Raw genomic sequence first — 51,879 nt, 5'->3', positions numbered from 1 at the left:
CCCGTCACCCGAACTGCCGATGCACGCACACGGTCTGGACCGGCAACTAACCGGCTACCGATGACCCCGCCGGGGCGAGGCCCTCCCGGCATGGACTTTTCACAACTACATCATGACCTACGAGATCCTGAGCGACGGCGCGGGCGTCGCTGCCGTCGCAGCTGAACCGACCGACAATCAGCTCCCGGTACACGGCGTGCTCTTCGGGGCCGACGACGTCACGACTGGTCTCACCAAGAAGCGAACGCGCTGGCCGGCGGACATCCTCGAGCAGATGGCTGAGGACGGCGTCTTCGAGGGGAAGCCGTTGACGATGGCCGACAGTCTCGACCCCGAGCAACACGTCGGCGTCGAGATGACCGACGACGGTCCCGTGCTGTCCGGCGCCGTCTCGATGGAGGAGAAGGTCGGCGAGATCACGGCGACGACGTTCGACGAGGACGCTGGCCTCCTCTTCGATGGCTTCCTCGCTGACTGGGAAGCCGAGGAGACGGTCGAGACTGGCCTCGCCCAGATCTCGCCGGTCGTGATCCGGGAAGCCGAGCTCGTCGAGGGCGATGAGGGCGACCCGGACGCACTGTATGAGGTGACCAACGTCCAGAGCGCTCGAGACGTGGCGCTGGTCGCCGACGGCGCCGTCCCGTCGAACGAGATCAACGTCGGCCCCTCGCCGGATATCGAGCCCCAAGCCGCGGAGGCGCTGTCGGCTCACTACGGCGTCGACGTCGAAGCACTGGCAGACGATCACCCGGAGGGCGATGACGGCCAGAACGGCAGCGGCGGCCAGAGCACCCCGGCCAACGACGATCCGATCATCATGGACCTAACTGACAAAGAGCAGGAGCTGGTCGCAGCAGCCCGGCAGAAGGACGACCCGACGGTCGTCGAGGCCGAGGTGCGAGACCGACTCACCGAACTCGAGGAACAGGCGGACGAACACGAAGACCTCATCGAAGAGGCAGCCGGCGTCGACGACCCCGAAGTCATGGACGCCGAGCAGGCCGAAGCCATGCGCGATCGCGTCGAGATCGTGGAGGGCATGATGGCCGAGGCGCTCACCGAGGACCTCGGCCTTCGCGAGGCCACCGTCGAGGCGATGAGCTTCGACGCGATGGCCGCGGAGTTCGAGACCGACGACGGCGACCTCGACGTCGAGGCGCTCACCCAGACGCCGGAGACCGGCTCCGGTCCGACCGGCGGCTCGGGTGGCTCGAGCGGCCCGACGGACGAGGACATCGAGCGCATCGAGGAGATCGACACCAAGCTCTCGACCGTCGGCTCGGCGCTGCCCGACGAGCGCGTCGAGGCACTCCGCAACGAGGCGGCAGAGCTCGCGAACGCCGACGACTACGACGGCGCACTGGAGGTGCTCTGATGACGCTGTTCTACGAGGAGGACACAGATTCGATCATCGAGAACCATCCCGACTTCGCCGAGTTCGACGACGAGGACCGACTGGTCCTCGACCTCACGGAACTCGGACGGGAGGAGAAACGGAAGTCGCTTCTCAACGCTGCCGCTGCGGCAGTCGAAGCGTCTGACGAGTACGACCTCGTCACCGACCCCGAGGTCGAATGGACTGGAGGTAACTGATCATGGTATCCGAACCCGGACAGAACGGCGGCGACAGTACGACGACTATCGGCTACCCCGACTCCGACGATTCGACTGCGGCTGGCGATGTCGTCGCGATCGCGGCGGGTGACATCGAGCCGGCCGATGGCGACTCGGGGCATGCGTTCCTCGGCGTCCGCGCACGAGGGCGGGCGACTGAGAACAGCGGCGTCGCCCCGGCGCACGTCAGTGGCCCTACCGTGGCGGCCGTCGAGGGCACCGTCTCCGCCGGCGACGATCTCGACGTCGGAAACGCGACGAACGGCACCGTCGGCACCCTCGAGACGAGCAGCGGCGGCCCCGCCCACGCACTCTCCGACGCTGGCGGCTCCTGGCGCGGCCAGGACGCACCGGCCGGCTACGCGTGGATTCTGTTGTAAGACCAACTGACGACACCACCTGATCACACATGGCTCAGAAAGCATCCGACATCATCAGCGACGACGACGTTCGATCGATCGTCGAAAAGATCCGAAACAAGAAGTACCAGAGTCGTACCGCCTTCAAGGACTACGACGCGACCAACAACGACAGTAACTCCGTCGAGTTCCCGATCTCCGACGGCGACTTCGACGGCGATGTCGCCGAGATTCCGCCGGGGAGCGAGTTCCCGCGGGCGACAAAGGACTACGACACGGTCCAGGTCGCCCACACGAAGTACGGCCTCGAGGTCGTCATCCCCGACGAGGACGTCGAGGACAACGTCATCGACATCACGATGGACCAGGAAGAGGATCTGGTCAAAGCCGAGGAGACTCGTGTCGACGGGATCGCGTACAACATCCTCTCGAACAACACCAACAGCGCCGGCCCGATCGACGCCGGCAACGCGACGGCCGGCGTCATCGAGTACGAGGACATCACCCTGGCCCGGCAGCGCGCCTTCCAGGACGAGCTCGACATCGCCGAACTGCGACTTCTCACCGGCGGCCAGAACATGAACGCCCTGCTGAACATGGACAAGTTCACGCAGGCATCCGAGCTCGGTGACTCCGTCCTCGAGATGGGGATCCTACCCCAGGGCAACCTCGTCGGCCAGCAGGCGTTCCTCGGCGTCGCCGGCGACGTTCCGGTCTTCCTCGACAACACCGGGAACTACGCCGAAGGCGAGGCGTACCTCGTCGACCCGACCAACTTCGGCTGGGAATCGACTCGCCGGGCGCTCGACGTCTCGAGCTACTACGACGAGTCGATCGAGAGTACCGTCTGGCAGATCGACGAGCGGGTCGGCTTCGCAGCCACCCAGCCGTCGGCGAACATCGCCATCCAGACGTAACCCATGCCCTACCTCAAACATGAAAGCGGCGAGGCGACCGAGCTCCGCAACTCGCAGATCCTCGGCGACAACTCGCCGCTCGAGTTCGACGAGGACGGCTACGCGTTCGTCGAGGATCCGACGGTCGCCGACAAGCTCCTCGCGATGCACCGCCACATCGAGCGCGGCGGTCGCGGGCCTGAAGCCTCGAGCGACGAGGACGAGGCCGAGAGCGAGTCTGGAACCGAAGTTCCTCCGACGGACTCGGACCCTGACCGCGAGGGCGTCACCTACGATCCGACCGAAGCCGAGACGGGAACGCTCCCGTTCAACCCGGAGGAGCACACCAACGACGAGATCGAGGAGCGAGTCGCGGAGATCGACGACGAAGCGGCACTTGTCGCTCTCCGGAGCCTCGAGGAAGAACAGAAGGATCGCGACGGCGCGAAGGACGCGATCGACTCCCGACTCGACGACCTGGAGGAGTAACCCTTCATGGCTACGAGCGCTGGCACCAGCGCGGAAGACGTCCGCGTCGAGATCAACACGATCCTCGACGATTCGGACATCGAGGGCGAGCAGGACAACCCCGACAGCACCGGGATCCTCGGTCGCGTTGAGCGCGATATCGATCGCAAGTACGACGACACCGACATCACGTTCGAGAACGAGCAGCACCGGCAAGACTTCGAGGCCACGCTCGCAGCGCTGCGGATCGCCGAGGGTCTCGACCGACGGGCCGAGTCGGTCACGTCTGGGCGCTCGAGCAAGACGTACGAAACCACCGAGATCGACAACATACGCCAGCGTGTCCGAAGCCTCGATCCAGGCGACGAGTTCGGTCAGCCGAACTCGATCATCTACGACTCCGACCGCCACATCAGCTCGAGCGGGGGTAACTCATGAGCTGGGGTGTGTCGCTGACCGGGTTCGACGCTGCGACCGACATGTTCGACCAGATCACGGCCGACTTCGACGGCGATACGACCTACATCGCCGGCCCAACCGTCGAGTACGCGATCTACAACGAACTCGGGACCTCGAAGATGGAGGCCCGACCGTTCGCTCGCCCAGCAGCGGAACGCGTCCAGACGAACACGGCGACCGAGGTTCGGCGGATCTCGAGCTCCCAAGGCATCCCGCTAAACTCGGAGGAGAACATCATCCGTTGTGCTGCGCTGGCCGTCCAGGATCGGATGAAGCGGATCGCCGATCGCAAGGACATCCGCGACACTGGGAACCTGATCGCCTCGATCCGCATCGAGCAGGTGAGCTGACATGCACGGACCGATCGCCCGAATGATCCAGTCCCAGGGCAAGGAATACCAGCTCCAGAACGCCAGCGGGGGCGGCGGACGAGACACGCCGTCCTACTCGGACGACGGCACGATCGTCGGCGTCCTCGAGTCCCGCGGGATGCCCCAGACCGCAACGAACTCGGACGGCACGGACGTCGAGACCGACCTCGAGGTACGGGCAGTTCCGGACGACGGGACGACGCTCCGGCCAGCTGGCAGCGCCGACGGCTATCCGACGCTGCTCCAGCACCCGACCGGCGCGGAGTACCGCCTTCTCGACATGCACGAAGAGGACGGCGGCGTGACCGTACTGACCGTCGTGGAGGACTGACCGATGGAAAACGGCTACGAGGAGATCTCACGTGAAGAGGCTAAGCGCCTCATCGACGAAACGGACCGCGGCATTCTGGTCGTCATGAACGCGGAGACAATCCCCTGTCTCGGCGATATTCCACCAGAAGAACGCCGAGCTAAGCTGTCCTCTGAGGGCTACAAGTTCGGAGATCTGGAGGACTGACCGATGACTCGAGACATCAAGTCCGACCTCGTGGCGTTCCTTCGGACGCACTTCAACGAGAGCGAGGTCCCAGTCGCGTTCACCGCAGGCGACCCCACGGACCCGACCGCTGAGGGTGACGTTCGGTTCGCCGACTACGACGGGGACAACGACTACCCGCAGGTCGCGATCGCCTCCGAGGATCCGGTCGTCCCCGGCGGCGGTGAGACGGGCTACTCCGGCATCGACGCCGGCGGCAAAGGCGGCATCCAGGACGTGATCACGTCGGTTCAGATCGACTGCTGGGGCGGCCCGTACGACGCCGATGTCTACCAGTCGGAAGGCTCGCACCCGGACGTCGTCGCGAACGCTCTCGGTCGCGAAGTCCACCGCGTGCTCTTCGAAGCTGACGAAGCCGACGAGGGGCCGCCAGTCCCGGACGGCTACGAGTGGGTCAACGCCGAGCAACCGGTCGAGAGCAACGACACGCAGCGCTCGCCGACGCACTACCGACGGTTCGTGATCGCCCGGATGAAGCACACGGAGACACCTTGACGATGTTCATCACGAATGAGAACACGGCAACGCGACGACTTTTCAACGCCGATCTGACCGACGACGATGGCGAACCGGTGATGGACGAGCCGGTCGAGTTCGCCTCAACCGGGACGGCACAGGTCTCGAGAGAGGTCGGCGAGGCGATGATCGCGCACTACGACGACGTCCACGAGAAGGACACAGAGGAGTAACTCATGTCTCAAGCACAAGCACACGACACGCCAGAGAGCGGGACGCTTCCCGGCCGCTACGAGTGGGTTCCTGAACCCGACGGCCCGATGAGCGTCCCCACCGACATCGAGTGGAACCGCTTTTCAGATGTAATCCGCAGCTTCAGCGCCGAATCGGGCGTCAGCTACGCCCGCCAGGACGCGATCGGAACGGCCGACGCTGTCGATCACAACCGCGGTACGGAGGAGCCGAGCGCTGACATCGGCTACGATCTCCAGCGCTTCCCCGTGGACGTCGACGGCAACCCGATCGACCCTTCGGCGTACGGGATCCTTCGTGACGAGTACAACCAGCTTCTCGGATCGCTGCTGATGGTCGAGCGCACGGAGATCCCCGGCGGCAACGACGGCGCCGGAATCCGGGTGTTCTCGGTCGTTCGCGGCGCCGAGGTCGAGAGCGTCGAACCGACGCTGGATCCCTCGAGCGAGCAGCCGATCCTGATGGAGCTCGGGCTCCAGCCGCGGAAGGTCCGGAGCGTTGCCATCCATCAGCCCAGCGCTGGGACGACGCTCGAAATCGTCTCCGACGACGCCGACGACACAATGGACGTCACGATCGAGAACGAGGACGCATCCACAACGGAGACGATCGCCCTCAACGGGACGACCGCGGTTACGACGACCGAGTCGTTCGGAGATATCGATTCCATCTGGCTCTCCGGTGAGCCGACCGGCGACATCACGATCACCGACGGCAGTGGCACGACCATCTGCGAGCTCGCCGGCGGGCTGACCTACAGCGATGACGACCAGCCCGTCGACGGCGATCGTGGCGTCCCGCCGCTCGGCGCTGGCAGTCACGCCGCCGAGATCGGAACCACCTTCGAACACTTCCTCGGCGACCGCATCGAGCGGCCTGTCGGGACGCCGGTCCGTCCCCGCCTCAACTCGGGTTCGTGGGCTATCGAGAACGACCTCTCGACGGACTCGGTCCATACGAGTCGGGCACCCACCGTGGACCCGTCGGACCGAACGGTCACCGTCGACGCCGACGTCGCCGGACCGACCGTCTCGCACGACTCCATGATGGAGTCACTGCAGAAGACGCAGAACGACATCGAGCACGAGCTCTCCGGCGGCATCGTGCGGTTCAAGAACACGGTCAACGAGTCGCCCGGCTCGCGAGAGCGCGAGGCATCCGGGCAGGCGACCGCGGCGATCAGCGAGACGTTCGCAGCGAGCGGCGATCCGGCTATCGAACTGGAGGCCAACTAACGCATGAGTGAACACGAAACCCGACTCAACGACGGCGAAGATCTCGAGATCGCACACGCCGAAGACTTCGGCGTCTCCCGAAACGGAGACGGTGAACTGCAGGGCGTCAAACAGCGGATCCCCGGGACTGACCGGGCGGTCCTCGTCAAGCCGATGGCTGGCGGCGAGTACGAGGACTGGAAGGACGTCCTCGAGGAAGACGAAGCCGACGACGATCGCGTCGACGAGTTCTTCCAGACGTTCATCCTCGATGGGATCGGCTCCGATGGCTACGACGAGGTCCCCGAGTACGTTGCTCCGGGACTGATCCAGGCCGTCAAGAACGGCAGTGGTCACGAAGTTTTTCGGGCCGTGGAGGCACAGCAGACTCGGGAGAACCTCGCAGCGATGGAAGCCCTGGACGGGATCGGGGACGACGCTCTCGAGGGCGTGCTGAGTCAGGCGATGGATCAGGCGATGGACAACGAGGACGAAGCCGAGGACGAGGACGAGACGTAGGCTACCACGCCCGGCAAGCGCGTATCGAGGCGATCCTCCACGAAGAAGGCGGCTACGATTACTTCTCGATTCCCAAGCTGCATGCCTCGGAGGTCCGCCGCTACCTCGAAGGACGCCGGCAGCTCGTGCTCGACAAGAAGCACGCTCGCGAGCAGCAACGAGATCAGTCTTCGTCGACGTCACCGAACGTCGCCTCTCAAAAGCAGGAGCTGAAGGCCGGCCAGCAGGCAGAGCGGAACCGACTTCTTGACGAGATAAACGACGACTTCAGCGGCGAGTAGCCGCCCCAACCTACGTTCTATGGCAAAAACAGGAGCATCCGAAGAGGTCCAGGTAGCGATCGGTGGCGACGCCTCGAGTCTGCGGGAGGCGACCGATACAGCAACCGAGGCACTCGGCAACGTCCGGCATGTGGCTGGGCTTGCAGGGGCGGCACTGGGTGCACTCGCCGTCGGTGGCCTCGCGAAGGCGACGTCGGCCGCTGCTGCGTTCGAATCTCAAATGGTCGAGGTCGAGAAGGTCACCGATCCGGAGACCGCCCGCCAGATGGGTGATGCAATCCAGGAGATGGCCTCGCGGATGCCGGTCGCCCAGAAGGAACTCGCGAACATCACCGCCCAGGCCGGTCGGTTCGGGATCGAGGGCTCCGAGAACATCGAGAACTTCACGGAGACCGTCGCAAAGATGAGCGTCGCGACGGACCTCTCGACTCAGCAGGCCGGCGAGTCCTTCGCCCGTCTCTCGACGCTGATGGACGTCCCGATCGAGCGCGTCGGCGACATGGGCAACGTCATCAACGAGCTGTCGAACACGATGGCAACCTCCTCGAGCGAGATCGTAGATTCCGCACTCCGGAGCTCGGGGACACTCTCGCAGATGGGGGCCTCGAGCGAGGATATCTTCTCGCTCAACGCCGCGATGAACGAGGCCTCCGAAAGCGCAGAACGCGCCGGCACGCGGCTTCGCCGGATGGCTCAGGAGGTCCAGGACCCAGCGAAGGTCAAGGATCTCGCGAGCGCCCTCGGGATGAACGTCGAGGAGTTCGAGCAGATGCGGTCCGAGGATCCCACGGCGCTGTTCAGGCGGATGGCTCAGACGATGGGCGAGGGCGGCGAAGCGTCCGATGCTCTCCGCTCGTCGCTGTCGACGACCTCCCAGCAGGCGCTGACGGCCCTCTCGCAGAACATGGAGGGACTGGCGTCGGCTCAGGAGACGGCCAACCAGCAGATGAAGGACGGGACGTCCCTCCAGGAGGAATACGAGGCAGCCTCGAGCACGTTCAACTCCCAGCTACAGGTCACGAAGAACCGACTCCGGAACGTTGCGATCCAGATCGGGGAGAATGTTCTCCCCGTCGCCTCGGAGTTCCTCGGGTATGTGAACAGTGCCATCTCGGCGTTCAGCGAGTGGAACGAGAGCTCTGGAGGAATGGTCGGAACAATCGCTCTCGTTGCCGGCGCACTCGGCGGATTTGCGGTCGCAGCGGCGTCCGCAGTTTCGGCCCTCGGCGGCATGTCGGCAGTCCTCGGAGCCATCGGTGGGGCACTGACGATCCTCACTGGTCCGGTCGGGATCGCTATCGCTGCGATCGCGCTGCTCGCCGGCGCGTGGAAGGTGAACCTCTTCGGGATTCGTGACGTCACCAGCAATGTCGTCTGGCAGGTTGAAGAGATCCTCGGCGACTTCTTCGAGAACATCTCCGAATGGTGGGAGGAACATGGCGAGGAGATCACCGAGACGGTTACCGGCGCTTACGAGGCCGTCGCGGGGGCCATCGAGAAGTATCTCTCATTCATCTGGAAGAATCTGTTCCAGCCGATCCTCGAGTCGATCGAGAAACTCTGGAGCCGCCATGGTGATGCACTCCTCTCCGAGGCTCAGAAGACGTTTGACGCGGTCGTCGGCTACATCGAAACGGTCGTGACCTTCCTGTGGCGCAACGTCACCCAGCCGATCCTCAGCAAGCTGCAGACGGCCTGGGACATGTGGGGCGACGAGATCCTCACGATCGTCAACGCGGTGTTCGGGGCGATCGAGTTGGTCGTCAGCCAGGGGATGGACATGCTTCTCTCGGGTATTCGCGTCGTCCTCGCCCTCATCAGGGGCGACTGGGAAACGGCGTGGGACCTCTACGTCGACTATCTCAAGCGGACATGGGACCGGATTACGTCCTTCCTGACTGGCCCCGGAAAAGATGGCTTCGTCGCAGCGCTGACGATCGTCGTCGACGCGGTAAAGATAGCGTTTAACTACCTGATCGGAACCGGCGAGGGGACACTCCACGGCGACGTGACCGGTGTTTTCAGAACGATCGCCAGGTGGATCAGAAGTACTGGGAAGTCTCTCTTCAGTGGCGCCTTTGGCGTTGTGGTCGACGGGGCCAAAGCCGGGTTCAGCTACCTGATCGGGACCGGTGAGGGCACGCTCATCGGTGACGTCAAATCCACACTCACTGGCATCTCTGACTGGGTCGGGACGACCGCGAAGAAGACGGTCAAAAAGGCGTTCGAGAAGGTTGCAAGCGCGATCAAAGAAGCGTTCGAGATCGAAGTGGATTGGCCTGAGCCTCCGACAATCGTCAAGAAGGCCTACAACGGAACCTTGGGCAGCGATATCGATTGGCCCAGCCGGCCCGGTGGCGATGGTGGAGGCGGTGGGGGTGGACCGATCTTTGGAGGAGGTCCGCTGCTCGACACTGGTGGCTTCGTCGAGTCGACCGGGCGTGCCATCGTGCACGAGGGCGAGGAGGTCGTCCCGGAAGCAGAGGTAGACCGCGATCGCGGAGATCGCAGTGGGTCGGCTGCCAAGGACAGCGTCGAAAAGGATGTCGAACGCGCCCTCGAGCGGACCGATCGTACCGACGACATCACTCGGAAACTGGATGGGGTGATCCGCGCGATCGAAGAGAGTCTCGACATCAGTATCGAGATCGACGACAGCGGCCGCTACGACACCTTCTGACGATACTCATGACAGGGATCACACTCCGCGTCGACGACGCGAACGGCACGACGAAAACGACAGTCTCGGCACAGACTGCCGAGAAGGTCGAAGCACTCAAAGGCGATATGGACCATGGTGAGGTCGTCCTTCACCGAGACGAATGGTCGAACGTCGACGACATCCTCGAGCGTCGAACCGATCACCTGGTCGTCGAAGCGCCAACGTCGGCCGACCCGCTCTTCGCTGGCCGGTTTGATGACGACAAGCGCGGCGATGGGACGGTGACCGTCTCGATCGCCGGCTACGAGCGCGACTCGAAAGACGCCGAGCCGACGAACGACAACGTCGTCTACCAGAACGTCAACGACAGTGCGGTCGTCGGTGACCTGCTCGGTCTGGTGCCGACACTCGACGTCGGGACGGTCGACACGCTCGCGACCAACCTCTCCATGTCGTTCAGCTACGCCGAGCCGTCGAAGGCTCTCCGTGACACCGCTGAAGCTACCGGGGCGGAGCTTCGGTACAACTACGATCGGACTGTCGACTACGTCGATCGTCGCGGTACTGACCGCCCGGAGGTTGTCCTCTCACCAGACAGCCAGACGATCGTCGGCGATCTCGAGATCACGGAAGACGCTCGCGAAGAGGTCACGCACATCCGCGGGTTCGGCGCGCAGTCTGGCCCCGATCAGGTGACTGCCGAGGCCGTCGCCGATAGTTACGACGGTGGGAAGCAGATCTGGGCGAAGTACGAGAACAAGGACATCCAGGAGCAGTCCCGCCTGCAGCGAATCATCGACCAGATGGCCACCGAGTACGACGGTGAGCCGCGCCACCTCGAGGTGAAGACCTCGGTCGCCGGCGTCGACGTTGGCCTCGGCGATCGCGTCACTGTCCAGATCCCCAAAGAGGGGGTCGACCGCACCCTCAGAGTTCTGAAACGAAGATCCATCCTCGGCACAGCTGGCGCTGTGCTCGAGCTGACGCTGTCGAACCGACTCCTGACCAGATCCGATTCCGGCCGTCAGAACCGGAAGGACATTCAGCGCTTTAACCGCGGCTACCAGGGCTTCGTTGACCGGTCCCAGATCACGAGCGGGTGGAACGCGGCCGGTGACGGGACGCCCCAGGAACTCGTCGTCGTCAACTGGCCGGACGATATCGTTGAGGAGAAAGACGTGACGCTCGCCGTCCAGGGCCGAGCGTGGCGATCGCCGGTGACGCCGCTGTCACACGACCACGAAGTAACGATCAGTAGCCACGACCACGAGGTGACGATACCAGACCACACACACGAATACGCTATGAATCTGATATCTCATAACCACACATCGGGCGATTTGACCGCGGATCCAGACACCGGGGAAATTTCTGGGGGAACCGCCTTGGCGTCTGCGGGCGGCCCACAGGAAACAACCGAGTCGGGTGGCGGATCGGTAGAAACCACCGATAACGGCGGTGGGGTCTCAACGACGACCGGCTCGTCAGTCCCGCTCGCTCCGCAGGTCACGACTCAGTTCGAGGGGACGACCTACTACCCGAGCGATGTCACGATCTCAGTCAACGGCCAAGAGCTGACGACGATCGTCGGTGACTCGAGCGGTAGTTGGACGCAGACGGTAAATCTCGAGACCGAACTAAACTCAGGCCTGAACACGATCACTGCGTCGCCGTCGACGCGCGGAGAACTCAACCTCTCGCTCGCGTCGGAGTTGTTCCGACGTGGGCGGACGAACTGACCACGACTACTTAGCGATTCATCAGACCAATGCAAGTTCCAAACCGCACCAAGCTGCAGCTCCTGACCAGTAGCATCGACCTCTCAGCCGACACCATCCGTGTCGCGTTCTACGACGACACGACCGCATTCACGTTCGATCCGGACGTCCACGAGTTCGTCGATGACATCCTTGACGGTGGTACGACCGCCCAGGAGATGAGCGGGACGGGCTATTCGCGCCAGACGGTCGCGAACCAGACGACCACGCAAGACGATACGAACGACCAGGCGTCATTCGATGGTGACGATCTCACCTGGACGGGGATCGACGCCGGGACGATCCAGGGTGCGATCATCTACCGGCAGGTCGGCGGGGATGATACGACGCCCGCCGACGACGATGTCATCATCGTCCTCGATGACGCTGATCTCGCCTCTCTGCCACTGGCCACGAACGGGAGTGACGTCATCATCTCCTGGGACACCCTCGGTATCGCAACTCTCAGCTGATCATGGGGACGCTATCAGGAACGGTTGCCCTCGAGGGCGACCCGATCGCGAACGCGAAGGTGGCTGTCGTCGACGCCGAGGCCTCGAGTCCAGGGAATTGGGTTGTTGTCGGCGGCGATACCAGCACAGCGGACGGGTCCTGGTCAGTTAGTGGTCTGGCTCATGGCCCCGATCGGTATCATGCGCTGGTCCAACTGGACGACGGGAACTATTACAACTCGGAGTCACTGCCGTTCCTAACGGTGGATGCTGTGATCGAGCCGGGTCCTGCTGCACTTTCGATCGATCCTCTACCACCGGAGATTGGTTTTGCGATACCCGACAGCGGAGTCGCCCGATATAAATTCGAACAAGATGCCACAGACTCTTGGAATGGCAACGACGGAACGCTCACTGGGGGGACTTATACCACCGACTCAGAGATTGGATCATACGCCGTGTCACTTGACGGGGCCGATGACGCGGTTGACATTCCAGTCAGCCACTCATCTGGTGATGGCCTGTCACTGAGTGCGTGGGTGAAACTCTCATCTCCATCATCAGCCCAATATATCGTCACAATTGACGCACCTAGCCAATATAGTGCAGATGCAGTGCTGTATATTGACGATACTAAGATCGGATTCCAATGTTACGATGGATCGTACGTAAGTACCAATACCAGTTTCTCCTATGACAATACTTGGACACATATTGTCGGAACGAAAACAGCAAGCGGAGATATGGAGTTCTATGTCAATGGCTCATCCGTAGCAACTGCAACTATAGGAAATTTGACAGAGTCGGGAACCTCCTCAATCGGTAGACGGGGCGGGTCTGGATACCTGAACGGACTTGTTGACGATGTTCGTATTTATAGAAAGGGACTGACCGATACAGAAGTCTCCAACCTCTACAACACCGGATCAATCTAAGCGAGACTGTGTCTGGGTCTGTCAGTCAGCGCTTCAGAAACGCACCATCACTAATTTGATACAACAATGAGCTACAGTCCACCCGAGTCCGACAACGTAAACTTCGATCTGCAGGAGTTCGACCCTGACGGCCGGGGTGCGGATCACTTCGAGCTTGGCGGACTCGAAACACTGCGCCCTCCAGCCGCAGAACTATCACTCGACACTGGCGGAGAGATCGCGTCATCAGGAGCGGTTACTGTTGAGCCTCCTGCAGCGACGCTCGAGGTCACTCCAGCGGCCCCTACAGTCACGGGAGCCGGATCAACGACGATCACGCCACCGGCAGCAACGCTGTCGATCCCTTCGGCAGACCATCGCGTCGGGTACGTCCTCTCTCCTGGGCCAGCACAGCTGTCGTTCGAGGGCCAGTCTCCAACGGCAGAATCAGACGTGTGGATCTTCGGCGGAACGTTCATCGATCCGGAACCGCCGGAGTTAGACTCTAAAACACTCACACTGTCGTTCGAGGTGCCCCGTTCCAGTATAGATCACTGGCGGCAGTTCGGCCGTACTGGAAACGTCACCGTCGACACCGGATATGGGGGGTCGTTCCAGACGATAGATCGTGCGGGGCGAGACGAGGCCGTCGAAGTTATTCCGCCAGCAAGTTACCGGCCACCGTTCGACATCGCAGACTATTACGTCAACTCCTATCAGGAGACTCAGGCCGAGGTGGATCGGTTCGAGATCTCGCTCACGTTCCAGCGCCTGGAGAACCGCAGCGATGTCTTCGATGCCGCCGCCGAAGCCGGCGGCCTCTGGACGTTCGAACTCGACCGCGGGACGATCGCCCTCGAGGAGGAGCAGGTCAGGGAAACATCGGGAAGCGGGACGACCGCCGGCAAGACCGTGACGCTTCCGATCGTCGTCGACGACCTCCAGGCGGCGACGATCGCCGACACCGCAGGTTTCCCCGACGCGATCGTCGAGCGATCCGTGCCGGACGGGAAGAACTTCCGTGAGGACTCGAGTGGGGGCTCCCAGACCGTGACGATCGACGCGCCGGAAGTGGCGAGTTTCGAGTCGGGGACGTACCTCATCCAGAACTGGCGGCTATCGTTTGCCGGCTATCAGGATGATCGCTGGCGTGTCGAGCTCGAGCTCGCCGAAGAGTAGCTATCCTATCTCAGCTCGAAGGTCGTGGTCTTGGCTTCGCTGACCTCGCCACTGATCTCGTCGCGGATGGTAACCCTCGCCAAGTACTCGCCGGTTGGCCAGTTTTCTCCAGGGCCGAAATAGATGCTCTGTTCATAGGTGCCTTGGCCGTCGCCACCAACCAATTCTGATTTTGTATCGGAGGAAGTCATACGGCGAACGTTTTCCGGCCCATAGAGGTCGTACTGATAGGTGAACTCTAGTTCACCTTCATGGGCATAGATGTCGAACTGGAACGCACTCCAATTCCCCTCGTCTATTGATCCGGATTCGATTTCATTTTCTTCCAGGTCACCGGGCTTTTCCCACTCGCTCACCAGCCCTATCTTCGTGACTACTGGCTCGCTCGGTTCCTCATCGCTGCTATCTGGCTGAGTCTCATCCTCGACCTCATCTTCCGAGCTATTATCATCCTCGTCAGTGTCATCGTTTCCGTTGCCATCACCGTTTCCGTCATCATCATCATCGTCCCCGTTGCCATTTCCTCCGTCAGCGGTTTCGTCGCTCGAGCAGCCAGCGAGGACCGTCGAGAGTGCAACTCCGCTCCCCAGCAGCAGCTTCCGTCGGTTCATATCACTCTAATTGGATAGTTTAGTGATATATGTTTCGGATATCCCGACGGCTTTTGGCGGCGGACTTCAGTTAGGAGGTTCCTTCTTCGATGCCCTGAACACCTTCCAATATCGTCTCGAGCGTGTTCGTGATGAGTTCCGTCGTGGCGCCACTCTGCTGTGATTCCAAAATGAACACAGCGATAGCCATGACGATCAGTAAAGCTCCGAGAAAGACCCTCCACCGGTCAGCCCATTCTTCCCGACGTTCTGAGTTAGCCATATCTGTCATGTCGGAAGAGATGATTATCAACTTTCGGAATGTTAGAATTTCATTAGTATATCAAGTTCGCCGACGGCCTCGCGCGGCTCGACGTCGCGATCGACGAGGCGATCGGCGGCCAGTTGCCAGGCTTGGTGTGAGAGTTCGGGATCGGCCTGTTCGTAGTGGACGGAAAACTCGGTCAGTGCGACGGCGATCAGGAGGTCTTCCTGCCGATCAGTGAGAGACATCGCTGGCGTTGGCCGCGGCTTCCAATAAAAAGGATAGCAATCGGTCGTCTATTCTAGACCCTTTTGGAGGAGTCCCACCATCACGGCCATCGTGAATAGGATCTCCAAGAGTGCAACGTTTAGCAGTTTCGTTCACCTCCTATGGCCCAAAATAGGATCCTGAGTTATAATATTTTGGCCGTGTTTCGGAAATGTCGGAAACGGATCGGCCAGTGTAGAGCAACGCAAAAGGGGGACTCTCAGGCGTGAAATCGAAGATATCGGAAGAATCGGAAACCGCCCTCGAACAGTTAACCATCGAGACAATCCAGTTGGAGGCATGGGTACAAACACAGACGCAGTACCGTCGATAGACCAAATTCCCGACCTTCCATCCCTCGAGAAGGGCATCACGCTCCTGGAGTCCTCGTCTCGCGGGGCGTTTCACGCACTCGCCGTCGACCATCTCCTCCTCGAGCGGCCGGGGACAGCGTGGTGGATCGACACGTACGGCCACGCACAGACTGCGCCGCTTGCAGATATCGCACCGAGTCGCCGCGTTCTGAAGAAGATCCAGATCGCCCGTGCATTCACTGCCTACCAGCACTACACGCTGTGCTCGAGGCTGCTCGAGGATCCCGACTACGGGACGCTCGCGACCGTCGACCGGGACGACGTCGGCCTGATCGTGGTGCCGGCGGTGGACGGCCTCTACCGCGACGACGATCTCGATGAGGACGAGTCCGAGCGGATGGTCGTGTCGGCGCTCGCCCGGCTGGCAGCTGCGGCTCGTCGATACGAGTGCCCGGTTCTGGTTTCGAAGGCCCGGGATGATGAGTTTTCGGCGCCGATCGACAACCTCGTCGAAGAGCGGATCGAGTGCCTCGAGACCGACGAGGGTGCTCGGTTTATCGGAAAGGAATTCGAGTCGTTGGTCTACCCGGTCGGGAATGGAATGCTCCAAACCACGCTCACCTTCTGGAAGCAGATCCTCGAGGCGCGTGAGCCAGCATATCCGACGCCGATCACCGCGGGCACGATTCAGGAGGTGGCATAGATGGGGAAGACGAACCCTACCTATCGCGACCAGTTGCGTCACCTCGAGGAGGACTGGCAGCCGTTCCGGCGGGCGCTGCGGGTGCAGTATCGCGACGGGTTTGATCAGCTATTCGACGACGCGCGGCAGTTTGCGGATGCCGCCGGGATCCAGAACGAAATGACGGTAATGGAGCCGTTTCTCGTCTCGGTGCTGTTAGCACAGGAGCATCGGATCCAAGAGCTCGAGGAGCGTCTTGAAGTGATTGAGGTGCCGTAGACCGGGAGAGGCAAGCCAACAGCGACGTCCACATCTGGGTTAGTTATAAGGTTTAGTGACTGACACTCGTACATATGATAAGTCTTGAAGCTCGAGAGGCGATGGATGAACTGGATACGTATGCGGAGGAGAACCTCGACGATATGCGGAAATATTCCCCTCGCAGGGACTTCTTTGAAACAGCATTAGATGAAGTGACGAAATACGGCACTGAAGAGAGTCTGGAGGAGATCATGTTCCATTTGAAACGGCTAATCGAAAATGGAAAGCCACCAGACCGTACGCGGACATTCAGGTCTGCAAGGAATGTAATTAGAGAGCAGGGAGGTACTCTACCAGATCATTCGCCTTTACACAGAGGGTAATTGTCAATCTGTGTCTTAGGTATCGTTCTCGATCATCTTGCCGCGGGCCTGCTTTAGTTTCTGAAAGCGACCAGATGTCCCACCGGTATCGGGGTGGCCCCCGAGGTCCCGAATCTGTGCCTTGAACGCAGCCTCGACGATCTCGTTGGGAGCGTCCGGCGCGACGTCCAGGATCTCGTGGGGCTCCTCGTCGAGCTCGTCTTTGCTCGAGGCCGGCGGCGCGGCGATCGCCTCTTCGTCAGCTGGGGGCAGCCGCGCAGTCTCGACCGTGTCGGCGGCGGTCTGCACACCGCAGCGCTCGGCGAGGCGCTGTCGACGGGCCCAGAGTGCGATCGCCCGCGCGTTCTCGCGCTGGGTTTCCCAGCAGTCACAGGAGACGGCGAACTCGTGATCGGCGGCCTCGCCTTCACGTCGGAAGTAGGCCGCGACGCCGACGTCGTCGGGCTTGTCGTGCTGGTGAGGGATGTTCGGCCGGTCGACGTAGTGCTGCGAGGCCGTCTCGATCCGGACGCTCCCCTCGGTGGCTTCCCACTGTTCGAGCTCGTCGACGACGCTCTGGAACGACTCTTTACGCGTGGGCGAGAGATCGCCCGGGTAGGAGTCGCGGTCGGCTGGGTCGGTGCGATCGTGACCTCGAGGCCAGTCGATCTGGCGGCCACCGTCGGTCTCCTGGGCGCTACTCATCGCCCACCTCCTCGCGTGGATCCTTGACGATCTCGTAGATCCCGGTGTCGTAGAGATCGCGGATGTGGTCGTGTTCAGCCAGCCGCGTGAACCGACTTGAGACCCACTGTCTCGTGGTGTCGATACCTTCCGCGCGCATGAACAACGTCGGTGACGCGCGGCCCTCTGTAGCGAGGTACTCGACAATTTGTTTGTCGAGATCGTTCAGGTCGTCGGGTGTGAGGGTCACACCACTCTGGTTTCTCACCGCCATTTACAAGTGCAACGTTTGATGGCACCGTGGGAAAGTGTTTCGATTGTCTACCTACAATCGCTATTGACAACCGCAAGCTTTACATGCGCAAGTGCCGTACTGTAGGATGAGCACGGGAGTTCGGCTGAGGAAATGGCCGCCGGGCGCTGTAACGCCCTCGACCGTGCTGGAGAACCAGCGTATGAGCGTACAACACCCAACGGATGAAACCGTTTCGACTGACGCACAGGCACAGATTGACGACGTCGTCTTCGAGCGCCGCTCGTGGAACTACGGCTACGTCGGCGAAGACACGAAAGGACGCCACCACCACGTCGACCGCAAGCTCGAGCGCATTGTCGTGACGAAATCCCGAGCCGAACGTGACGACTTCGGTGCGGTGCCGGTGTTCTCGCTGCGGGGCCCGATCCTGCACACGGAGGGAATCCTGCTCGGATCGATGGGCGAGGGCGGTGACGATCTCCGACAGTGGATCGCCTTCATCGATCAGGAGTGTGGCGGCTGGGCCGAACGACCGGTCTCGGCAGCCGACCAGGCGAACGACATTCTTGAGGAGGTGCTCTGATCATGATGGCCACGGCCAACGAACACCAGAGTCTCCGCGGCGATCAACTCGAGCGCGAGGCCCAAGAGGACATCCGCCAGGGCGAGATCGCCGAGGCGGTTGACGGGCCCGAGGTTCGGGCCGACGGCAGCGGCGAGGGCGACGAAGAGTTTACCGAACGCCAGAACGCCCAGCTCGCGATGGCCGACGACGGCGAGGGTCTGCCACTGTTGCACGTCGGCGATCACGTCAGCGACCGCACGAAAGACGACGGTCCGAAGATGCTCGTCGTCCGCGCAAGCTCGAACAGCGCTGGCGAGTACTGGCTCCCGGACGGCGACGAGACGGTCGCGGAGTACAACGACTGTGATCCCGACGAGGATGTGTATCAGATCGAGTTCGTCGACCGGACCACCAAGGACGTCGACGCGGCGAAGCGGTATCCGTACCCGCGTTCGAAGCTCCGGCTCGAGAACCCGATCCACGATCGCGACGGCGACAGTGAGGTGAGCGAGTGATGTCGCGTTTCAGCCGTCGTGCAGACAAGCGGGTCCGCAAGATCGCTAAAAGGCAGTCGAAGCGTTTCAACTCGAAGATCCTCGCGAACGCCGTCTACGACCACGTCCTTCAAGACGACCTGCTGGCTCGGACGGTCGATATCGTCGAGGAACTGGACGAACTCCAGTACCAGGCCGAAAGCGATAGCAATCTCTCGGAGTTGGCTCGCCGCGGCCGTTACGAGCTCGAGAACGAGAAGGAGATCGTCGACGTGGCGATCGAGAGGTCCGTCGACGAGGCCCTCGAGGATGTCGCCGAGACAATCGATGAGTGGGATGACGACGTCTGGAGCGACGAGGCGAAGCAAGCGGCGACGCGAGAGCTCCGCGAGTTCTGGGACAGCGAAGGGGCGGACGATGAGTGAAGAGGTCCTCGACGAGGACTGCGACGACTGCGGGACAGCGTTGATCCGGATCTCCGAGGACGACCCGGCGAACGCGCACAACTGCCCGGTCGTGACGTGTCCCAGCTGCCTGACGACCGTCCGGAGGGAACGATGAGCGTCCAGACGGCAAACCTCGAGGCGGCTACCGAGGCCGTCCCATCGCACCCGACTGTTCGCGACGTCCGGCTCGTCGATCGGCGTGATCACGGCGGTCGGCGTGTCCTCGAGATCGTGCTGGGCCCGGACGTCGACCGTGTCCCGCCGGGCGTGCTGCGGGCGCTGGCCGACGCCGACTGCGGCATCACGACGGTTCAATCCCAGGGCGCGTTCCTGGTCGCGATCGCCGAGTAGAACCAACGACTGATTTTCGGACGTTTCGAAACGCCGCCCATCACGGCTTTTATGACACCCATCGAAATGGTCTGTTATGATTGAATCTCGGGAGGTCTTTCAAGACGATTACCCCACTCCCATCCTCCACCGAAACGAGGAGTTGAACTCGCTCTCGAAGGCACTCAAGCCGACAGGACACGGTCAGCGAGCGCGGGATGTGTTGGTCCACGGTCCGAGTGGCGTTGGGAAGTCCGCGTCGGCGCGCTGGATGCTTCGCGATCTCCGGCAGCGGTGGAGTCTCGAGTCGACCGTCATCGAGTGTTCGGGCAAGACGCGTAACGGGATCCTCTACAAAGCGGTCACGGAACACGATGGCGAGAGCCTCGTCCACGAAAACCATCCTCGTGAGAAACTCATCGACGCGCTCGAGGCGGTCGTCGATGGTGATCCCTACGTCCTCGTGCTCGACGAGGCTGACGTCATCCCTGACCTGGACGTCCTCGAGGATCTGTTCGCAGTCGACGGTGTCTCGGTCATCGCGATCGCCCACCAGCAGGTCAAGTGGCTCAACCGCGTCGATCGTGACCTCCGACCGCACTTCCATGGCGATCGTCATATCGATAGTCAGATCGAGTTTCAGAAGTACGGCGTCGACGAGCTCGTGGATATCCTCGAGCCCCGTGTGGAGCACGGCCTAACTGGGGATCCAACCCAGGACGGACACCTCGAGCGGATCGCTGACGAGACCGGTGGCGTGGCTCGGTGGGCGATCAAGTCGGTGTTGTCCGCAGCGGAGCTGGCGCTCGAGCGCGGGCACGACTACTTCCACGATGAGGACGTCGACGACTCGTTCGAGCATGCGATGCAGAAGATCCGAAAGGCGAACCTTCGATCGCTACCGCTGCCCCACCAACGCCTCTACGAAATCGTCCGGACGATCGGGCCGGCCTCCGGGACCGAGATGCAGGCGGCCTACGAGAAGCACAAGGGAGCGATCTTCGAGGGACGAGGACACGAGCCCGTGGGCTGGCGGCGCGCGTGGGACTATCTGAGCAAAATGGACGACTACGATCTGATTAGGATGCCCGGCGAGACGAACTCGAAGGTGTACGAGGCCGTGGACGAAGAGTTAGAAGCGCCTGTCAAGTTCGATCCGCGAGAGACTGCAGAAGCGAATTAGTCAGCTGTCACCATCGCCGTCTTCGTTGAGTTTCCCTCAGACCCCTCGTCAATATCCTCGTGGACCAGGTGGCGAAGGTACTCGCTCATGTTCATCCCATTTTCTGCAGCACGGACTCTGAACTTCTGCTTCGTATCCGGTGTCACACTGGTCGCAAGGCGCTCACTTCGTTCCATAGTTGCATTGTTGCGCTGTTACACTTAAATAACTAGCTTCGTGATTCACTGTTACACCGGAACAGTTAACACCGGACCAGTGTAACAGTGATACGATGGGTGGTCGACAAACATTTGATGACGATGTCCGCGTCCGGATCACTTCCGAGAGGCGAAAGCGATTAGAGCAGATCGCACACGCACGAAGTGAGCCGGGCGAGACGGTTACCCCGTCCCACATCGTTCGAGAAGCGCTCGACGAGTATCTCGAGCGGTTGGACAGCGATGAAACGCCGACCGGAGCAACGGCTCAGAACTAACCTGAAGTGAGGCGGGCGTCATCAGCGCCCGACCCGACGAAAGTCACGGTACGCATGAACGCAAACGCGGCACACGGATATAGTTACACAGCGCATACAGCGGCCAGAACGGTCGTTAACACCCTGTTAACACAATCCCGCTGTTTCGAAACGCCGCGGAATACTTTTAGTGTGTATCGGGGCCAACAGCAGAATCAGCCACTCGCGGCCACGGCCGAAGCGCGTCTCACCTTCCAAAGCCTGACGCGCCCCGGCTGTCCGCGGGTTCCAGACGACAACCATCCGGGGCTGGAATGTGCCCCGGGTACGACTGAAACCATGTACGCAGACGACAACCATACAGAAGACGATACCGGATCGAATAGTGCGCAACCGACCCCGCAGAACCACCTCCAGTCCGTCCTCGGGCGGCTGACCGGCGAACCGCCGCGCGTTCAGAGTGCGGTCGATGTCCACGGCCGTTACTGGCTCCGGGACCGGAAGAACCCAGACGAGGCCTACATCTGGTCTCGCCAAACGATTGACGTGGAGGTGGTTCGATGACGGACTGGAACGCGTCGCTCGTCACCCGCGACGGCGAAGAGATCGAGCCGTCGACGAAGCTCGCGGGTGCCCGCAGATCGACCCGAACGCAGCCCTCGGTCGCCAGCGAGGTCCACGCCGCTAAACTCAGACAGTCACTCGACGAACGAGAATACGAGTCCGAGCCGACCGACGATTTCCAGTGCCCGGACTGTGGGCGCGACCACGACGATCGCGAAGCACAGGCCGACTGTCTGCGTCGTCACGCACGCGGGCGGGCCGACCGACTGCAGCAGCTAGCCGACGATGGTGACGACGTCCTCCCGGGGGTGGGTTGCTGATGGCGAACACTCTCACCATCGGTCAGTACCGCCAGTGGGTCAACGACTACCTGGACGCGATCGAGGACGCAACCGACGAGGAACAGGTGGTCGTCACTGGTGACCTCGAAGGGGACGTTGATCTCAGAGCGTCAGATGGCCACGACTCGAAGCGCATCGATGGGGCGATCGGGTATCCCAACGAGATGTGGGGCGTTCCCGGCACGAAGCCGCTAAGAGATGTCATCGCGGGATCGATCGAACGTGATCGTCTCCTTGGCTCGGCGGTCGTCCCACGACGGATGATCTCTGAGACAGCCGAGGAGATCATCGAAGAACAACAGGACGATCTCGAGACTGCTCGAGGTGAGTCGGCATGATATCCGGCCAGCTGGCCCTCCTCGCCGAGCCCGCCGCCGAACCTCTCGAGAACCACCACGACCAGACGGGGCGCGCCCTCGAGGTCGAAGAGACCCAGGCCTATCTGGACGGGCTCACCATCCAGTCGGGGCTCGTCGCCGGCGAAGTCCCCCAAGAGGAGGAACGCGTCCTGATCGACGGCCACGAGATCGAGACCGAGACGCGGAAGGTCAAACGAAAGGTCGCGAGCGAGTGGGTCGCCGACGTCGACGGCGAGGGCTGGATCCTCGCCGAACAGACGCACACGAGCGACCTCGAGGCCGACCCCGACTGGCCGTTCAACGAGTTCTCGCGGTTCGCCGGCCCGGAGATCGCACCGGTCCGCCTCAAACCGTGGGAGTTCATTCGGAACCAGCGTGATGCCGATCGGACGTGGAACGTCGAGATGGTCACCCAGGAATCCAACCTCGACGACGTCACGATCGAGTGGGGCCACGGCGCGCTCAAGTCCAAGGCCACTGACGCCGACGTCGGCGTCGCGGGGACGATCTTCTGGAACGACATCTACATCCGGCTGGTCATCTACGCGAGCGGCTACCTCGCGATCTGGGAGCCCGCCGAGATGAAGCCCGAACTGCTCGGGCGGTTCATCCACGAGGAGATCGTCCCGGTCGCGACGTTCAACGACGAGGCCGAGGTCGAAGAGGACGAGAGCACTGACCAGGCGTCGCTCGAGGACAGCGGGGCGGAAGCATGAGCGCGGAAGAGTTCCGCACGACGCTTGACACGGCCCTCTCCTCGGCGATCGCCGGCGACGCCGACCTGGGTGAAGTTGATCAGGCACTCGAGGACGCACGCGGACGCATCGACGAGATACGATCGGCTCGAGGTGAGGCCTGATGTCGTCGTGTCCGACCTGCGGAAACCGCGACTACCTCTGCCAGAGCTGCAAGATGGAGGAACTCGAGGATCGGCTCGGACTCCCAGAGGATCACTTCGACGCCGACGCGGGGATCGTCTGCTGGATCCAAGACATCGGCGGTGACTGGCACGCCTCGATGTACTTCGAGGGGACGCGCCACGCCGCTGCCTGCGGTGAGTGCTTCGAGACGCCGGTCGCGGACGTCCGCGACGATCCGCGTCGGCTCGCGGATGCTCACACGTGCGAGGACTGCGAGGCGTACCTCGAGGCCGATGATGACGAGACCGTCCCCGACGGCGGCGAGTTCGCACCGGCGAGCGAGCTGCGGGCCGACGGCGGCGAGGTCGACGTCTATCAGTGGGTGCTCGACAACGTTCACGAGTACCCCGCAGGGACCGATTCCCGTTGGGGCTCTCGTGGCAACCTCGTCCATCAGGGACGGAAGCTCGACGGCGTCACCAAAGAGGACGTCCAGATGGAGATCGCCCGCGCGGTCGAGAACGAGGACCTCCTCTCATGGCACGGGCTGCTGGTTCGAGTCGAGATCGACCGGCTTCGAGAGATCACCCGCGTCGAGCACGAAGAGCACGATATCACCCGCGGGATCCTCGTCGGGAAGTGCAACAAGCTCATCGCGACGAAGAAGCAGGAGCAGGGCGACGAGCCCGCCGAGCGCGAGGTCGCGACCGACGGCGGCCACCCTGAGCCGGAGATCTTGGACGCCGTCGATGCACCGGGCGGCGAGTGCGAAATGTGGTCCGGCGAGGGCCCGAGTCCGTGCGGGAACGATGCCGACTATCTGGTCGTCTATGCGGCCAGCACCCGGCCCGACGACGATCGGCGGAAGAACATGCTGGCCTGCTCGGGGTGCTTTACACCTCGAAAGGGAGAGGCGATCGACCGGGGTGAGGCGGCATGAGCTACGAGCGGACCTGCAGCGACTGCGAGAAGGAGTTCACTGCAGCAGCGAGCTACTGTCCGTTCTGTGGTGAGCCCGTTGACGCCAGCACAATCGAACGCCGAGTGACGATCACCGAGGCCGGCGACGGCGGTCTCCTAGTCGGCGAGCGCGAGGTCGTCGATCGCGTCGACGGTGTCTGCTCCGAGCTCGAGGCGCTCCGCGACGAGGTCGACAACCCGGACGCCCAGGCGGCGCTGCGCTCCGCGATCGGCAACGTCTGGAGTGCGTCGGTGATCCAGCGTCTCGACAAAAACAGCGATATCCGGATGATCGCCGATACAGGACGCGGAAGCACGTCCGTCCGTGGCCCCGTCACAGACGATTTCACACGCGAGCGGGGTGAGTCACATGGCGGCAAGTAAGGCGGTCGGCGACGGGGTCGTCGACGTGCTGCTCGAACTCGAGGAAGACGATGAGGTCGTCCTCGAGGCAGAGGACTACGCCTGGTCGTCGCCGTACACCGTCGACGCGATCGAGGAGACCGAGTGGGAGTCAGCTGGCGATGGGACGTGGCGAACACGATCGCTTCGGTTCATGCCCACGGACGCCCGCGGATCCATCCGCGAGTTCGACGTTGTCGAAGGTGGACAACCGCCCCAGACTTCGACCTACGGTACGCTGGCCTACGTCGAGCGCCAGAAGGCCGATGATACCGATACTGGAATCGAGTGGCTCGAGCGGCCGGCCGACGAGATCGTGGACACCCACGCTGTTCGCCGATCGCTTGCGGAGGTCCTCGATATCGTCGAGGCTGAAGATGACATCCTCGACGTCCACCAGCGGTTCGCACTTGATCGGTTGAGCGGGACGAGGCACTTGCTCTGGCAGCTGGGGCTGCGAAACCAGTCCGGACAGCTGCTCGACGAGCCGACGCTCCAGGAGCGGATCGACACGATCCGGGAGGCCTCCGTCGATGAGTGATTCCGCCAACGCCTCGAGCGATACTGAACGCGGGGACTGTCTCGTCGCCGTGGACAGTGGGGCTCACAAGGGCGAATGGCTCAGAATGGTTGCCTGTCCGATCCCCCACTGTGATGCGCTCCAGGGGGAGGATTACGAACGGTTTTCGAGCCACTTAGCTGCCGAGCACGGGCCCGAAGATGTCGGGCTGTCGTCTGGCGGACGCCCCGTCGCTACCGACGGCGGGCATACACAGGACACGGATACCGACCGCGCCCAGGTGGATCCGCGAGTAGCTGGTCTGCTCGTCGTCGCGCTCGGCCTCGTACTCGTCGGCGTGATCACAGTGGGGGCGATCGTCCCATGAGCGTCACTCAGTCGCCCCAGTTTACTGAGATCGAAGTCTCCGACCACGCCCACAGGCGCTGGGCTGAGCGCTCCGACCGGCCGAAGCTGAACCCGCTGGCCGCCTGGCTCGAGGCCATCCCGGTTGAGTACCCCAGCATGAGCCCGCCGGCGAAGTACGCCCGCTATCACGAGACGACGAACCTCCTGCTGCTGGCAGCCGCGGACCGTACCCTGACGACCTGTATCCCGCTCTCGGGCCGTTCGGTGAAAGAACAGCAGTACATCCGCTCACAGGTGACTGACCAATGAACCTTCAGTATAGCACTCAGTGGTTTATAGCCGCTCAGATGTCTGCATCGATGAAGACCTGCCGTAAGAAGGCTTCCCGCTCACGCTGTGACTCCGGGATATCGACGTGTACGCCCTCTGCAGCGTCTTCGACGGCTAACCCCAACTGGATGAGGTTCTGGATACGGTCCGACCGATTGTCGCCGTACTCAAGGTCCTCTTCGATGCGTTCAGCGAGGTCCTCAGGCAGCGAGACCCCGAACTTCTTCGTCATGAGTTGGGGGAGTGCACAGTGCATCTTAAACCGAGGTGGTCTCGCATGATCGGCGACGATCTCGCTGCAGACGACAGTGAGCAGGAGCCGGTATCGATCGGTCTGTTCGCAGAGTGGCACAACAAAGCCGCTGAGAACGTCGAAGAGTGGGGCCTACAGGACGCCGAGCCGCTCCTGCTGGCGATGCAGGAGGAACTGGGGGAGATGACGCAGGCCCACCTCGAGGCGGCTCACGAGGACGGAGATCCCGAACGTCTGGCTCACGAGATGGACGACCTCGGAGCGTTGCTTCTCCAGTTGCACATGCGACTGCGACGGGGTGAGTACGATGTCTGAGAGCGAGACTGAACTCGAGCCATGCCGTCACTGTGGCACCGAGACGACACAGCGTGCAGAGGGGATCCCGTACTGCTCGATGGACTGCATCGGCGCTCGTCGCCGAGAGCTTGAGCAGGAGACTATCGAGTGCCCGTATCCCGACTGCGACTGGAGCACGAACTACAGCCCAGACAAGGGGCTCTCGAGAGCGATCGCCTATCACAAAGCAGAGCAGCACCGCGAAGAACACCGATCACAGCTTGCGGAAGCTAACCCCACCGGAGGAAACCAATGACACTCATCCACGTCAACGACGACACGCTGCTGGAAGCCCACGAACAGTCCAACAACGACTCCCTCGAGGAGACGATCGACCAGGCGCTGGAGCTCTTCGCCGAGCTCGAGAACGCCGAGGAGATGATCGACCTCGAAGATGATAGAAAGGGTATCCCAGCATGACTGTCACAAATCAGAGGCGAGAACCCCCGAAACACCCCCGTGCACAGTGCACCGCTGAAACGCCGATTTACCCCCAATTGGTGCACGGTGCACGGACAAACCGCAAGACAGCGACGGATTTCGGCGGTCTTAGAAATGGGTTCATACTCAGAGATAAATATACTTAGCTCGAATAATGGGTAGATTGAAGATCATCGCGTTTGATGGGTGGCGTATGAGCGATTCAGGGGACACTCCTCGAAAATCTGTCAAGACCTACGTCCCGGCCTACCAGAAATCGGAGTGGCAATCCCACGCCGACGATCTCGATATGAGTCAGAGCGAGTTCGTCCGAACGATGGTTCAGGCGGGACGAAAGGGGTTCGAATCCGGCTCTGCGGAACCCGACTCTCCGGGCCCAGACCCTGGGGGTAACGCCCTCGAAACGCAGGTCCTCAAACTCCTCTCTGCTGACACGTATTCGTGGGACGAACTGCTCGAGGCGGTCTCCGACGACATCGAGTCGCGACTGGACGAGACGCTCGAGGAACTGCAATCGAACAATCGGATTCGATACAGCGGACGCCACGGGGGGTACACGACCGTCGACGGTGGTGGCGATGGCGACTGAACCCACCGGCGACGCGCCGGCGGACGTGGCGGAACCGATCGCGTACTTCCTCGACGACCAGCGCTATCACGGCAAGAGCGAACGGACGCTCGAGGCCTACGAGCGGGTGCTCCGCCGGTTCGAGACGTTTCTCGCCGATCGGTTCGACGTCGAGGCGATCGGGAACGCCCAGCGTCGGGAGTGTATGGCCTGGATTCACTCGCTGCGCGGCGAGTTCGAAGACAGCACGATCGCGTCGTACGCGTCCTATCTCAACCGATTCTACGACTACATGACCCGCGTCGGTGCCTTCGACGACAATCCGATGGCCCTCGTCATGGAGGAGATGTCCGAATCGATCGATACGAACCCGACGAGACGCGATATCTCGGTGGGAGAAATGCGGTCGTTCGTCGGAACGATCGCCCATCCCCTCGAGCGGGCCGTCATCGTCACCCTCCTCAAGACGGGGATGCGTGTCGGCGAGTGCTGTAACCTCGATCTGCGGGATCTGTCCCTCGAGGTGTCGGAACTCGACCTCGAGTGGGAGCCTCGCGTCGGCCTCGAACGGCGGCCCTCGTCGGTGTTCGTCTCGTCCGAGCCGGCCCGCGGAACGACCGTCAACGGCGAGAAACGGACGGCCTCGAACAAGCGAAAGCGGGATACGGTCGTCCCCGTCGATGTCGAACTTCGAGCGGCGTTGCTCGAGTGGCTGGCCATCCGCCCCGACGCGATCTCGTCGGCACGGCCGCTCTTCCTCGATACCGGGTCGTCCTGGGGCGAACGACTAACACCGTCGGACATCCGCTATATCGTCGAGAAGCACGCTCGAGCGTACGGCTGGTACCGGACCGGCGGCGGCACAGGGGAGAACGTCACGCCACACTACTTCCGGCACTTCTTCACCACGCATCTCCGGGATCGCACCGGTGATCGGGGAATCGTCCAGTACCTCCGTGGCGACGTCGCCGGCGACGTGATCGATACCTACACCCACAACTGGGGCGACCGTGTCCGTGAGACCTATCTCGAGTCGATCTACGCCGTAACCGAGTAACCAGTTTTGGTTCTGAATTGCCGTTTCGACCGATTCTGACGGTCGTATGAATGGAGTGAACAACGATAGTACTCAACATATCCGTCCGAAATGGGCCTTGTAAATCCCATATCGCTATATCAACCACACGGTGGGACGTCCGTCTCACCGATGGCCGAAAACGGACAAATTTGGGGGGTCTCCGGGGCGATAACCGGCATTGAACTGTCCCTCGACGTTCTGCGAGTCGCACGTGAGCTACCGACTCAGTTGCACGGTCGATCGGAATTCGCAACGGTACGGCTCACCAGCTCGAGAGACTTGACGAAAACGAGGCTTTGCACTACGGCTCGAGGGCGAGTTCCGTCTCGAAGTCAGCTCCGTCCAGCAGCGATCGAACGAGGTCGACCGTCTCGGTGGTCTCCGCTGCGTTCTCGAGCAACACCGTTTCGCTGGGGAACAGTTGCTCGCCGAGCAGGAGACCGTGGTCGCGGGCGGTCGAGCCGGTGACGGTCAGGTAGACGCCGAGTCCCGCGTCGGCGATCGCCGCCTCCTCCTCGCGGCCCTCCTCGGGGTAGCGGAATTCGACGCCGTCGAGCGTTCGCGTTCCGAGCACGGCCTGGACGAGCCGTTCGTATCTGGGCTCGATACAGAGGGGCCCTTCGTAGCTCTCGAGGAAGTCCCGATCGACCGATTCGGCGGACGGGACGGCGTCGGGCGTAGCCAACAGCGTGTGGTAGACGGTGTCGCCGAGCCCGGTGACGACCTGGACGTCAGTGTCGGCGGGATCGATTCGAGCGTTCATGTCGGCGATCCGGTCGAGCGGCTCCGATCGCAACTCGACGACCTCCTCGAGGACGAGATCGGCGCTGTCGAAGCCGAGGGCGAATTCGTGGGTCCGAAGCGAGCGGAACGGCTCCTCGCGACCCACGAGCTGGATCGCCGCGTCGTCGGGTGCGCCCTCGACACCCGCGAGCGGGATCGTGACGCTGTCGAAGACGATTCGCCGCGGCTTCCCGGCGCGGTCGTCCCGCAACAGCGTGTACTCGGGTTCGGTCGGATCGTCGACGGTGCTGTAGTCGGCGAGACGATGGTAGACGTCCTCCGCTTCGGGATCGATGCTGTCTTTCGTGACCGCCTTCTCGTGGCGGAGCGTCGACGTGATATCGTCCGCGAGTTCGGGGACGTCGAGGCGACCTGCGATTCGGTCGAGCACCGACTCGAGCGGTCGCCCCTTTCGTGGCACAGCGATCGGTATCGTCTCGCCCATCGATCGACTCTCTACCGGCGATAGATAAACGAGTTGTGTTTCAAGAACAGCGGTGCCCGATGCCGTCGTGGTCCGAACTCAGTCCGAAAACATCGAACCGAGCTGGTCGCGCCACTCCTGGATGTCCGTGACGTCCGCCTGCACGTCCTCGAGGTCCTCCGCGACCGTCTCGAGGTCGTCTTCGACGCGCTCGATCTCGCTTTCGGCCCCCTCGAGACCGTCTTCGAGGTCGGTGACATCGGTGTCGATCTCCTCGACGTCGTCCGTCAGATCGTCGACGGTATCGTCGAGTTCGTCGACGTCGTCCGCGACGCCGCCGATATCCGACTCGAGATCGGCGTTCCAGTCGGAGAGGTCCGCGATGTCGTCGTCGAGTTCGTCGATCCGCGAGTCCGTCCCGGTGAGTCGATCGTCCATCGACGCGAGGTCGTCTTCGAGTCCCTCGATATCGGTCTGGAGCTCCTCGATGAGCTGTGCGCCGGTGCCGTTCTCCTCGAGGAACGTCTCGAGCGCGTCGGTGTAGGCGGTGACCTTCTCGACGCGGGTCTGGAGGTGTTCGACTTTCGCGATGTCGGGGCCCGAGGGCTCGAGATCGAGTTCGGACCGGATGGTCTCGAGTTCGTCCTCGTCGACCGTGCCGTCACGAATCTCGGCTGCGAGCCGTGTCGCAATCGATCCGCTGAATTCGGGGCCGGCGTTCGGGGCTTCGGCCGCCGGTTCAGCTGCCTCCTCGGGTTCGCTGTCCGTCTCGACTGACTCGTCGGAATCGTCTTCGGCAACCGGTTCGTCCTCCGCGGCCGGCGTCCCGGGCTCGGCATCAGCCGTCTCGAGCGAGTCGTCCGCGGCTGCGGTGTCGGTCACGGATTCCTCGTCGTCGACCGTCGCAGTCGACTCGTCGTCCTCGACAGTCGGTTCAGCGTCCTCTGCTATCGGTTCGTCGTCCTCGGCTATCGGTTCGGTGTCACCGTCGGTCGGTTCGTCCTCGGCGGTTTCCTCATCAGCCTCCGTCTCGCTCGTCACGTCGGTCTCCGCAGCGCGGTCGCCCTCGGACTCGTCGGTCGCGGTCGCCGCGTCGTCTTCGAGATCGAGTTCGATCTCGGGTTCGTCCGCATCGTCCCCCTCGACGGCCGGCTCGTCGTCTGCCTCGAGATCGAGATCGACGTCGGGTTCGTCGTCGTCCGCCTCGCTTTCGTCATCGGCCTCGGGTTCTGGAATCTCTTCTTCCTCGAAGCCGAGATCGATGTCCGGCGTCTCGTCGTCCTCGTCGTCCGATTCGACGTCGACCGGCTCCGGATCGGGATCGACGTCTCCGAGATCGAGATCGAGTTCCGACGACTCGTCCTCGAGCGCCGCCGACTCGTCTGCCGATGCATCCGCGGTCGCGTCAGCCTCGGGGTCCGAATCCGATACCGGATCGGCAGCAGCCTCGTCGACCGCGGCCGCATCGACCTGGCTCTCCTCGTCCTCGAGCCCCGGAACGGTGTCCGAGTCGCCGGCGATCATGTCCTTGACAGCCTGATTGCGATCCTCGGACACGATGTTGCTGATGACCTCGTCGTCCACTTCGTCGGCGGTCGAGCGGTCGTCGCCATCGTCGGCATCGAGTTCGACGACTGACGGTTCCGTGAGGAACTCAGCGGCCCGGCTCTCGTCGTCGAGCTGGATACCGTAGACCGTCACGAGCTGGTCGCCGGACTCGAGCGCGCCGGTGAATTCGACGTGGTTGTCCTGATAGGCCGTCCAGTCGTCGCTGTGATAGTCGGGGTGGAATCCGACTTTGTCCATCGGGAACGATTCGGGGATGTCCTCGGAGAGCTGAAACGTGACCGGGTCGTCGCGATCCGATTCGATCTCGAACCGGATCGCGGGAACCGGGAACTCGTCCGCTGCAAACGTCTTCCGGACGGAGATTCCGTCTGCGCTGACCTCGATTGTGTCGTCCGTGTCGGCGGTGCTACTCATATGAGAGCAACGTTACCATAGCATTACTATAAAACGTGCGGACAGTCTGGCTAACGAATCGTAGCCGTCAACTTACAGGTCGACGCGATCGCCGATCTCGGCGATCTCGAGTCGCCGCGGATGGTCGAAGCTCGCCACGTGGTGGTGGAGCACGGTCGGATCGGCGGTGAGCCCCTTCCACATGTCCCAGTGACTCGGCAGGAGCCGCTCGCACTCGAGTGCGGCAGCACACTCGACGATCTGATTCTCGTCGTTGTACCAGCGGGTTCGCTTCGGCTCGCCGGTCTGCTTGTCGGGAATCCGTCCGACGGTGCCGAACGCGAGCGCCGCGAGGTCGATGTCGTACTCGTCGCCGACCCGCTCGAACTCGTCGGTCGGTTTCGTGTCGCCGCCGTGGAAGAAGGTCCCGGCGTCGTGTTCGAACACGTAGCTCACGGGGTGGGTTGCGTCGGGATCGTTCGCAACCTCGACGTGAACCGTGAATTCGCCGATCTCGAGCGCCTCGCCTTCGGCGACCTCGATCAGCTGGTCGTTCGTCACGTCCCACTCGTCCGTCCAGGACTCATCCTCGCGGGCGACCGCGATACTGTCGTCGGGCGCGTAGAAGGTTGCGCCGGTATTCGCGAGAATCGGAGCCTGGCTCGGGCCGTGGACGTGGTCGGTGTGTTCGTGCGTCGCGAGGACCGCGTCGGCCTCGTCGACGGCCGCCGGATCGAACGGCACGGGAATCATGCGGACCGTCCGCGGCGGATCGCCCAGTCCGAGATACGGGTCGATGTAAATCGTCGTTCCCTCGCTACCTTTGACGATAAATCCGTTACAGCCGAGATACCAGATCGCAACGCCCGCCGGATTCGAATCCTCGACGTCGCGAACGAGCCAGTCTCCCCAGTCGCTCTGAATCATACGCGAGAATTCGAGTACTGACTGGGTAAGTGTTGTCGTCTCTGCTGGCAGGTTAGCGCGGTCGTGTCGACGAGTACAGCGCGGCGTGATCTGAGCAGGAGAAAAGCGAGGGTGTCAACGGACGGGACACAGTCTAGAGCGAAAACTGAGCACGGCAATCCTCATGCTGCGCGTCGAGCCCCTCGAGCCGCGAGCCGAGCAGCTGCCGCATGAGGACGACGAGCCCGTTGTGCGGGCCGTCACCGTGAATCGCCGCTTCCGGCGTACTCGCCGTCGCCGTGCTGTCCGCAGCCGCGTCGTCGGTCGTCGCGACGTCGTCTGCGGGCCGGATCTATTCGGCGCGTACGGCGGGATGACCCCCGTATGAGATGCGGTCCGTCTCGTCGTCGCCGATGAGCCCCGCGTCGGCCAGCAGAGGAAGGTGTACGTGCACGAGCGAGGCCTCGACGTCGTCGACGTGGTCCCGGGGAACCGCCCGCGCGGTCGTCTCGGCTTCGCGAGCCGCGACGTCTCGAGCGAGCGTTTCGGTCCCGATGGGATGGTACTGATTGCTCAGTACCGACAGGACCGTCCGCCGGCGTTCGTCGGCGAGTGCGCGGAACACCGCATCGAGCGTCTCTCGATCGGCGTCGTGGTATCCCGAAACGATCCTCTCACAATGGGGGTCGTCGAAGGCCGAATGCTCGGTCGGAACGACCGATCCGTCGTCGGTCTCCGCGAGGAAGCCGGCGTCCACGAGCTGCGGCACGAGACGATGGTGAAGCTCGACGAGGGCCCGTTGGTGTTCGTCCTCGGAGACCGAAGCGAGCTGGGTATCCGAGATTACTGCCGCGAGCCTGAACGCAAGATCGTTTTTCTCGATTCCCGCGGGAGATCGCTCCTGAGCGATCCGGAGAACAGCTCGTCGAGAGGCGTCGGCGAGGGCGTCGAAGCGTTCGTCGCGAGCAGCAGCGATGGATCCGCTCAGAGCTGAGTTACTCATTGACTACCTGTCGGTGACTAGCGTGCAAAAGAACTGCTCCAAACTGCTTTGGAATCAGTAGGACATTACGTTTCCTTAGCACAATATTCAACTATGTAGTTCTATTGCGCAGAGAACGTAGCAAATAGTTTCGATAAAATCGGAGAATATACGCTTTCATCTGATTGTACTCGCGGTGCACCTGGTCGAGTAGTACCGATCACTGAAGCTGCAAGCGCGAGAAGCGCGAAAAAAGCCGCAACTCTCGTGGCGCTACCAGGTGCCGTGGAACGTGTCGAACGAGAGGCTATCGAGCGGTTCGTCGCCGACGGCGATCCGGTACTCGCCCGGAGTGAGCATCGGTTTGTGGAACTGCGGGCCATCGTCCGTCGTGATTCGCGGGCAGCCGGTGTTGACGAACGCGTCCATGTCGAAGTTCCGCAGACGATCCGGGGTCACTTCGTCCATCGTGATGAGATAGGCGTTATCGTTGTCGTCGATGATTTCCTGCGCGATCTCCCAGCGACCCTGGCCGATCTTGGTACAGAAAATGACGCCCCACTTCTCGGCGTCCATCGCGCGGTGAATCGCGCCGTAGCGCTGTTTCAGGAACTTGTCCGTATCCGCCACGGTGACGACGTTGTTCACCGGATCCGCGATGACGACGTGTTTGTCCGGGTGCTCCATCGCCAGCCCGAGCGGGTGAAACTTGCCGCCGCCAACGTAGAGAACTTGCTCCGCGGGCACGTCCGCGCTCGCATAATTGCATCCGAGCACCTGCCCCTCGTTGGTGAGCCGCTCGTCGCCGCGACGACTCTGGACCTCGTAGCCGCGCTCCTCGAGAAACGCCGTCATTTCCTCGTACCGGTTCATGTGCTGGGCCGTCGTGACGAGGCCGACGCCCTCGGTCTCCTCGGGCGGCTCGAGGGTGTCCAGCGATTCCTCCATGATCGGCGTGACTTCGACGTTCGAGAACAGCGGGACGTAGATCACCTTGTCCGTGTCCTTCATCGGCGAGTGTCCGAAGTGCACGAACACGTCGGTCCGCTTCATCAGATACGTATCGAGATCGCAGGCGCCGTAACAGGGCTGTCCGGAGAGCATGAACGTCACGTCGTCGTCGGCCAGCGCACGGAGGTCGTCGGCGACGGCCGGCCCGCGTCGCTTCAGCCCCTCGGGGAACTGCAACCCGACCTTTTTCGCGTCACGCTCCTCGATCGCCTCGACGATCTCCTCGAGTTCGTAGTCCCACTCGCGATCGTGCTTGAGGCTCATCCCCGTGTTTCGGAGGTCCCCCTCGGTGTACTCCGACTCCTGACTCATTGGCCGTCTTAACGGCCACGGACGTATATACTGCACGCTGTCCGACGCGCACGAATACGGCGCGCTGAACGGTGAACAAGTCGGTTCTGTCAGCGAGCCGTCCGCGGTTCGATAAGTTGACCCCAGATCAGGGATGCTCGCTCGCAGACTGCGGCTGGGCGGGGGTACCGAACTCGCACGTGGCGAAGGCGGCCCGAAAGTCGTCGCCGTCGAACGTGCTAACCAGTTCGTCTAGCTCCGCAAATACCTCGTCGAGTCGGCGCTGAAGCGTCTCGTACTCCTCGTTCGAGTCGACGTCGCCGCGCGATTCGATCGCACCGCGCTCGGCCGCGAGGGTCGCACACTCCGCGACGAGCTCCTCGTACCGGGCCCGACGGACGAGTCGGTCGGCGGTCTCGAGAAGCGCCGTCTTTTGGACGGGTTTCTCGAGGGAGTCGCCGACTGCGGGAAGCGGACTTCCCCCCTGTCCATCACACAGGACCGCTATCGTCTGTGCGGTCGTCCGGCATTCGATCTCGGCTGCGACGACGGTTCCGGAATCGGTCCGAAGATCGTGGCCGACCAGCACTGCGTCGGCGTCTTCGAAGAGCGAAAGCGTTTCATCGCCGTGCGTCGTCGTCTCGACCCGATACTCGTCGGCGAGCCACGATCGCAGCTTCCTGACGACGATCGGATCGTCGTCCGCGACGAGGACGGTGTTCGTATCACCAGCCATAATTTGGGATGGTGGTACCTCACGACCCGACCGATATCAAACTATGGGGAAATTCGCTGTGATTTACATGTTATGCCCCGATCAAATCATCGGATCCGTCTCCAGCGGCGGGATCGAAGGACTGGATCGTTCTGAGACGGACCGTTGCGAGACGGACTCGAAACGGTACGCGTGAGCCAAATCGTGGAACGCTTCGCTCGGACGGTCGAATCGGTCTCAGTCGGGCGCCCAACCGGGTTCCGACCAGACATCCCGTCGGTCCGAGAAACGGGTCCGGTCATTCCGGTCAGACCGACGATCTCCATCGGTCAACTCATCAGTTCGTTTCCCGTCCCAACAGTCATAGTACTGGAGTGTAAACGGTGGGTTAATGGCAGCGGAACAGGTTCCAGACGGGTATCTCTTCGACCTCTATCGTCGATACATCGGTGAACCGGAAGATCGAGCCGACGTCTACGTCGGATTCGGGTTGTTCCTGGGCGGCATCGGACTAGCAGTCGTCGCGCTGTTGCTCTTCCTCTGGGGTAACACGTTCGAGGCACGATCCGCCGGCTACTTCTCGTGGGTGGGTCCCGCGTACGCGCTCGCGATGATGGCACTCCCGGTCGTAATGCTCGGGATCGTTACGCTCCTTCCATCGGAGCGGCGGATGTTGTACGCGTCGATCGTCGGCGTGGCGATCACCGTCACCGCGGTCGCCGGCTTCCTCTTCGTCTATCCAAAGGACTGGAACGGCTACGGTGCCGATTACACCGTTCAGGTCGTCGCAGTGTACGCCGTCGGCCTCGCCGGCATCACCGCCTCAACGGGGGCGGCACTGATCGCCCACTACCTCGATATGGCACAGCAAGCGGAGGCGGTGGTGACCGACGAAGAGATAGAAGACGACGAGTCCGAACTGACCGACGCGGAGATTCAACAGGATATCGACGACGCGATGGAGGGCGTCGAACTCTCGTGGGGCGGCGTCCAGAAGACCGAACACAAGCGCCTGAACTTCTCGAGTGACACCCTCGACGACGTCAGCATCGATTCCGACGCCGGCACCACGACCACCCGATCGACGGGTGTCGACTCGCAGGTCGCCGGTCTCAAGGGCCTGAAAGGGGGCGAAACGAAGGAGACCACCTCGAGTTCGACCGTCGACGACCAGACGGCGAAGCTGAAAGAGCTTCGGGAGCAACAGCGGGCCGAAGAGTTGGCGACGGCCGACGACGACGGCGCCGTCACAACGGTGACGAAACCGTTCTCGAACCTGCTCGATCGCTTCCGAAACCTGGTAAAGCGGAATTAAGACGGGTCTACGGAAAGAAATAGCGTCTTATGTGGTAGTATCAGTTCCGAAAGTTTCGCACATAGATTTATAATCCGTCAGTGGCCTTCCCAACACATGGCTAAAGGCCTGGACGTCGGTACGATGAACATCCTGTCAGCACAGCAGGATGGGAACGACACGGTTTTCGTGCAACAGCGCAACTCCTTCGTAGAGATCGAGTACTCGGATATGGCCGAGCAGATGCTCTCACGAAGCGAAGTCCTCCACATTCGCAAAGACGACAAGGTGTACGTCGTCGGCGACGACGCCCTCAACTTCGCGAATATCTTCAACAAAGAGACCCGCCGGCCGATGAAACACGGGATCCTCTCGAACGACGAACAGAGCGCGATCCCGATGATGAAGCTCATCATCGAGCAGGTCGTCGGCGAGCCCGCCTATCCGGACGAGAAGCTCTACTTCTCGTCCCCGGCGGATCCAATCGACTCCGACCTGTCGACGCTCTACCATCAGAAGACGATCGAGTCCTTCCTCGACGACATGGGGTACGACTCCGAACCGATCAACGAGGGGATGTCCGTCATCTACAGCGAACTCGCGGACAACAACTTCACCGGCCTCGGCATTTCGTTCGGTGCCGGGATGACGAACGTCTGTCTCTCCTACTACGCGGTGCCGGTCATGAAGTTCTCCGTCGCCCGCGGTGGCGACTGGGTCGACGAGCAGGCCGCCCGCGCGACGGGCACGCCCGTCGACAAGGTCACCTCTATCAAGGAAGACGACTTCGAACTCGACTTCACCACCGACGTCGGCGGCGTCGAGGGCGCGCTCTCGATTTACTACGAGAACCTGCTCGACTACGTCATCGAGAACATCGTGAAGGAAGTCGACGAAGAGGACGTCGAGGAAGGACTGGACGTCCCCGTCGTCGTCACCGGCGGCACCTCGAGTCCCAGCGGCTTCGAGGCGCTGTTCAAGGACCACCTGGACGAGGCGAACATTCCGTTCTCGATCAGCGGCGTCACGCACGCGAACGAACCGCTATACAGCGTGGCACGCGGTGGCCTCGTCGCGGCTCGCTCCGACGAGGATGTCGACCACGAAGAGGAAGCTGAGGAGGCCGAAGCGGCGGCGGCAAACGAGTAAACCGTCGGCGCTGCGGATCGCGATTTTTCTGGAGTGATATTTGTTCGGCCTCGAGCACCGCGAAGCGACGGCTCGCGTTCAGGTGTCGGCCGACTCCTCGTAGAATCGATTGAAGGCGTCTCGCCAGGACTCGACGTCCTCCCCGGTCGGCTGGTGTTCGACGGGGATGTCTGCGAACCCACACCGGGAACACGAGATCGTCGACACGTCGCCGAGCGAGAGTTCTTCGATGGCCCCCCCACACCGTGGACACTCGTCCATACCTGTAACTTTCACGGGATGTTCTTAACTCTATTCGAATCTATCATGAAGCTTACTATTCGAATTCACGCGAGGAGGATGGTCTCCTCTCGAGAACGGCGTCACGATCGGCGACGCATCGAACCGACTGTATTACTACTACGTATTTAACAACCTTTTTGTATGCAAGCCATGTATGGCCGAGCAATGAGTACGACATCGTCACCCGAGTCCGCGATCGACCGGTGTCAACCGGCCGATGCCACTCCCGTCGCCCTCGAGGCGACTGCGCTCGAGTCAACGGCTCCCGAATACCTCCGCGATCTCAAGCGCGAGCTGACCGCGGACGGGCTGGTTCCCGCCGAGTTGACCGTCGCAGCGTGTTTCGACGAGGACTGTTCGCTCGCGACGCAGGACGAAGTCGATCGCATCCGGGGCTACGTGCGTGCCGGCTCCTTCCTCGGCGTCGGAACCGTGACCGTCACGGTCGACGACATCGCGGACCCCGCAAAGGTCCGACCCGCGCTGGCGGCGTGTGCCGAACGGGCCGACCGGGAGGGGCTCGCGTTCGAACTCGAGGGACCGATTTCGGCCGAGCACTGACCGGCGGGGATGTCCGGTCCGTCTCGGAGCACGCTCGCTCGTCGACTCGAGTCGGTCGAGGACTTTTCCGAGCCCTCGGCGCGCCTCGAACAGTATCTGACGCCGGCGGAGCTGGCGGCTCACCTCTGCCATCTGGCGGGCTTGCAGGGGGACCTCGAGCGTCGGGTCGTCGACCTCGGCACCGGAACGGGGATGCTCGCGATCGCGGCGTCGCTCGCCGGTGCCGAGCGGGTCGCGGGGATCGATCTGGACGCGGAAGCGCTCGAGATCGCTCGGCGGAACGAGCGGACGGTTGCGGGCGGTGGCAGTCCCAGTAGCGGTGCTGAGAGTCGGGATCACCGGATCGAGTGGCTCCGCGGCGACGTCTCCCGTCATCCGTTTTCGCTCACCGACGCCACCGTGCTCTCGAATCCCCCCTTCGGTGCCCAGCGCGGGAACCGACACGCGGATCGGGCGTTCCTCGAGACGGCTCGCGAGATCGGGTCCGTCTCCTATACGATCCACAACGAGGGGAGCCAGACGTTCGTGGAATCGTTCGCCGACGACGAGGGCGGGTCGGTGACCCACGCGTTCCGGGCCGAGTTCCCGATTCCGAAGCGCTTCGAGTTTCACACCGCGGCACAGGAGACGCTCGAGGCCGAGGTCTTTCGCATCGAGTGGTCGTCTCTGGAGTAACGGGGGGTAGAACTACTCGACCGACTCCGAAAAGCGACGCCGCCTCGAGCGGATAGTGATGCATCGAGCGTTTTGCGACTGCTGGCAACACGGAATTTCCACACCCTCCCCAGCCGATTTCTGCTCACGGGCGCTGCGGGACGGCTGCGCCGTCCCGACAGTCGCGGCGCGTCGCGCCGCGCACTGCCCGTTCGCATGGTTCGCGGAACCGGAGGTTCCGCGCTAACGCTCAGTCACTTCGTTCCCTCGCTCATCCCTCGCACAAGTCATCGACCGCCCTCACTGGCGTTCGGTCGGCCGACAGCGCGCGCCACCGCACGGTGGCTCTCCGGTTCGGAGAGAATCCGATCGATCAATAGCCGTTGTACGTCTCCTGACTCGCGACCGCGACCCGCGTCCCGTCGGCGGCCGCGTAGATCGTCTCGTCGTCGCGTTCGAAGGTGAGTCCGCCGGCCGTCACCGTCTCGTTTTCGTCGGGGATCGGTGTCGTCGTGACGGCATCGGTCTCGCTCGAGTTGACCGAGAGGACGAACGTCCCGTCGTCAGAGCCGATCGTTACGTTGCGCCCGGCGATCTGCGCTTTCGCACGGGAATCGTTGGATTCGTGCGCGAGCTGTCGGTCGGCCCCATCTTCCCACAGCCAGACCTGATAGACGGCGTCGTTTCCGACCGGCTCCCAGCCGGTGCGTTCGACGTGGACCGCCTCGCGCCAGCCGGGGCCGCCGACGTAAACCGTCTCTTCGCCGGTAAAGGCGAGCCGCTGGGCGCTAACCGCCTCGAGCCAGATCTCGCGGTGGTCGCTGGCGACGATCACCCCGCTGGACTCGAGTCCCTCGTCGTCCTCGAGGGCCTCGATACCGATCCCGGTGACGAGCCCGTTAGGAACGTCCTCGGCGTACTCGACGGTGTAATCCTCGATCTGGACGGCCGCGTCCGAGGACGCAGTCGACTCGTCGACGACGAGAAAGTTCGCGGGGATGGCAATCCCGGCGACGATCGCGAGGATGCCGATAACCGTCAGGAACGCGGCCCCCTTGTGGGTCAGCTCCGAGAGGCGGTCGGACCCGGGGGTCAGTCGATTTCCGCCGACGATTTCGCGGACGCGGTCGACGTGACCCGCGACGATGCCGTCGCTGCGGCCACCGCCGGCCAGTTCGAGCGATCGAGCGAGCGACGCCTCGGCGTCACCGGCGGCTCCCGCAGTTCGGTCCCCCGAGCGAGCGAACAGCCGTCGGACCTGCGATGGGAGGAGCGGGCGCTCGGACGCGGTCATCGAGAGTGTGACCACGAGCGCGAGCACCGAGACGATGGCGACGCCTGGCCCCTGGAATAGCACAAAGGTGTTCTCGGCACCGTACCAGTAAATCGCCCACAGCCCCTTCGAGAAACCAAATAACAGGACGGCGAGCCAGAGCCGAAGCGGGTTCGGACGGGTACCCCGCCGCTCGAGGAGGACGATGCCGAGGACGAACCCGATAAAGAGCCCGAGCGCGTGGCCCTGGATAGCGATGCCGGCCCAGGACGGCGCAGACGGCGGGCCGGGCTGGGCGGTGTAGATACTGATCGGTTCCTGTAGCGCGTAGTAGAGACGCAGGACGACGCTCTGGACGCCGAGCGTTCCGACGATCGTGACGATCGGGTAGTGGACGATAGCGAACCCGGCGAGGGCGAAGACGACCCCCGAGAAGCCGATCACGGGGCCGAGCGCGAACAGGCTCGTCAGCAGTCCGACCCCGATGACGGCCAGCGGAAAGAGCACGAACGCCCGTATTCGCGGATTCGAGCGCCACGAGTCGGAACGCTTCGGCTCTCGATCGTCCGGATAGTGTCCCCAGGCGTATTCCGCGAGCGGCGCGACGACGACCGTCCCGGCGAGGTTACCGATGAGGTGACCGGGGCCGGCGTGGGAAAACGCCGCGGTCGCCATTCCGAGCGGATAGAAGTACGACCACGTGCGGAAGGGGATCGTCACGGGATCGTCGAAGTCCGCGATCCCGCTCTGGACGAACAGATAGACGCCGACGACGAACGCGATCACCACGAGCGAACCCCACGGAACGCCGTACACGAGCCGTTCCCGAGCCACGTCTTGCCAGCGCCGCGCCGGCCGGTGGACCCGTCTGACGATCGCGATCGACCCGACCAGCGATGCGGTGACGACGACCGCCAGCAGGGCCGCGAGCAAGCGCATATGCCGTGGTTCGAACGGGGCCGTATAGTGGTTTACCATCAAGAACGTCGTCATGTCTCCGGTCCGAGCCACGTCCCCGACGGAGACGAAGCAGCGATGCCGCCACGAACTGCACCGAGCGTCGGCTTCGAAAGGTACAAGCGGCCGACGACCGGACTATCCGCCATGGAACTGCGGGTCACCGAGAGCACGGAGAACGAACTGTCCATCGAGATCGCCGGCGAGGATCACACCTTCATGAACGTGCTCAAAGGCGCACTGCTCGAGCACGACGACGTCAGCGCAGCGACCTACGACGTCAATCCCGAACAGTCCGGCGGCCAGACCGAGCCGATCCTGACCATCAAGACCGAGGGCGGAGCTGACCCGCTCGAGGCGCTCGAGGAGGGGGCCGTGACCGTCCGCGAGAAGGCGAATTCGTTCCGCGACGCGTTCGAAGCCGCGGCCTGAACCGACACGACGACCGCAGTCGCAGTCACCACCGATCGGACGGCGCTCTATTTCGCGCTGGAACGTTCCTTCCGAACTGCTCTTCTATTCGAGTCGATTCTCGAGAATTGTGTGCGATCGTTCGAGAGGCTGATCCCGGTCCCGCCGCGCTCGAGAGGGACGCTCAACAGGCGGTATAGAAGACGAAGACGTCCCCGTTGGGTGCACTATGAACGTCGAACCCCTCGGCGTCGAAGCCGGTCAGCATTCCGTCACCGTACTCCGCGAGGAGTTCCCCGGCGATAGCGTCGCCGAACGCCGACTCGTCGCTGTAGTTCTGGGCCGATACCTCGGTGAGAGTCAGTCGTCCACTGGCGACCCGCGAGTCACCGCAGGCGTGATCGAACTCGTCGGCGTCTACGTCCTCGGGCTCCCGACCGTCGAACTCCATCGCGACGAGCCCGCGGTTCTGATACTCCGCGTACGCCGCGAGTCCGTCGTCGTGCGTTCGCGATTCCGCTGGCTCCCGTTCGTCCTCGAGCCGATCGTGAATCTCTCCCTCCGTCGCCTCGAGATCGATCCCCGCGGCCTCGGTTCCCTCACCGGGTGCCTCCGGCGGCGATGGCGGGCCGATACCCGGTAGTATCGATGGGGAGATCACGCCCGTTGCGAACAGCACGAGGATAACTCCCATCACGACGAGAATTGGTAGATACGGTTTCGCGACCGCGAACCAGCTCGGCGTTTCCAGATCGCGCTCGAGCCCCTCGTAGATCTGCTCGACCCGCTCGAGGTCCGGGTTGCCACAGCGAGAACACGGCGGGGTGTTCCGGACGTGCTCCCGGCCGCAGTTCGTGCAGGCCCAGACGTAGTCAGGACCGGTGTCGACGGTGCCGGATTCCGTCAGTTCGGACCCAAAATCAGCATCGGTATCGACACCGCTCTCGGTCCCGCTCTGGCCCCCGTCGTCCGCTCGGACCACCGCCTTCTCGAAGGTGTTGTGACCGCAGGCATCACAGGGAGGGTCGTTTTCCGCGTGCGGTTTCCCACACCACGTACACCGCCATTTCACTGGTCGAAAAGGGGCCCGCGACGGAATAAACGTATTGACTACGACGGATCGTGAATATGACGGGTCGGGAATACAGCGGATCAAGAATACGGCGGATCGCGGCACCGTTCCGTCGCTCGAGTTCAGAGGCGAACGGGGACGCCGTGCTCGTCGAGGTAGGCCTTCGTCTCCTCGATCGAGTACTCGTCGAAGTGGAAGATCGACGCCGCGAGTCCCGCGTCCGCACCGGCCTCGGTGAACACGTCGTACATGTCCTCGGGGCCGCCACAGCCCGAGGAGGCGATGACCGGCGTGTCGACGGTCTCGCTGACGGCCGACGTCAGGGGCAGGTCGTAGCCGTCTTTCGTTCCGTCCTTGTCGATCGAATTGACGAACAGTTCGCCCGCGCCCCGCGATTCGGCCTCTGCGGCCCACTCGAGGACGTCGATCCCGGTCCCCTCGCGGCCGCCTTTCTTCGTACACTCGAACCAGCAGGATTCGCCGTCGATCTCGACGTAGTGTTCGCCCCCCTCGTCGAACCGTCGCCGGGCGTCGACGCTGATGACGATACACTGGTTGCCGAAGGCCTTCGCGCCCTCGTTGATGAGTTCGGGCCGCTCGAGCGCGCCAGTGGTGATCGAGACCTTGTCCGCGCCGGCCCGGAGTGTCTCCTTAATATCCTCGGTGGTTCGGATGCCACCGCCGACCGTAAGGGGGATGAAGACCTCGTCCGCGACGCGCTCGACGACGTCGAGCATCGTCTCGCGGCCCTCGGCGGAGGCGGTAATGTCGAGGAAGACGAACTCGTCTGCGCCCGCACGGTTGTACGCGCGGGCCATTTCGACCGGATCGCCGGTGTATTTCAGATCCTCGAAGTTGACGCCGGTATAGACCGCCGGGTTCCCGTCCTCATCCAGATCCACGTCGATACAGGGGATAATCCGTTTCGTCAGTGTCATCTGTAAGAATCGTATGGGGATGGACTAATGGACGATTCTGGTCTCATACTGTGGATCAGCCGACGGCAGTACAATTGACTTTCGATACCGTATGTACCATTACGATCCCGTGACGAAAAGCAGAAACCGGTGTCTCAAAACTCTGGTTGAGACGATCACTAGCACCCGATTTCCCAAATTCTATTAAATGGTATAAATCTATAACCATTGGGGTTATATCCTCTCATCTATGCCCCTCATATATGTCGTCCCCTTCGATCAGTTCCATCGGAATACGGCATCTCTTCCCGATTATCATAATCGTCGTCGGAATCTCCATGAGTGGATACGGTGCAGTGAATTACTATCAACAAAACCAAGCAGTAGAGAACGCCGTCGAAGTGAAAGCCACTATTACTGGAACGGACATCGAGACTGTCCACCACCGACGCAGTGACAATTATGCCCCAGTAGTCACCTTCGAGTATCGTTATCAGGGTACGTCGTACACATCAAATAATATGTATCCGACTGGAGCGGGCCTAAGCTACGACAGCAAATCGAAAGCGAGAGAATTACTACAAAAATACGAATCAGGTGAACGGATTACCGCGTATGTGAATCCATCTTCCCCGAGCAGTGGCTTTATTAAAGAAAAACAATCGAAGAAACCGCTTTACTTTCTGGGGATTGGCGGATTTCTCGCCCTCGCTTCTGTCGTTCAGTTCTTCAGATCATCCTGAATCACGGGATCACTCGACATCCGATAGTATAAGTACCGGTGTCGAAAACAAAAACGCATGACAGACGACACCGAGGCCCCTGACGGTGACGACACGGGAGCCGATGTCGGTCACGGTCTCGATACACCGCGTACGACCGCGCCGATGAGCGAGTTCTCGGCGCGAACCGTCGTGATCGGCATGCTCGTCGCCATCATCGGCGTGGCGATCACGTTCGGAATTCCGGTGCTCGCGGTCGGCGTATAAGTTAGAAGACGTACTCGTCGTCGTGGCCCATCATGCCGTCGTCTTCGAAGCCGGTTCCTGCGCCCTCGTCTTCGTCCGAGGGTCCACTGGTCTTGTATGCCTTGATGCCCGTCGAAAGGAGGTCCTCGATCGCCTCCTCGCGGTTGACGAACTCGCCGCGTTCGACCATCTGGGCGATCTGCATCTCGAGGTGCTCCGGTATGGTGATCTCTACTTTCGGCATCTGATTCGGCTTTCGGCGAGGGGGTATTTAGGTTTGACGGGGAGTCCACATCACTTGGAAGGAAACGATTCGTCTCGTCGGAAGGATAGACGCCGATAAATGAATGCCGAAGCCGTCACGCGGGGCCGTACGGGCGGGAGGCCGAGCGTCGTGGGTCGCCCTAGCGATTGCCCATCATCGAATCGAACGCGTTTTTCAGTTTGGTCCCCGGCTGGGTCAGCGTCTCGAGTTGCTGGCTCATCTTCCGCTGGTTGAAGTAACTCGCGAACGCGAGGATCGTCGGCGGCCAGAGACCGACGAACGCGCCGAGCTGGCGCTTTCCGCGGAAGAAGAAGTAATACAGTGAGAGGCCGACTGACGCGGCCGACGCGACGACCGCGGGGCCCATCGCCTGCTGGCCGATCTCCTCTGGTTCCTGTCCGGACAGTTCCCGTTCCGTTAGCTGCTGTTTGCTCGCCATGCATTGATAGCCGTCGCCGAGACCGTACTAAGGGATGACGAGGGTTTCGCCGGAAACCCTCGAGTTGTGTCCGTGACTGTATCGTTTCGACCAGTTGTTGTCTCGGTCCCCGCTTGCCAATTTGGGATTGCGCTGGGGCGACCATCTCGGTCGCGGCGGTGCTCGCATCTCAGTATCCCTCCGGTTCGATCATCCGGGGCTATCGCGCCAGGACTCGAGCCCGAGCCACCGGTCGGACCGAATCGAACGCGATGCTCAGTCGGAGTGCTGTCGGTCAGTTCCGACGCACCCGCAACCCGCATACGGGTGCACCGGGACGCAGGGACGACAGACCGTCTCAGGCGACAGGTACAGCAGACCGTCTCAGGTAATGGCGTCAGATCTACGTCTATCGCGGCGTACGCATGAGTATGGATCCGACGGACACGACTGACCTCTATCAGGAGTTCGGCGACGATCGACTGCCGCCGGGACAGCGCGAGACGTCCGCGTTTCCCGTTCTCTCGAAGAGCGGAACCCCAAACTGGGATCCCGAGACGTGGGAGTTCACCGTCACCGGCGCGGTCGACGAGGAACTGACGTTTTCGTGGGACGAGTTTCGAGAGTTGCCGACGGTCACGCAACGCCAGGACTTTCACTGCGTGACCGGCTGGAGCAAGTTCGACTGCGAGTTCACCGGCGTCTCGTTCCCCGACATCGCCGCTCGAGCCGGTGTTCACGACGACGCGGTCCACGTCATGTTTTCCGCGCTGGACGACTACACGACCGACCTCCCGCTCGAGGACTGCATGCGCGATGACGTCCTGTTCACGTGGGCGTTCGACGGCGAACCGCTCCCCGAGGATCACGGCGGCCCGCTCCGGGTGGTCACGCCTCACAAGTACGCCTACAAGGGCGCGAAATGGGTCGACGGCATCGAATTCCTCACGGAACCCCAGCGCGGATACTGGGAACGACGGGGGTATTCCCAGACCGCAGACCCGTGGCAGGAAGAGCGGTACAGCTAGCGTCGATTTCGTCGAGAACTGCGAAGGGGACCCGTTTTGCGATCGGTCGGCAAATAGTTAGGCTGAAGGCGGGGCGGTCCCGACGTGGTGTCGATGGATCGATCGTCGGGCGAGGGCCGACTGGCTGGTGAGACCGAGTCGTCGGACGGCGTCGTCGAACTCGTCAGCCGGAGCCGCGACCTGGGGAGTGTTTCCGTCAGTTCGATTCTCGACGGAAACGTAGACTCGCGCATTCAGTGGGCCGATCCCGACGGTCTCGAACTCGTCGGTCGAGGTGTCGCCGCTCGGTTTAGCGCGGACGGTACCGACAGATTCGATCGAATTCGATCGCAGGCGAGCCGAGCGTTCGACCGGCTCACACACGACGGGCCCGCGGCGGCCCGGCCGCGAGCGGTCGGCGGGTTTTCGTTTCACGACGGCCACGAGCCGGCTGCCCCCTGGGCCGGCTTCGACGCGGCTTCGTTCGTCGTTCCGCAGGTCCTCGTGACCCGCACCGACGACGGGACGTGGCTGACGGCCGTCGGAAGCCGAGCGGACGAGGTCGAGGACCGCCTCGAGCGCTGGCACGACCGCCTGACAACGCAGTCGACGACGCGACCGAGGGCTTCGCCGCCCGGCGTCGCGGGAACGCGGCGCACCACCTCGCCGGCGGAGTGGACCGAGCAGGTCGAAACCGCCCTCGAGCGAATCGCTGCGGGTCGGCTCGCGAAAGTCGTCCTCGCGCAGGCCCTTTCGGTCGACCTCGAGGGGCCGATCGACGTTCCTGCGACGCTCGAGCGGCTGGGTCGCCAGTACCCCAACTGTTACCGATTTCTGGTTGCTCACGACATCGGCGGTACGTTCTTCGGTGCACCGCCGGAGCGGCTCGTTTCGAAACGCGGCGACCGCGTCGAGACGGAAGCGCTGGCCGGCTCGGTTCCCCGAGGTGAGACGCCGGCTGAAGACGAGACGCACGTCGAACGGATGCGAGCCGACGCGAAGTTCCAGCACGAACACGGGCTCGTCGTCGACGCGATCCGCGAACAGCTCGCTCCGTTCGCACGAGACCTCACCGTCCGCGAGCAGACGATTCGCCGGTTGGCGACCATTCAGCACCTGCAGACGCCGATCGAGGCGACGCTCGAGGGCGATCGACACGTCCTCGAGATCGTCGAGGCGCTTCATCCGACGCCCGCGGTCGGCGGCGTCCCGCCCGACGCGGCCTGGGAGACGATCCGCGACGCGGAGCCGTTCGATCGGGGCTGGTACGCCGCGCCGGTCGGCTGGTTCGACGCCGCCGGCGACGGCGAGTTCGCGGTCGCGCTTCGCTCCGGCGTCGCGAGCGACGAGGCGGTGACGCTGTTCGCGGGGAACGGAATCGTCGCCGACAGCGATCCCGACGACGAGTGGGACGAAGTACAGCTGAAGTTCCGGCCGATCCTCGACGAATTACGGTAGTTCCTGATCCAATGACCGCACCCAACCGCGCGACCCTCTGGGGTCGCGTCCTCGCCGACGAACTCGCAAAGAGCGACCTCGAGGCCGTCTGTCTCGCGCCCGGCAGCCGATCGACGCCGCTGACGGTCGCCTTCGCCGAGCACGCCGAGATCGACGTCTACTCGCACCTCGACGAGCGGTCGGCGGCCTACTTCGCGCTCGGTCGCGCTCGGCGGACCGGCGAGCCGACGGCGCTTGTCTGTACCTCCGGAACGGCGGCCGCGAACTTCCACCCCGCAGTGATCGAGGCCGATCGGGCCCGCGTCCCGCTGCTGGTTCTGACGGCAGACCGGCCACCCGAGCTGCGCGACAGCGGGGCGAATCAGACCGTCGACCAGGTCAAACTCTACGGCGACGCGGTCCGCTGGGACGCTGAACTACCGGAACCCGAGGCCGACGAGCGAAAAGTGCGCAGCCTCCGAACGACCGCAGCGCGGGCGCTGGCCGAAACGAGCGGCGTCGAGCCCGGGCCGGTCCACCTCAACTGTCCGTTCCGAAAGCCCCTCGAGCCGATCGACGTGCCCGGTGACGTCCCCGAGTCGTTCGCCGAGACGCTGGCTGGTGCGGGACGAGACGGGCCGTTCGTCGAAACGATCGGCGGGACGCGAACGCTCGCGGAGGACGATCACCGACGGTTGCTAGAGGCGCTCGAGGCGGCCGATCGGCCGCTGTTCGTCGCGGGGCCCGCCGACCCGGACGGTCTGACCGGTCTCGAGCCCGCAGCGGTCGCCGAACTCGCCGACCGGCTCGGTGCGCCGATACTCGCGGATCCGCTGTCGGGACTTCGGTTCGGCCCGCACGTCGGGTCGACGGGCGGGGAGAACGGCGAGAGATCGCGCTCGATCTACGGGGGCTATGACGCCTACGTCGACGAACTGCCGTCGCCGGACGTCGTCCTCCGATTCGGGGCCTCCCCGACGTCGAAACCGCTCCGACACTGGCTTCGGGACGCCGACGCCCGACAGTTCCTGATCGATCCCGCGGGCGCGTGGCGCGAGGCGACGTTCACCGCGACGGACCTGCTGGCGGCCGATCCCGGGGCCGTCATCGACGGCTTGCTCGAGACGATCGCGGAGAACGAACGCACCGAGGGCGACCACCGCGACTCGACGACGAGCGCGACGGTCGACGAGAACTGGCGCGCCCGGTTCGATGCGGCCGAACGACGCCACTGGGAGATTCGCGACGAGGCGCTGACCGCGAGCGCGCTCGAGTCGGAGCCGTTCGAGGGCGCGATCCTCGCATCCGTCTTTTCGAACGCGCCGGATCCGGCGACGGTGTTCGTCTCGAACAGCATGCCGATCCGGGACGCCGACCGGTTCGGCCGGCCGCGAGCGGCCGACCTGACCGTGCTCGCGAACCGCGGCGCGAGCGGGATCGACGGGATCACGAGCACGGCGCTCGGTGCCGGCAGCGCGACCGACGACCCGCTCGTGCTCGTCACCGGCGATCTCGCCTTCTACCACGACTCGAACGGGCTGCTCGCCGTCGATCGCTGCGACGTGGACGCGACGATCGTCCTGCTCGACAACGATGGCGGCGGCATCTTCCACAAACTCCCGATCGAGGAGTTCGATCCCCCCTTCACGCAGCAGTTCAAAACGCCCCACGGCCTCGAGTTCGACGCGCTCGGAGAACTGTACGGTCTCGAGTTCGAGCGCGTGGCTCCCGCGGACTTCGCGGCCGCCTACCGTCGATCGCTCGAGACCGCGGGCACGCAGATCCTCGCCGTCGAATTCGATTCCGAAGCGAACCACCGGCGACGCGACGCACTCGAAGAACGAGTTACGGAGGCGGTCGCGAGCGCGCTCGAGGAGGACGCTGTCGACAGTTCGGACTTATTTTGATTCCGGGTCTCGTTCTCGACTAGTGAACCGGCGTGCGGTGGCGCGCGCTATCGATCGTCCGAACGATAGTGAGGACGATCGATGACATTGTGCGAGGGATGAGTGAGCGCAGCGAACGAATCGGCTGGGGAGGGTGTGGAAATCCCCCGTGCCCACGGGAGCAGGACACTCATCCCTCTGCTCTTGATACCACGAACGAACGTATCTCCTCACATGAACAGCATCTATACAAATATTCTCGACTCTCAGGGCCGGAGGACCCACCAGAGGGCGACGGCGTAGCCGAATGGCACCCAGGCGAATCCGAGCGCCAGCAGGCCGAAGAAGGAGAGCGGATCGACCAGCGAAAACCCCACCATCCCGACCGGAAAGAGGACGCTCCAGACGCCGAACGTCACCATCGCGAGTCGAGGCGTCGTAAGCAGGTAGCCGACCAGTAAGAGTGTACACGCGGCAACGATCGCGTTCACCGACAGCGAAAACATCGGCGTGAGACTCGCAACGACGAGCATCGGGTAGAGGAACGCAATTGATCCCACCGAAACCGCCGTCGTTCCACCGATTGGTTGTCCCTCCCACTCGAGATCGACCGCTCCGTCCCAGTCGTGGACGGCGTAGCGGAACCCGCCCCCACCGTCGCCGTCGGCGTCCGCCGCGCCCCCGGGCCCCGCCGCCGGTCCCGAATTCGGAGTCCCGTTCGGATGCGATCGGCCGCCGTCGAAGGGCCAGTCGCCAGTCGCTCGTCGCTTTTTCCGTCGGCGTTGCCGATGGCTCCGCTGGCGCGCGTGGTGGTTCCCCGCTCGAGCACCGCTATCGCTGTCGGTCCCGCTTCGGGTCCGCCGGTTCGTCCGCGCCCCGCTCGAGCGGCCCGATTTCTTCCGGCCATCCGCAGTCGCCCCGCCGTTGTCGGTCGCGGAACCACCCGTGTCCGTGCCGGTCGAGTCGGCTGCACCGTTCGCGTCATCGCCGTCGCTCGAGTGTCCCCCACCGGCAGGTCCCCGCGCGAGACTGACGTAGGCGTCGTGGCCGAGCCGATCGTAGCGTGCGCGCTCCGTGCCGTCGGTGAGCACCGACTTCGCGGTCGTAACCCGCCGGAACCGCTCGGCCGCATCGGGGTCGTCGGAGTGATCCGGATGCGTCTCGAGGACCCGCTCTCGGTAGGCCGACTTGATCTCGTCTCGAGTAGCATCGGAATCGAGCTCGAGCACTTCGTAGTACGACTCGCCCATCGCGTGAGCGGTTCGGCAGCCGGGTAAAAAACCACTCGGGCTAGATGAATGTCACTCGCGAACGGTGGTCGCGCCGTAACCG

The 51,879-nt window shown here is 62.8% G+C and carries 75 protein-coding genes (1 of these 75 running past the window's edge); 55 read left to right on the top strand and 20 right to left on the bottom strand.

The window, feature by feature from the left end; translation table 11 throughout:
• From LDH74_RS05785 to LDH74_RS05690, 20 genes are all read left to right on the top strand, one after another.
• On the top strand, positions 1–50 hold the final stretch of the coding sequence (locus tag LDH74_RS05785; RefSeq protein WP_226041577.1) for a hypothetical protein. Its footprint begins 832 nt before the window's first position; the window shows 50 of its 882 coding nt (coding positions 833–882); its start codon lies beyond the left edge, outside the window; it ends in the stop codon at positions 48–50.
• 62 nt (positions 51–112) lie between these two features.
• The gene (locus LDH74_RS05780) at positions 113–1,375 is read left to right on the top strand and encodes a hypothetical protein (protein ID WP_226041576.1); all 1,263 of its coding nucleotides are present in this window, start codon (positions 113–115) and stop codon (positions 1,373–1,375) included.
• Entirely contained in the window at positions 1,375–1,593 is a 219-nt protein-coding gene (locus tag LDH74_RS05775; RefSeq protein WP_226041575.1) for a hypothetical protein, read from the top strand. Before LDH74_RS05780 ends, LDH74_RS05775 begins: the two co-directional genes overlap by 1 nt.
• 2 nt (positions 1,594–1,595) lie before the next feature.
• A complete protein-coding gene (locus LDH74_RS05770; RefSeq protein ID WP_226041574.1) occupies positions 1,596–1,994 on the top strand; it encodes a hypothetical protein in 399 nt (132 codons plus the stop codon).
• Between the two features lie 29 nt (positions 1,995–2,023).
• A complete protein-coding gene (locus tag LDH74_RS05765) occupies positions 2,024–2,890 on the top strand; it encodes a hypothetical protein (protein ID WP_226041573.1) in 867 nt (288 codons plus the stop codon).
• A 3-nt stretch (positions 2,891–2,893) separates the two neighbouring features.
• Positions 2,894–3,358: a hypothetical protein gene (locus LDH74_RS05760; protein WP_226041572.1), complete on the top strand. Its 465-nt coding sequence runs from the start codon at positions 2,894–2,896 to the stop codon at positions 3,356–3,358.
• A 6-nt stretch (positions 3,359–3,364) separates the two neighbouring features.
• The gene (locus LDH74_RS05755) at positions 3,365–3,775 is read left to right on the top strand and encodes a hypothetical protein (protein WP_226041571.1); all 411 of its coding nucleotides are present in this window, start codon (positions 3,365–3,367) and stop codon (positions 3,773–3,775) included.
• Positions 3,772–4,146, top strand: coding sequence for a hypothetical protein (locus LDH74_RS05750; RefSeq protein ID WP_226041570.1), 375 nt, complete (start codon positions 3,772–3,774; stop codon positions 4,144–4,146). The genes LDH74_RS05755 and LDH74_RS05750 overlap by 4 nt, the downstream gene beginning before the upstream one ends.
• A gap of 1 nt (position 4,147) precedes the next feature.
• Positions 4,148–4,498, top strand: a complete 351-nt coding sequence (locus LDH74_RS05745; protein ID WP_226041569.1) for a hypothetical protein — start codon at positions 4,148–4,150, stop codon at positions 4,496–4,498.
• A gap of 3 nt (positions 4,499–4,501) precedes the next feature.
• On the top strand, positions 4,502–4,684 hold the full coding sequence (locus LDH74_RS05740; RefSeq protein ID WP_226041568.1) for a hypothetical protein: 183 nt from the start codon (positions 4,502–4,504) through the stop codon (positions 4,682–4,684).
• A gap of 3 nt (positions 4,685–4,687) precedes the next feature.
• Positions 4,688–5,218: a hypothetical protein gene (locus LDH74_RS05735; protein ID WP_226041567.1), complete on the top strand. Its 531-nt coding sequence runs from the start codon at positions 4,688–4,690 to the stop codon at positions 5,216–5,218.
• A gap of 2 nt (positions 5,219–5,220) precedes the next feature.
• The gene (locus tag LDH74_RS05730) at positions 5,221–5,412 is read left to right on the top strand and encodes a hypothetical protein (RefSeq protein ID WP_226041566.1); all 192 of its coding nucleotides are present in this window, start codon (positions 5,221–5,223) and stop codon (positions 5,410–5,412) included.
• A 3-nt stretch (positions 5,413–5,415) separates the two neighbouring features.
• Positions 5,416–6,666 (top strand): DUF3244 domain-containing protein, encoded by a 1,251-nt coding sequence (locus LDH74_RS05725; protein ID WP_226041565.1) that lies wholly within the window; start codon positions 5,416–5,418, stop codon positions 6,664–6,666.
• Between the two features lie 3 nt (positions 6,667–6,669).
• A complete protein-coding gene (locus LDH74_RS05720) occupies positions 6,670–7,164 on the top strand; it encodes a hypothetical protein (RefSeq protein WP_226041564.1) in 495 nt (164 codons plus the stop codon).
• 125 nt (positions 7,165–7,289) lie between these two features.
• Positions 7,290–7,445 carry a hypothetical protein gene (locus LDH74_RS05715; RefSeq protein ID WP_226041563.1) on the top strand — a complete coding sequence of 52 codons (156 nt, stop codon included), beginning with the start codon at positions 7,290–7,292 and terminating at the stop codon, positions 7,443–7,445.
• 19 nt (positions 7,446–7,464) lie between these two features.
• Complete coding sequence (locus tag LDH74_RS05710) at positions 7,465–10,125, top strand: phage tail tape measure protein (protein ID WP_226041562.1); 2,661 nt, start codon at positions 7,465–7,467, stop codon at positions 10,123–10,125.
• A gap of 8 nt (positions 10,126–10,133) precedes the next feature.
• Entirely contained in the window at positions 10,134–11,846 is a 1,713-nt protein-coding gene (locus tag LDH74_RS05705; RefSeq protein WP_226041561.1) for a hypothetical protein, read from the top strand.
• Between the two features lie 29 nt (positions 11,847–11,875).
• Complete coding sequence (locus LDH74_RS05700; protein WP_226041560.1) at positions 11,876–12,337, top strand: hypothetical protein; 462 nt, start codon at positions 11,876–11,878, stop codon at positions 12,335–12,337.
• Between the two features lie 2 nt (positions 12,338–12,339).
• On the top strand, positions 12,340–13,251 hold the full coding sequence (locus tag LDH74_RS05695; protein ID WP_226041559.1) for a LamG domain-containing protein: 912 nt from the start codon (positions 12,340–12,342) through the stop codon (positions 13,249–13,251).
• A 66-nt stretch (positions 13,252–13,317) separates the two neighbouring features.
• Positions 13,318–14,409 carry a hypothetical protein gene (locus tag LDH74_RS05690; RefSeq protein WP_226041558.1) on the top strand — a complete coding sequence of 364 codons (1,092 nt, stop codon included), beginning with the start codon at positions 13,318–13,320 and terminating at the stop codon, positions 14,407–14,409.
• 5 nt (positions 14,410–14,414) lie between these two features.
• Here the strand turns inward: LDH74_RS05690 and LDH74_RS05685 are convergent, their stop codons facing one another.
• The 3 genes from LDH74_RS05685 to LDH74_RS05675 form a co-directional block, all read right to left on the bottom strand.
• The gene (locus LDH74_RS05685) at positions 14,415–15,020 is read right to left on the bottom strand and encodes a hypothetical protein (RefSeq protein WP_226041557.1); all 606 of its coding nucleotides are present in this window, start codon (positions 15,018–15,020) and stop codon (positions 14,415–14,417) included.
• A gap of 70 nt (positions 15,021–15,090) precedes the next feature.
• On the bottom strand, positions 15,091–15,282 hold the full coding sequence (locus LDH74_RS05680) for a hypothetical protein (protein WP_226041556.1): 192 nt from the start codon (positions 15,280–15,282) through the stop codon (positions 15,091–15,093).
• Between the two features lie 41 nt (positions 15,283–15,323).
• On the bottom strand, positions 15,324–15,512 hold the full coding sequence (locus LDH74_RS05675; protein ID WP_226041555.1) for a hypothetical protein: 189 nt from the start codon (positions 15,510–15,512) through the stop codon (positions 15,324–15,326).
• A 319-nt stretch (positions 15,513–15,831) separates the two neighbouring features.
• On the opposite strand from LDH74_RS05675, the gene LDH74_RS05670 reads away from it, so the two are divergent.
• From LDH74_RS05670 to LDH74_RS05660, 3 genes are all read left to right on the top strand, one after another.
• Entirely contained in the window at positions 15,832–16,548 is a 717-nt protein-coding gene (locus tag LDH74_RS05670; protein WP_226041554.1) for a hypothetical protein, read from the top strand.
• Positions 16,549–16,806, top strand: a complete 258-nt coding sequence (locus tag LDH74_RS05665) for a hypothetical protein (RefSeq protein ID WP_226041553.1) — start codon at positions 16,549–16,551, stop codon at positions 16,804–16,806.
• 74 nt (positions 16,807–16,880) lie between these two features.
• On the top strand, positions 16,881–17,171 hold the full coding sequence (locus LDH74_RS05660) for a hypothetical protein (RefSeq protein ID WP_226041552.1): 291 nt from the start codon (positions 16,881–16,883) through the stop codon (positions 17,169–17,171).
• A gap of 15 nt (positions 17,172–17,186) precedes the next feature.
• Here LDH74_RS05660 and LDH74_RS05655 read toward each other — a convergent pair whose 3' ends face one another.
• Complete coding sequence (locus LDH74_RS05655; RefSeq protein WP_226041551.1) at positions 17,187–17,855, bottom strand: hypothetical protein; 669 nt, start codon at positions 17,853–17,855, stop codon at positions 17,187–17,189.
• Entirely contained in the window at positions 17,848–18,084 is a 237-nt protein-coding gene (locus LDH74_RS05650) for a hypothetical protein (protein WP_226041550.1), read from the bottom strand. Before LDH74_RS05650 ends, LDH74_RS05655 begins: the two co-directional genes overlap by 8 nt.
• Positions 18,085–18,289: 205 nt before the next feature.
• On the opposite strand from LDH74_RS05650, the gene LDH74_RS05645 reads away from it, so the two are divergent.
• The 6 genes from LDH74_RS05645 to LDH74_RS05620 all read left to right on the top strand — a co-directional run bounded on the left by LDH74_RS05645 (position 18,290) and on the right by LDH74_RS05620 (position 21,108).
• A complete protein-coding gene (locus LDH74_RS05645; RefSeq protein WP_226041549.1) occupies positions 18,290–18,673 on the top strand; it encodes a hypothetical protein in 384 nt (127 codons plus the stop codon).
• Between the two features lie 2 nt (positions 18,674–18,675).
• Positions 18,676–19,170, top strand: a complete 495-nt coding sequence (locus LDH74_RS05640) for a hypothetical protein (protein ID WP_226041548.1) — start codon at positions 18,676–18,678, stop codon at positions 19,168–19,170.
• Entirely contained in the window at positions 19,170–19,574 is a 405-nt protein-coding gene (locus LDH74_RS05635; protein ID WP_226041547.1) for a hypothetical protein, read from the top strand. Before LDH74_RS05640 ends, LDH74_RS05635 begins: the two co-directional genes overlap by 1 nt.
• Positions 19,567–19,710, top strand: a complete 144-nt coding sequence (locus tag LDH74_RS05630) for a hypothetical protein (RefSeq protein WP_226041546.1) — start codon at positions 19,567–19,569, stop codon at positions 19,708–19,710. Before LDH74_RS05635 ends, LDH74_RS05630 begins: the two co-directional genes overlap by 8 nt.
• On the top strand, positions 19,707–19,946 hold the full coding sequence (locus LDH74_RS05625) for a hypothetical protein (protein WP_226041545.1): 240 nt from the start codon (positions 19,707–19,709) through the stop codon (positions 19,944–19,946). The genes LDH74_RS05630 and LDH74_RS05625 overlap by 4 nt, the downstream gene beginning before the upstream one ends.
• Before the next feature lie 76 nt (positions 19,947–20,022).
• Positions 20,023–21,108 (top strand): AAA family ATPase, encoded by a 1,086-nt coding sequence (locus LDH74_RS05620; RefSeq protein ID WP_226041544.1) that lies wholly within the window; start codon positions 20,023–20,025, stop codon positions 21,106–21,108.
• Here the strand turns inward: LDH74_RS05620 and LDH74_RS05615 are convergent.
• Entirely contained in the window at positions 21,105–21,284 is a 180-nt protein-coding gene (locus LDH74_RS05615; protein ID WP_226041543.1) for a hypothetical protein, read from the bottom strand. The two genes, LDH74_RS05620 and LDH74_RS05615, sit on opposite strands and share 4 nt — an antisense overlap.
• A gap of 95 nt (positions 21,285–21,379) precedes the next feature.
• Here LDH74_RS05615 and LDH74_RS05610 point away from each other — a divergent pair, with 95 nt between their 5' ends.
• The 11 genes from LDH74_RS05610 to LDH74_RS05560 all read left to right on the top strand — a co-directional run bounded on the left by LDH74_RS05610 (position 21,380) and on the right by LDH74_RS05560 (position 26,225).
• On the top strand, positions 21,380–21,583 hold the full coding sequence (locus tag LDH74_RS05610; protein WP_226041542.1) for a ribbon-helix-helix domain-containing protein: 204 nt from the start codon (positions 21,380–21,382) through the stop codon (positions 21,581–21,583).
• Between the two features lie 318 nt (positions 21,584–21,901).
• On the top strand, positions 21,902–22,126 hold the full coding sequence (locus LDH74_RS05605) for a hypothetical protein (RefSeq protein WP_226041541.1): 225 nt from the start codon (positions 21,902–21,904) through the stop codon (positions 22,124–22,126).
• A complete protein-coding gene (locus LDH74_RS05600) occupies positions 22,123–22,446 on the top strand; it encodes a hypothetical protein (RefSeq protein WP_226041540.1) in 324 nt (107 codons plus the stop codon). The genes LDH74_RS05605 and LDH74_RS05600 overlap by 4 nt, the downstream gene beginning before the upstream one ends.
• Positions 22,446–22,805, top strand: coding sequence for a hypothetical protein (locus LDH74_RS05595; RefSeq protein WP_226041539.1), 360 nt, complete (start codon positions 22,446–22,448; stop codon positions 22,803–22,805). Before LDH74_RS05600 ends, LDH74_RS05595 begins: the two co-directional genes overlap by 1 nt.
• Positions 22,802–23,542 (top strand): hypothetical protein, encoded by a 741-nt coding sequence (locus LDH74_RS05590; protein WP_226041538.1) that lies wholly within the window; start codon positions 22,802–22,804, stop codon positions 23,540–23,542. Before LDH74_RS05595 ends, LDH74_RS05590 begins: the two co-directional genes overlap by 4 nt.
• Positions 23,539–23,685: a hypothetical protein gene (locus LDH74_RS05585; RefSeq protein WP_226041537.1), complete on the top strand. Its 147-nt coding sequence runs from the start codon at positions 23,539–23,541 to the stop codon at positions 23,683–23,685. Before LDH74_RS05590 ends, LDH74_RS05585 begins: the two co-directional genes overlap by 4 nt.
• The gene (locus tag LDH74_RS05580; RefSeq protein ID WP_226041536.1) at positions 23,685–24,626 is read left to right on the top strand and encodes a hypothetical protein; all 942 of its coding nucleotides are present in this window, start codon (positions 23,685–23,687) and stop codon (positions 24,624–24,626) included. Before LDH74_RS05585 ends, LDH74_RS05580 begins: the two co-directional genes overlap by 1 nt.
• Positions 24,623–25,030, top strand: coding sequence for a hypothetical protein (locus LDH74_RS05575; protein WP_226041535.1), 408 nt, complete (start codon positions 24,623–24,625; stop codon positions 25,028–25,030). The genes LDH74_RS05580 and LDH74_RS05575 overlap by 4 nt, the downstream gene beginning before the upstream one ends.
• Complete coding sequence (locus tag LDH74_RS05570; RefSeq protein WP_226041534.1) at positions 25,017–25,589, top strand: hypothetical protein; 573 nt, start codon at positions 25,017–25,019, stop codon at positions 25,587–25,589. Before LDH74_RS05575 ends, LDH74_RS05570 begins: the two co-directional genes overlap by 14 nt.
• Positions 25,582–25,935: a hypothetical protein gene (locus LDH74_RS05565; RefSeq protein ID WP_226041533.1), complete on the top strand. Its 354-nt coding sequence runs from the start codon at positions 25,582–25,584 to the stop codon at positions 25,933–25,935. Before LDH74_RS05570 ends, LDH74_RS05565 begins: the two co-directional genes overlap by 8 nt.
• Positions 25,932–26,225: a hypothetical protein gene (locus LDH74_RS05560; protein WP_226041532.1), complete on the top strand. Its 294-nt coding sequence runs from the start codon at positions 25,932–25,934 to the stop codon at positions 26,223–26,225. Before LDH74_RS05565 ends, LDH74_RS05560 begins: the two co-directional genes overlap by 4 nt.
• 34 nt (positions 26,226–26,259) lie before the next feature.
• On the opposite strand, the gene LDH74_RS05555 is transcribed toward LDH74_RS05560, so the two are convergent.
• The gene (locus LDH74_RS05555; protein WP_226041531.1) at positions 26,260–26,478 is read right to left on the bottom strand and encodes a hypothetical protein; all 219 of its coding nucleotides are present in this window, start codon (positions 26,476–26,478) and stop codon (positions 26,260–26,262) included.
• Between the two features lie 45 nt (positions 26,479–26,523).
• On the opposite strand from LDH74_RS05555, the gene LDH74_RS05550 reads away from it, so the two are divergent.
• From LDH74_RS05550 to LDH74_RS05530, 5 genes are all read left to right on the top strand, one after another.
• Positions 26,524–26,814, top strand: coding sequence for a hypothetical protein (locus tag LDH74_RS05550; RefSeq protein WP_226041530.1), 291 nt, complete (start codon positions 26,524–26,526; stop codon positions 26,812–26,814).
• Complete coding sequence (locus tag LDH74_RS05545; protein WP_226041529.1) at positions 26,807–27,091, top strand: hypothetical protein; 285 nt, start codon at positions 26,807–26,809, stop codon at positions 27,089–27,091. Before LDH74_RS05550 ends, LDH74_RS05545 begins: the two co-directional genes overlap by 8 nt.
• Entirely contained in the window at positions 27,088–27,255 is a 168-nt protein-coding gene (locus LDH74_RS05540) for a hypothetical protein (RefSeq protein ID WP_226041528.1), read from the top strand. Before LDH74_RS05545 ends, LDH74_RS05540 begins: the two co-directional genes overlap by 4 nt.
• Positions 27,256–27,469: 214 nt before the next feature.
• Positions 27,470–27,865: a DUF5805 domain-containing protein gene (locus LDH74_RS05535; protein ID WP_226041527.1), complete on the top strand. Its 396-nt coding sequence runs from the start codon at positions 27,470–27,472 to the stop codon at positions 27,863–27,865.
• Complete coding sequence (locus tag LDH74_RS05530) at positions 27,855–28,901, top strand: tyrosine-type recombinase/integrase (protein ID WP_226041526.1); 1,047 nt, start codon at positions 27,855–27,857, stop codon at positions 28,899–28,901. Before LDH74_RS05535 ends, LDH74_RS05530 begins: the two co-directional genes overlap by 11 nt.
• A gap of 322 nt (positions 28,902–29,223) precedes the next feature.
• Here LDH74_RS05530 and LDH74_RS05525 read toward each other — a convergent pair whose 3' ends face one another.
• The 6 genes from LDH74_RS05525 to LDH74_RS05500 form a co-directional block, all read right to left on the bottom strand.
• Positions 29,224–30,150: a hypothetical protein gene (locus tag LDH74_RS05525; RefSeq protein ID WP_226041525.1), complete on the bottom strand. Its 927-nt coding sequence runs from the start codon at positions 30,148–30,150 to the stop codon at positions 29,224–29,226.
• Between the two features lie 78 nt (positions 30,151–30,228).
• Entirely contained in the window at positions 30,229–32,112 is a 1,884-nt protein-coding gene (locus LDH74_RS05520; RefSeq protein WP_226041524.1) for an AAA family ATPase, read from the bottom strand.
• A 72-nt stretch (positions 32,113–32,184) separates the two neighbouring features.
• Complete coding sequence (locus LDH74_RS05515) at positions 32,185–33,018, bottom strand: MBL fold metallo-hydrolase (protein ID WP_226041523.1); 834 nt, start codon at positions 33,016–33,018, stop codon at positions 32,185–32,187.
• A gap of 331 nt (positions 33,019–33,349) precedes the next feature.
• The gene (locus LDH74_RS05510) at positions 33,350–34,000 is read right to left on the bottom strand and encodes a hypothetical protein (protein WP_226041522.1); all 651 of its coding nucleotides are present in this window, start codon (positions 33,998–34,000) and stop codon (positions 33,350–33,352) included.
• 252 nt (positions 34,001–34,252) lie between these two features.
• Positions 34,253–35,302 (bottom strand): diphthamide biosynthesis enzyme Dph2, encoded by a 1,050-nt coding sequence (gene dph2 / locus LDH74_RS05505; protein ID WP_226041521.1) that lies wholly within the window; start codon positions 35,300–35,302, stop codon positions 34,253–34,255.
• Positions 35,303–35,429: 127 nt separating this feature from the next.
• On the bottom strand, positions 35,430–36,017 hold the full coding sequence (locus LDH74_RS05500) for a HalX domain-containing protein (RefSeq protein WP_226041520.1): 588 nt from the start codon (positions 36,015–36,017) through the stop codon (positions 35,430–35,432).
• A gap of 370 nt (positions 36,018–36,387) precedes the next feature.
• Here LDH74_RS05500 and LDH74_RS05495 point away from each other — a divergent pair, with 370 nt between their 5' ends.
• Positions 36,388–37,311 carry a permease gene (locus tag LDH74_RS05495; protein WP_226041519.1) on the top strand — a complete coding sequence of 308 codons (924 nt, stop codon included), beginning with the start codon at positions 36,388–36,390 and terminating at the stop codon, positions 37,309–37,311.
• A gap of 96 nt (positions 37,312–37,407) precedes the next feature.
• A complete protein-coding gene (locus LDH74_RS05490; protein ID WP_226041518.1) occupies positions 37,408–38,439 on the top strand; it encodes a hypothetical protein in 1,032 nt (343 codons plus the stop codon).
• 78 nt (positions 38,440–38,517) lie between these two features.
• On the opposite strand, the gene LDH74_RS05485 is transcribed toward LDH74_RS05490, so the two are convergent.
• Entirely contained in the window at positions 38,518–38,700 is a 183-nt protein-coding gene (locus LDH74_RS05485; RefSeq protein ID WP_226041517.1) for a zinc finger domain-containing protein, read from the bottom strand.
• A gap of 186 nt (positions 38,701–38,886) precedes the next feature.
• Here LDH74_RS05485 and LDH74_RS05480 point away from each other — a divergent pair, with 186 nt between their 5' ends.
• A complete protein-coding gene (locus LDH74_RS05480) occupies positions 38,887–39,282 on the top strand; it encodes a hypothetical protein (RefSeq protein WP_226041516.1) in 396 nt (131 codons plus the stop codon).
• A 9-nt stretch (positions 39,283–39,291) separates the two neighbouring features.
• Positions 39,292–39,957: an METTL5 family protein gene (locus LDH74_RS05475; protein ID WP_226041515.1), complete on the top strand. Its 666-nt coding sequence runs from the start codon at positions 39,292–39,294 to the stop codon at positions 39,955–39,957.
• 352 nt (positions 39,958–40,309) lie between these two features.
• On the opposite strand, the gene LDH74_RS05470 is transcribed toward LDH74_RS05475, so the two are convergent.
• Positions 40,310–42,148, bottom strand: coding sequence for a rhomboid family intramembrane serine protease (locus LDH74_RS05470; RefSeq protein WP_226041514.1), 1,839 nt, complete (start codon positions 42,146–42,148; stop codon positions 40,310–40,312).
• Between the two features lie 165 nt (positions 42,149–42,313).
• On the opposite strand from LDH74_RS05470, the gene LDH74_RS05465 reads away from it, so the two are divergent.
• On the top strand, positions 42,314–42,598 hold the full coding sequence (locus tag LDH74_RS05465) for a DNA-directed RNA polymerase subunit L (RefSeq protein WP_226041513.1): 285 nt from the start codon (positions 42,314–42,316) through the stop codon (positions 42,596–42,598).
• 163 nt (positions 42,599–42,761) lie between these two features.
• Here LDH74_RS05465 and LDH74_RS05460 read toward each other — a convergent pair whose 3' ends face one another.
• Positions 42,762–43,649 (bottom strand): hypothetical protein, encoded by an 888-nt coding sequence (locus LDH74_RS05460; RefSeq protein WP_226041512.1) that lies wholly within the window; start codon positions 43,647–43,649, stop codon positions 42,762–42,764.
• A gap of 122 nt (positions 43,650–43,771) precedes the next feature.
• Positions 43,772–44,587, bottom strand: a complete 816-nt coding sequence (hisF, locus tag LDH74_RS05455) for an imidazole glycerol phosphate synthase subunit HisF (RefSeq protein ID WP_226041511.1) — start codon at positions 44,585–44,587, stop codon at positions 43,772–43,774.
• Positions 44,588–44,829: 242 nt separating this feature from the next.
• On the opposite strand from hisF, the gene LDH74_RS05450 reads away from it, so the two are divergent.
• Together LDH74_RS05450 and LDH74_RS05445 are read left to right on the top strand one after the other, a co-directional pair.
• Entirely contained in the window at positions 44,830–45,309 is a 480-nt protein-coding gene (locus tag LDH74_RS05450; protein ID WP_226041510.1) for a DUF3592 domain-containing protein, read from the top strand.
• Positions 45,310–45,366: 57 nt separating this feature from the next.
• Positions 45,367–45,555, top strand: a complete 189-nt coding sequence (locus tag LDH74_RS05445) for a hypothetical protein (protein ID WP_226041509.1) — start codon at positions 45,367–45,369, stop codon at positions 45,553–45,555.
• Position 45,556: 1 nt separating this feature from the next.
• On the opposite strand, the gene LDH74_RS05440 is transcribed toward LDH74_RS05445, so the two are convergent.
• Entirely contained in the window at positions 45,557–45,778 is a 222-nt protein-coding gene (locus tag LDH74_RS05440) for a ribbon-helix-helix domain-containing protein (protein ID WP_098727151.1), read from the bottom strand.
• Between the two features lie 160 nt (positions 45,779–45,938).
• Positions 45,939–46,238: a hypothetical protein gene (locus LDH74_RS05435; RefSeq protein ID WP_226041508.1), complete on the bottom strand. Its 300-nt coding sequence runs from the start codon at positions 46,236–46,238 to the stop codon at positions 45,939–45,941.
• Between the two features lie 404 nt (positions 46,239–46,642).
• On the opposite strand from LDH74_RS05435, the gene LDH74_RS05430 reads away from it, so the two are divergent.
• The 3 genes from LDH74_RS05430 to menD all read left to right on the top strand — a co-directional run bounded on the left by LDH74_RS05430 (position 46,643) and on the right by menD (position 50,568).
• On the top strand, positions 46,643–47,245 hold the full coding sequence (locus LDH74_RS05430) for a sulfite oxidase-like oxidoreductase (protein ID WP_226041507.1): 603 nt from the start codon (positions 46,643–46,645) through the stop codon (positions 47,243–47,245).
• A gap of 93 nt (positions 47,246–47,338) precedes the next feature.
• Positions 47,339–48,682, top strand: coding sequence for an isochorismate synthase (locus LDH74_RS05425; protein ID WP_226041506.1), 1,344 nt, complete (start codon positions 47,339–47,341; stop codon positions 48,680–48,682).
• 11 nt (positions 48,683–48,693) lie between these two features.
• Positions 48,694–50,568, top strand: coding sequence for a 2-succinyl-5-enolpyruvyl-6-hydroxy-3-cyclohexene-1-carboxylic-acid synthase (gene menD / locus LDH74_RS05420; RefSeq protein ID WP_226041505.1), 1,875 nt, complete (start codon positions 48,694–48,696; stop codon positions 50,566–50,568).
• A gap of 245 nt (positions 50,569–50,813) precedes the next feature.
• Here menD and LDH74_RS05415 read toward each other — a convergent pair whose 3' ends face one another.
• Entirely contained in the window at positions 50,814–51,797 is a 984-nt protein-coding gene (locus tag LDH74_RS05415) for a DnaJ domain-containing protein (protein WP_226041504.1), read from the bottom strand.
• Positions 51,798–51,879 lie beyond the last annotated feature (82 nt).

Source organism: Natrinema sp. DC36 (assembly GCF_020405225.1).
Classification (GTDB): Archaea; Halobacteriota; Halobacteria; order Halobacteriales; family Natrialbaceae; genus Natrinema.
Note: the sequence above shows the minus strand (reverse complement) of the source record. Positions and strands in the feature narration are given on the sequence as shown.

Excerpts from the sequence above, each read along its gene's own strand:
- LDH74_RS05745 (WP_226041569.1), top strand. The coding sequence starts at position 4,148 with ATGCACGGACCGATCGCCCGAATGATCCAGTCCCAGGGCAAGGAATAC.
- LDH74_RS05530 (WP_226041526.1), top strand. The coding sequence starts at position 27,855 with ATGGCGACTGAACCCACCGGCGACGCGCCGGCGGACGTGGCGGAACCG.
- LDH74_RS05555 (WP_226041531.1), bottom strand. The coding sequence starts at position 26,478 with ATGACGAAGAAGTTCGGGGTCTCGCTGCCTGAGGACCTCGCTGAACGC.
- LDH74_RS05740 (WP_226041568.1), top strand. The coding sequence starts at position 4,502 with ATGGAAAACGGCTACGAGGAGATCTCACGTGAAGAGGCTAAGCGCCTC.
- LDH74_RS05535 (WP_226041527.1), top strand. The coding sequence starts at position 27,470 with ATGAGCGATTCAGGGGACACTCCTCGAAAATCTGTCAAGACCTACGTC.
- LDH74_RS05465 (WP_226041513.1), top strand. The coding sequence starts at position 42,314 with ATGGAACTGCGGGTCACCGAGAGCACGGAGAACGAACTGTCCATCGAG.
- LDH74_RS05700 (WP_226041560.1), top strand. The coding sequence starts at position 11,876 with ATGCAAGTTCCAAACCGCACCAAGCTGCAGCTCCTGACCAGTAGCATC.
- LDH74_RS05630 (WP_226041546.1), top strand. The coding sequence starts at position 19,567 with ATGAGTGAAGAGGTCCTCGACGAGGACTGCGACGACTGCGGGACAGCG.
- LDH74_RS05705 (WP_226041561.1), top strand. The coding sequence starts at position 10,134 with ATGACAGGGATCACACTCCGCGTCGACGACGCGAACGGCACGACGAAA.
- LDH74_RS05660 (WP_226041552.1), top strand. The coding sequence starts at position 16,881 with ATGATAAGTCTTGAAGCTCGAGAGGCGATGGATGAACTGGATACGTAT.
- LDH74_RS05570 (WP_226041534.1), top strand. The coding sequence starts at position 25,017 with ATGGCGGCAAGTAAGGCGGTCGGCGACGGGGTCGTCGACGTGCTGCTC.
- LDH74_RS05665 (WP_226041553.1), top strand. The coding sequence starts at position 16,549 with ATGGGGAAGACGAACCCTACCTATCGCGACCAGTTGCGTCACCTCGAG.
- LDH74_RS05595 (WP_226041539.1), top strand. The coding sequence starts at position 22,446 with ATGGCGAACACTCTCACCATCGGTCAGTACCGCCAGTGGGTCAACGAC.
- LDH74_RS05600 (WP_226041540.1), top strand. The coding sequence starts at position 22,123 with ATGACGGACTGGAACGCGTCGCTCGTCACCCGCGACGGCGAAGAGATC.
- LDH74_RS05755 (WP_226041571.1), top strand. The coding sequence starts at position 3,365 with ATGGCTACGAGCGCTGGCACCAGCGCGGAAGACGTCCGCGTCGAGATC.
- dph2 (WP_226041521.1), bottom strand. The coding sequence starts at position 35,302 with ATGAGTCAGGAGTCGGAGTACACCGAGGGGGACCTCCGAAACACGGGG.
- LDH74_RS05605 (WP_226041541.1), top strand. The coding sequence starts at position 21,902 with ATGTACGCAGACGACAACCATACAGAAGACGATACCGGATCGAATAGT.
- LDH74_RS05550 (WP_226041530.1), top strand. The coding sequence starts at position 26,524 with ATGATCGGCGACGATCTCGCTGCAGACGACAGTGAGCAGGAGCCGGTA.
- LDH74_RS05710 (WP_226041562.1), top strand. The coding sequence starts at position 7,465 with ATGGCAAAAACAGGAGCATCCGAAGAGGTCCAGGTAGCGATCGGTGGC.
- LDH74_RS05520 (WP_226041524.1), bottom strand. The coding sequence starts at position 32,112 with ATGAGTAGCACCGCCGACACGGACGACACAATCGAGGTCAGCGCAGAC.
- LDH74_RS05760 (WP_226041572.1), top strand. The coding sequence starts at position 2,894 with ATGCCCTACCTCAAACATGAAAGCGGCGAGGCGACCGAGCTCCGCAAC.
- LDH74_RS05510 (WP_226041522.1), bottom strand. The coding sequence starts at position 34,000 with ATGAGTAACTCAGCTCTGAGCGGATCCATCGCTGCTGCTCGCGACGAA.
- LDH74_RS05475 (WP_226041515.1), top strand. The coding sequence starts at position 39,292 with ATGTCCGGTCCGTCTCGGAGCACGCTCGCTCGTCGACTCGAGTCGGTC.
- LDH74_RS05640 (WP_226041548.1), top strand. The coding sequence starts at position 18,676 with ATGATGGCCACGGCCAACGAACACCAGAGTCTCCGCGGCGATCAACTC.
- LDH74_RS05435 (WP_226041508.1), bottom strand. The coding sequence starts at position 46,238 with ATGGCGAGCAAACAGCAGCTAACGGAACGGGAACTGTCCGGACAGGAA.
- LDH74_RS05490 (WP_226041518.1), top strand. The coding sequence starts at position 37,408 with ATGGCTAAAGGCCTGGACGTCGGTACGATGAACATCCTGTCAGCACAG.
- LDH74_RS05450 (WP_226041510.1), top strand. The coding sequence starts at position 44,830 with ATGTCGTCCCCTTCGATCAGTTCCATCGGAATACGGCATCTCTTCCCG.
- LDH74_RS05680 (WP_226041556.1), bottom strand. The coding sequence starts at position 15,282 with ATGGCTAACTCAGAACGTCGGGAAGAATGGGCTGACCGGTGGAGGGTC.
- LDH74_RS05580 (WP_226041536.1), top strand. The coding sequence starts at position 23,685 with ATGTCGTCGTGTCCGACCTGCGGAAACCGCGACTACCTCTGCCAGAGC.
- LDH74_RS05695 (WP_226041559.1), top strand. The coding sequence starts at position 12,340 with ATGGGGACGCTATCAGGAACGGTTGCCCTCGAGGGCGACCCGATCGCG.
- LDH74_RS05725 (WP_226041565.1), top strand. The coding sequence starts at position 5,416 with ATGTCTCAAGCACAAGCACACGACACGCCAGAGAGCGGGACGCTTCCC.
- LDH74_RS05655 (WP_226041551.1), bottom strand. The coding sequence starts at position 17,855 with ATGAGTAGCGCCCAGGAGACCGACGGTGGCCGCCAGATCGACTGGCCT.
- hisF (WP_226041511.1), bottom strand. The coding sequence starts at position 44,587 with ATGACACTGACGAAACGGATTATCCCCTGTATCGACGTGGATCTGGAT.
- LDH74_RS05425 (WP_226041506.1), top strand. The coding sequence starts at position 47,339 with ATGGATCGATCGTCGGGCGAGGGCCGACTGGCTGGTGAGACCGAGTCG.
- LDH74_RS05480 (WP_226041516.1), top strand. The coding sequence starts at position 38,887 with ATGAGTACGACATCGTCACCCGAGTCCGCGATCGACCGGTGTCAACCG.
- LDH74_RS05675 (WP_226041555.1), bottom strand. The coding sequence starts at position 15,512 with ATGTCTCTCACTGATCGGCAGGAAGACCTCCTGATCGCCGTCGCACTG.
- LDH74_RS05440 (WP_098727151.1), bottom strand. The coding sequence starts at position 45,778 with ATGCCGAAAGTAGAGATCACCATACCGGAGCACCTCGAGATGCAGATC.
- LDH74_RS05515 (WP_226041523.1), bottom strand. The coding sequence starts at position 33,018 with ATGATTCAGAGCGACTGGGGAGACTGGCTCGTTCGCGACGTCGAGGAT.
- LDH74_RS05780 (WP_226041576.1), top strand. The coding sequence starts at position 113 with ATGACCTACGAGATCCTGAGCGACGGCGCGGGCGTCGCTGCCGTCGCA.
- LDH74_RS05615 (WP_226041543.1), bottom strand. The coding sequence starts at position 21,284 with ATGGAACGAAGTGAGCGCCTTGCGACCAGTGTGACACCGGATACGAAG.
- LDH74_RS05575 (WP_226041535.1), top strand. The coding sequence starts at position 24,623 with ATGAGCTACGAGCGGACCTGCAGCGACTGCGAGAAGGAGTTCACTGCA.
- LDH74_RS05565 (WP_226041533.1), top strand. The coding sequence starts at position 25,582 with ATGAGTGATTCCGCCAACGCCTCGAGCGATACTGAACGCGGGGACTGT.
- LDH74_RS05585 (WP_226041537.1), top strand. The coding sequence starts at position 23,539 with ATGAGCGCGGAAGAGTTCCGCACGACGCTTGACACGGCCCTCTCCTCG.
- LDH74_RS05620 (WP_226041544.1), top strand. The coding sequence starts at position 20,023 with ATGATTGAATCTCGGGAGGTCTTTCAAGACGATTACCCCACTCCCATC.
- LDH74_RS05590 (WP_226041538.1), top strand. The coding sequence starts at position 22,802 with ATGATATCCGGCCAGCTGGCCCTCCTCGCCGAGCCCGCCGCCGAACCT.
- LDH74_RS05525 (WP_226041525.1), bottom strand. The coding sequence starts at position 30,150 with ATGGGCGAGACGATACCGATCGCTGTGCCACGAAAGGGGCGACCGCTC.
- LDH74_RS05635 (WP_226041547.1), top strand. The coding sequence starts at position 19,170 with ATGTCGCGTTTCAGCCGTCGTGCAGACAAGCGGGTCCGCAAGATCGCT.
- LDH74_RS05470 (WP_226041514.1), bottom strand. The coding sequence starts at position 42,148 with ATGCGCTTGCTCGCGGCCCTGCTGGCGGTCGTCGTCACCGCATCGCTG.
- LDH74_RS05545 (WP_226041529.1), top strand. The coding sequence starts at position 26,807 with ATGTCTGAGAGCGAGACTGAACTCGAGCCATGCCGTCACTGTGGCACC.
- LDH74_RS05625 (WP_226041545.1), top strand. The coding sequence starts at position 19,707 with ATGAGCGTCCAGACGGCAAACCTCGAGGCGGCTACCGAGGCCGTCCCA.
- LDH74_RS05485 (WP_226041517.1), bottom strand. The coding sequence starts at position 38,700 with ATGGACGAGTGTCCACGGTGTGGGGGGGCCATCGAAGAACTCTCGCTC.
- LDH74_RS05690 (WP_226041558.1), top strand. The coding sequence starts at position 13,318 with ATGAGCTACAGTCCACCCGAGTCCGACAACGTAAACTTCGATCTGCAG.
- LDH74_RS05540 (WP_226041528.1), top strand. The coding sequence starts at position 27,088 with ATGACACTCATCCACGTCAACGACGACACGCTGCTGGAAGCCCACGAA.
- LDH74_RS05415 (WP_226041504.1), bottom strand. The coding sequence starts at position 51,797 with ATGGGCGAGTCGTACTACGAAGTGCTCGAGCTCGATTCCGATGCTACT.
- LDH74_RS05775 (WP_226041575.1), top strand. The coding sequence starts at position 1,375 with ATGACGCTGTTCTACGAGGAGGACACAGATTCGATCATCGAGAACCAT.
- LDH74_RS05610 (WP_226041542.1), top strand. The coding sequence starts at position 21,380 with ATGGGTGGTCGACAAACATTTGATGACGATGTCCGCGTCCGGATCACT.
- LDH74_RS05770 (WP_226041574.1), top strand. The coding sequence starts at position 1,596 with ATGGTATCCGAACCCGGACAGAACGGCGGCGACAGTACGACGACTATC.
- LDH74_RS05430 (WP_226041507.1), top strand. The coding sequence starts at position 46,643 with ATGAGTATGGATCCGACGGACACGACTGACCTCTATCAGGAGTTCGGC.
- LDH74_RS05685 (WP_226041557.1), bottom strand. The coding sequence starts at position 15,020 with ATGAACCGACGGAAGCTGCTGCTGGGGAGCGGAGTTGCACTCTCGACG.
- LDH74_RS05645 (WP_226041549.1), top strand. The coding sequence starts at position 18,290 with ATGAGCGTACAACACCCAACGGATGAAACCGTTTCGACTGACGCACAG.
- LDH74_RS05670 (WP_226041554.1), top strand. The coding sequence starts at position 15,832 with ATGGGTACAAACACAGACGCAGTACCGTCGATAGACCAAATTCCCGAC.
- LDH74_RS05730 (WP_226041566.1), top strand. The coding sequence starts at position 5,221 with ATGTTCATCACGAATGAGAACACGGCAACGCGACGACTTTTCAACGCC.
- LDH74_RS05735 (WP_226041567.1), top strand. The coding sequence starts at position 4,688 with ATGACTCGAGACATCAAGTCCGACCTCGTGGCGTTCCTTCGGACGCAC.
- LDH74_RS05720 (WP_226041564.1), top strand. The coding sequence starts at position 6,670 with ATGAGTGAACACGAAACCCGACTCAACGACGGCGAAGATCTCGAGATC.
- LDH74_RS05445 (WP_226041509.1), top strand. The coding sequence starts at position 45,367 with ATGACAGACGACACCGAGGCCCCTGACGGTGACGACACGGGAGCCGAT.
- LDH74_RS05495 (WP_226041519.1), top strand. The coding sequence starts at position 36,388 with ATGGCAGCGGAACAGGTTCCAGACGGGTATCTCTTCGACCTCTATCGT.
- LDH74_RS05750 (WP_226041570.1), top strand. The coding sequence starts at position 3,772 with ATGAGCTGGGGTGTGTCGCTGACCGGGTTCGACGCTGCGACCGACATG.
- LDH74_RS05765 (WP_226041573.1), top strand. The coding sequence starts at position 2,024 with ATGGCTCAGAAAGCATCCGACATCATCAGCGACGACGACGTTCGATCG.
- LDH74_RS05500 (WP_226041520.1), bottom strand. The coding sequence starts at position 36,017 with ATGGCTGGTGATACGAACACCGTCCTCGTCGCGGACGACGATCCGATC.
- LDH74_RS05560 (WP_226041532.1), top strand. The coding sequence starts at position 25,932 with ATGAGCGTCACTCAGTCGCCCCAGTTTACTGAGATCGAAGTCTCCGAC.
- menD (WP_226041505.1), top strand. The coding sequence starts at position 48,694 with ATGACCGCACCCAACCGCGCGACCCTCTGGGGTCGCGTCCTCGCCGAC.